Origin of the sequence: Mesotoga sp. Brook.08.YT.4.2.5.2. (genome assembly GCF_003351125.1) — a bacterium.
GTDB lineage: Bacteria > Thermotogota > Thermotogae > Petrotogales > Kosmotogaceae > Mesotoga.
In genome coordinates this window covers 1-57,671 of record NZ_JPGZ01000037.1, presented here as the reverse complement: position 1 = coordinate 57,671, position 57,671 = coordinate 1, and the positions used below count along the sequence as shown (strand labels likewise).

Below are 57,671 nucleotides of genomic sequence, written 5' to 3'. Positions count from 1 at the left end.
GTATCTTTCCATGACATGGGACATTATATCTACCGCACCTACCGCCGTCTGGTAAGCAGGCAGTGTGAAAGTCAGTTCGGGATTCATTATTGCGAATTTCGCTCTCATGTGAACACTGTTTGCTGCTCTCTTGTACCAGCCGTCTTCGTTTGTGATTACAGATCCGCCGCTCGATTCGCTTCCGGCTGCAGGAATTGTTAGCACAACACCGAGCGGGAGCATCTTTTCTACTTTCTTGCCGGTCGAGTAGAAGTCCCAGACATCTCCACCGTAAGGTACTCCAATTCCTATCGCCTTGGCCGAGTCGATAACACTTCCCCCGCCAACTGCGAGGATTGCATCGACGTTCTTTTTTCGGCAGAGTTCGATTCCATCTCTTACAAGAGACAACCTTGGATTGGGCATTACTCCTCCAAGCTCGAAGATCTCAACTTCGGCTTCTCTTAGACTTTTTACAACACGGTCGTACAAGCCGGTCTTCTTTATACTGCCTCCACCATAGTGAAGAAGAACTCTCTTGCCGAACCGGGAAATCTCGGTTCCAACATGTTGTTCGGTATCTTTTCCGAAGATTATCTTGGTCGCATTGTGAAACGTGAAGTCTAGCATTCAATCACTCCTCTCTTATATGTGTTTTGTAATTGACATCTATACACTCGGACATACCTTCTTCACAACTCTCAATTATCTCTAGTATTCTCTCAATAGCTACTTCGATTATTCTTGCCGTAGCTCCCCAGACTACGAAACCGGGGAAGCGGTATCTGATGGTCTTCTTTCCATTGGGCATAATAATTGTCTCCGGGGAGGTTAGCATAAGAGCCTTTAGCGAAAGAAAGATCACGTCCTCAACTTCTCCCCTGTCCAGTTTGAACTCAAGCTTATCTATGAATCCAACGAATGAGGTGATCACTTTTCCTGATGTGACTGTAGTATTTATGTTCAGCGGGTAGACTTCTTTAAGAGAAGACGGAGAGGCACCAATTTCCTCTCTCATTTCCCTTATTGCACACTCTAGAAGAGTTTCGTCATCTTCAATATGACCGCCAGGAAAGCTGATTTGCCCCGGATGGCTTATCCCTGTCGATCTTCGCGTAAGAAGCAGATAGTATTCTCCGCAGAGCTTCACGATTGGCACAAATACTGCCGTATCTTGATTCCTTTGTTGCAAGACTCCACCTCGCATATATTCTACTATTATTATCAATTATAATGCTTTTGGGAGGCGATGAAGTGAAGGAAGTAACCCTAACAGAATTGAGGGGAGTCGTCGGAAAGGTTCTTATTGACTTCTATAGTCCGGGCTGCGGAGTATGTGCTGCGATTGAAGCGAAACTTGATGAAGTTGAAGACACTTTTGTTTCCTGGAAATTCTACAAGATAAATACTGTTGAGAATCCTGCGGTTGCTTCAGAACACTCCGTCTTTACAGTCCCGACGATTGTGGTGCAGGTTGATGGTAGAGAGCAGAAGAGATGGAGCAGATACTTCTCTCTCGAAGAAGTTATCGACTATCTTCGTGAAATTGATGAGACAGAGAGTTAGCTTTTTCGGTTCACCGCCATCGGTTCTCCGTTCTCCGTTAAAGCCAAGAAGAAGATCGAAACCAAGATTCCGGATCCAAGTCTGAAATGACTGCCTTAGGTTATTCAGAAGACACCACATGTCGTCATTCTGACAAAGCTCCTAGTCAGAGTCTCGATCTTCACGTAAGCGCAGCAAACTCTGGCATAAAACATCAGACGCAAGGCTGCCTTCGGCAGGAGGCAAAAAAGGAGCCAGTCTGCTAACGCCAGTTCCGCTTTGCGGGCTAATAGCCACCAATCTGTGAACGCTGCTGAGTAGAACGTTGACCGCCAACAGTCTGCCGTCCTTCAAGAAGCCCGCTGTACGCTGATGAAAACCACGTTGGCTGTCAAAGGATTACCGTCCTCTGAAATCAACAACAATAGCTGGAATGCTCCTGTTAAGGGTCATCCCGATATGCAACTGATCGGGATCTCGAATGCAAGAGCCGCTTTTTGCTGCACGCCGAGCACTTCAAAGAAACGGCCTCAGTGAGTTGTTCTGAGTTGCTTCCCCGCGAAGCGGGCATTGCGTCCTGGCGCGATCTTCGCCAGCATTGCGACCTGGGATGTTCTCCCCAGCCTTGCGTCCGCTGTGCCTTTCGGCGCATTGCGTCTCATTCCACTCTTTCCAACCTGACCCGCTACCACGCGTTTACGGTGTATACTTTTGATTAATAGCGGCTTCATTGCTTCAGGAGGGGGTGCACCAAGTTGAGAATCGGAATTGCCGGACTCGGCACAGTAGGGTCCTGCGTATATGCTATTCTTTCTGAAAAGGGAGATGATATCGAGAAGAGATCGGGAAGGAGATGTACTGTCTCCAAGGTAATAACAAGGACTCGAAGCAAGTACGCCAAACTTGGAATCCCGTCCGACCTGATCGCAGAGGATTTCGAAGACCTGATTATCAACAGCGATATTGTAGTCGAGACTATTGGCGGGACTGAGGCCGCCAGAAAACTGGTTAGACAGTCTCTGGAACTCAACAGAACAGTGGTTACCGCGAACAAGATGCTTATCTCCGAATTCGGTAATGACTTCTCCGACAGTTCCCCTATTAAGAGTCTCTTCTTTGAAGCTGCCGTGGGTGGTGGCATTCCAATAATCTCGCTTCTTGAGGACTACCTGATATTCCACGGAATCAAACGCATACGCGGTATACTCAACGGGACAACGAATTTCATTCTATCTGAGATGCAGAAGGGAATTGGTTACCAAGAAGCTTTGAGGCTTGCTCAGGAAAGGGGTTATGCAGAAGCCGATCCATCAAGCGATGTGAAGGGCTTAGATGCTGCATACAAGCTATCGGTGCTCACGGGTATAAAGACTGGGATTTTCCCCGGAATAGCAACAATAGAGACGAAAGGAATTGAAGATATAGATAAACTAGACATAGAAAGGGCTGCAGACGAGGGAAGGAAGATCAAGCTCATAGGGACGATTGATTTCGAGAAGGAAAGAGCTTCTGTTAGACCTCAGGAACTAGAAAGAGATGATCCACTCTGGAGCGTAGATGGTGTTGAGAATGCCATAGAGGTTGAAACGGATCTGTCTGGAAAGTTTATTCTCAGGGGAGAGGGTGCAGGCGCACAACCAACTGCAACTGCGATTATCTCGGATATTCTAAGGGCATCGAGATACGCCGAGAAGCAGAGCAATTCAGTCGTGATAATGAAGTTTGGAGGAACGTCGGTCGACACGCCGGAGAAGATAAGGGATGTTGCAAAACGTGTTCAGAGAAAGGTTCAAAGCGGAGTCAAGCCCGTTCTGGTTGTTTCGGCCATGGGGGTCGAAACTGACACTCTCTATGAACTCGCCGGAGAGATCTCCAGTAAGCCAAACGGCAGAGAGATGGATATGCTTCTAGCTACCGGCGAGCAGAAGTCTATAGCACTTGTAGCGATGGCAATTCAGGAGCTGGGGATGAAGTCTATCTCACTTTCTGCCAATCAGGCTAGGATTCAGACTGACTCGAATTTCTCAAATGCAAGGATCGTCTCAATCGACGCGGATCTAGTAAGTCGCCACATTTCAAATGGATATGTTCCCGTTGTCGCAGGCTTTCAGGGATCGACATATACTGGCGAGATCACGACGTTAGGACGAGGGGGTTCGGATCTTACGGCCGTAGTGCTTGCGAAGGCTCTGGGATCACAACTGTGCGAAATCTACAAAGATGTGGATGGCGTATATTCTGCCGATCCGAGGATAGTCCGGAAGGCCAGACCGATCAAAGAAATCTCATGGGAAGAGATGATCGAGCTTTCCAAACAGGGAGCTCAGGTGCTTCAAAGCCGAGCGTCGGAATTCGCCAGGAAGTATGATATAAAGGTGCTCGTGAAAAACGCGCACACGAACGCCAGAGGCACGCTTATATGGAGGGGATCGAAAGTGGAGCAACCTATCGTAAGAGCAGTAACTTCTGATCAGGATATCGTAAAAGTGGTTCTGCAAGAAGTTCCTGACAGGCCGGGAATAGCTGCAAGAGTGCTCAAGACTCTTACCGAGCAGAATGTGAATATCGATATGATAATACAGAGTATGAGAAGCGGTGATTTCAACACAATGGCCTTTACCGTTCAGGCGAGCGACCTTGCAAAGCTCAAGCAGGATATTTTGAAATCGAGAAGCGAAGCCAGAGAAATAACCATAGAAAGAGCTATTGCAAAGATTTCCATAGTGGGCGTCAACCTGACTGCCACACCGGCCATAGCTGCGACTCTCTTCGAGACTCTTGCAAATGAAGGGATCAACATAGATATGATAAGCGCCAGCAACAGCAGAATCTCGGTCGTAATTGACAGCAAGAAGGTGCGTTTGGCTGTAAACGCTATTCACAGTGCCTTCAGTCTGGAGGAGATCGAATGAAAGGGTTAATAGCTAGCTACGAGAGATTTCTTCCCGTAACTCTTAGTACTCCGAGGATTACCCTCCTTGAAGGAAACACGCCTCTGATATATCTGGAGAACATCAGCAGGAAATTCGGACCGAAAGTTTACGTGAAGTATGAAGGGGCTAATCCCACAGGCTCTTTCAAAGATAGAGGGATGGTTCTGGCTATCGCCAAGGCGATTGAAGAGGGCTCAAAGGCCGTAATTTGTGCCTCTACCGGAAATACTTCGGCCTCCGCTGCCGCTTACTCTGCAAGGACCGGTTTGAAGTCGATAATCTTAATTCCAGAGGGAAAAATCGCTCTGGGCAAGCTTGCCCAGGCGATGATCTATGGCGCAAAGGTAATTCAGATAGATGGGAATTTCGATGACTGTCTTGAACTTGCGAAGAAGATTTCTGAAGAGTATCCGGTAACGCTTGTGAACAGTCTGAATCCTTACAGACTTGAGGGTCAGAAAACTGCCGCTTTCGAGATAATCGACGTTCTAGGAAGGGCTCCTGACTACCACTTCATACCGGTAGGGAACGCGGGCAATATTACTGCCTACTGGATGGGGTATCGGGAGTATCACGAGAGAGGTCTGTCAAACAGCCTGCCCAAGATGATGGGCTTTCAGGCCGAGGGAGCTGCCCCAATTGTATATGACAGGGTCTTCGAACACCCCGAGACTATTGCGACCGCCATCAGGATTGGTAACCCTGCAAGCTGGAAGAAGGCAGTCGCTGCAAGAGACGAGTCGGGAGGGGTAATAGAAGCCTTGACCGACGAAGAGATCTTGAACGCGCAGAAGCTGCTCGCGAACACCGAGGGTGTCTTCTGCGAGCCGGCCTCTGCAGCTTCTTTTGGCGGTTTCCTGAGAAAGGCCGAAGAGGGGTTGTTCCGGTCAAGTGATCTCGTTGTCTGTACTTTGACCGGGAACGGTCTCAAAGACCCCGATGCAGTCATCAAGTCTGTAGATATGCCCATAGTCATTCAGAACAGTCTGGAGGCAGTCCTTCATGAGGCAGGTCTGAAATGAGACTGAGGGCGCCGGCCACGACGGCAAATATGGGAAGCGGCTTTGACGTGGTGGGTATGGCTTTGAAGCTCCATAATACCGTTCAATTCGAGAAGGCGAATCGACTTAAGGTTCTATCTATAGGTAGATATGGAAGAGAAATCGAGGATGCGGAAGAGATTTTCAGAAGTTCTATAGCGAGATTTGAGAAGATTACCGGCAAGGTGGTACCGGGAATCCAGATAATTCAGGAGTGTGAGATACCTCCTGCCCGGGGACTCGGATCGAGTGCAGCGGCAATTGCCTCCGCATTGTTTATAGCGAATGTGATGACTGGAGGGAGTATTCCCGTAAGGAAGCTTCTCGAGATCGGGACCGAGATCGAAGGCCATCCTGATAACATCGTCCCATGTATGCTTGGAGGGCTCGTTGTCTCTTACTACGACGGAAAGAGATTCGACTACGAGAAGTTTGAAATGCCAGATCATAGACTGACTTTTCTGGTGCCAGAATTCAAGCTCTCCACAGATGTAATGCGAAAGGCGCTTCCCGAATCGATTCCCTTTGAAGACGCTGTGAGCAATATAAAAAGCGCTTCGCAATTTGTAGCCAAAATCTCAAAGGGCGATCTTGGTAGTGCTCTGAAATACTCACAGGATGAAATCCATCAGACTTACAGAATAAACAGCGATTCACGGATGAGGGAATTCGTCCTCAGCATAGAAGAGAGAAGGCCTTCTTTCTGGTTTGTCAGTGGTTCGGGCTCGGCAGTCTGCTGCGATCTGGAAGATGTAAACGGAATTCCATATCTGGAAGCAGTCATAAGAACCACCCCGGCAAACGAACCGTTTATCGTCGGTCTGTGAGTTATTGACTAGATAACGAGTTTAAATCAGCTTCGATAAACAGTCTCTATGGCGCCTTCACAAGGAAACAGGTCATCGAATATCCGGTAGTATAGAAGCTCTTCCTTTGATCTAATTCCGCTGTCTCGCCGTTCGTTCTCAAGCTCTGAGTCGGATATCATCTCCTCCGCATACTCTTTCATCAGATGCGATGAGCCCGAACCCACGCTGAACTTGCTCTTCTTCCGCCACACGACGCTCTCCGGCAGCTCGTTTTCGAACGCCTTTCTGAGAATCCACTTCTCTGTCTTCTCGGGTCCGTGGATCTTCCATTCAGCGGGTATGGAGAAGGCAAGGTTCAACACCGAAGGGTCCATAAAGGGTACATCGAATTCGATTCCGAATGCAAGACTCATTCTGTCGTTCCGCTGGAAGCCCGAGCGATAACCGTTTTTTGTAATCCTCATCGACTCTTTGTCTATAGACTCTGCAGTGGGCAGATCCTTCATGTACTCATAGCCGGCGAAGAGTTCGTCGGCCCCCTCTCCCATGAAGACGAAGGAACTGCCTTCATCGGCTGCCAGCTTCGAAACGAGGTAATTGGGAATAGCGCTTCTGACCAATGGAGGATCGAACGACTCGAGATGATAGATTACTTCGGGCAAGACTTCGAGCATCTCATCGAAATCATAGGTGTACTCTCTATGATCCGTGCCGAGATACTCGGAAACCTCCCTTGCGTATTCCGGGTCTTCCCCGTCGCCGCTTCCAACAGTAAATGTTCTCAAGGACCCGCTCAGCGAACTAGCAACGGCTGCGATACAACTGCTGTCCAAACCGCCGCTCAAGAAGACTACCGCGTCAGACTTAACTGCTGAGAGTCGCTTTTCAACGGCCTCTTCAAGAGAACTCCGCAGCAGTTCAGCTGCCTCTTCTTCGTTTCGAGCATCTGACTCATCTGTAAGCAGGTCTTCGAGTGAGGAGTACTTCTTGAACCCTTCGATGGAAGAGAAGTAGTAACCCGGCGGAAAGACCTTTACCTCACTACAGAAGGCGGTCAGAGCCTTGAGTTCGGAAGCACACGCGATCGACCCGTTTATGAAGCAGTAGTAAAGAGGCTTCAGTCCTAAAGGATCTCGGGCGATCAGAGTTTCTCCGGCTGTATGAATTGCGAAGGCAAAAGAGCCGTCCAGTCTATCTATGAATCGATTTCCATACTTCCTATGAAGACTCAGTATCTTCTCCGGCCAGGGCGCATCGGAGCAGTTTCTGAGAAAACCGTCGAAAACGACGTACTCACCATGCCCTTCAAAGACATTCATGTTATCCTCATAGGCATTGCTCAACACAGCGCCCATAACTACCTCTCCGCCTGCCGCGAGGACTCTTGGCTCGCTCCCCCTGTGTGCAAGGAAAGATAGCGAGTCTTCTATCATTTCTCTCTCGCCCCTATAGAATACAGCGATTCCGCTCATCAAAAATCCCTCCATTTTGTTCCATGCGAAGACTTACCTGAAGCTACTTCTGGGATCATTACTATTCTGACACATAATAATTATATCATGTGAGGAAATCTCCAAAATTCATTTCTGAAGCCAGGTCCGCGCATCGCGTTCCAACTAGCTCAGAAGGCTTCATTCACTTAGTTCACAAGGAGGATTTCTGTATAATGGGAGTGCAGACATTCCATTCGCTTTGGAGTATCTGTTCTTTGCAGGTTATCATTTGTTTCTTATTCTTTTTCTGCACAGGGGATTGGGGAGGTGGTTCTATGAAGATAGCTGTAATTGGAGCTGGCAACGGTGGACAAGCTCTTTCGGCGGTCCTTGCGATGCGAGGACATGATGTCTCGCTTTACAACAGGAGTCAAAAGAGAATACTACCGATACTTGATGACCGGAAAATAAGAGTTGAAGGTGAGTCCAGCGGAAAGGCCAAACTCAAGTACGTCGGAACGGATATGAAGAAGGCGATAAATGGGGCAGAGGCAATCATGGTGGTCGTGCCTGCCTTTGCTCATGCTCAGATTGCCGCCGGTCTGGCCGACTGCGTTACGGAAGGGCAAATCATAGTTCTGAATCCGGGCCGAACCGGAGGGGCGCTGGAGTTCGATAAGATCTTCAGGGAGAAGGGCGTTAGAGAGAAAGTGGTAATTGCCGAGGCCCAAACCTTCGTCTTCGCTTCGAGAATTTCTGGTCCAGGGATGGTAAGGATATTCAGGATAAAGAACGCCGTTCCGATTTCTGTTCTGCCTTCAAAGGAAAACGAGGCGATCATGCCAATAATAAGCGAGATCATGCCCGAGTTTACACTGGCGAAGAACGTACTTTACACGAGTTTCAACAACATAGGCGCAGTCTTTCATCCCGGTGCGATACTTATGAACGCCGGTTGGATTGAGACAAAACACGGAGACTTCCAGTTCTACTTAGAAGGCATAAGCCCATCGGTCGCGAGAGCTCTGGAAGCGCTGGACAGAGAGCGCTGCGAGGTCACGAAAACTCTTGGCGTTGAGGCAATGGGCGCCAAGGAGTGGCTTGACTATGCTTATGACGTCAAAGGCGAAGACCTATATACGGCCATTCACAGCAACGAAGGCTACAGAGGGATAATGGCCCCGATAAGCATAGAGAACAGATACATAATGGAAGATGTGCCGATGAGCCTCGTTCCGATCAGCTGCTTCGGAAAGAAGCTCAAAATAGAGACTAAAGTCATAGATTCGATAATCAATATTGCTGGAGCGGTTATGGAGAGAGACTTCTGGAGCGGGGGTAGAAGTCTGGCCAGTCTCGGTGTCGATAAAATGTCTATTGAAGAACTTACCAGGTACGTGGAGGAAGGGAATTGATATGAAGATACTGGCGGGAGCTATCGGGAGCGACATACACACTGCTGGCATTCTGAATTTCCTCCATCTGGCCGAAAGGGAAGGCTACGAGACGACATACATTGGAAGTGTAATCGGCATAGACAAGCTGTTGGACAGTGTGGAAGAGGCTTCGCCTGACATAGTTGCGGTGAGCTACAGATTGGGCAAGGAGTCTTGCGAGCAGCTACTGCGCGAACTGAAACTGTCTCTGGAGAACAGGGGGATCGAGAAAAGACTGATCTTCGGTGGAACGGTTGAGACTGCTGAAATAGCAGAGAGAAGCGGTCTCTTCGAGAAGGTCTTCGATGGCAGCGAGATGCCGGAAGAAGTCGTTATGTTCCTCAGGGGCACGACAGATGCAAAAGGCGAGGTTGATTACCCGCAGTCGCTTCTCGAAAGAATAACATCTAAGAAGCCCTATCCTTTGATAAGGCATCATATAGGCCTGGAAACCGTTGAAGCAACTGAGAAGGCCGTCCGGAATCTCGCCGAATCCGGATTGCTGGATATCATCTCACTTGCCCCGGATCAGAACTGCCAGCAATGGTTCTTTCAGCAGGAGGATATGATCTCTTCCGAAGACGGAGCCGGCGGCGCTCCCTTCAGAACTAGAGAGGATTTTGAAAGAATGTATGAGGCAAGCCGAACAGGGAACTATCCCTTGATGCGCTGCTACTCAGGAACAAGAGATCTTCTGAAGTTCTCTCTTCTCTTCAAAGAGACGCTGAACAACGCCTGGGCGGCGATTCCTCTAACCTGGTACTCGCAGCTAGATGGGAGATCGGATCGCGAACTGCTCGAAGCGATAAGAGACAATCAGGGAGCGATCGCCTGGAACGGAGGAAAGGGCATCCCGGTCGAGATAAACGAGGCCCATCAGTGGGCGCTAAGATACTGCCATGCTGCAGTCGAAGTGACTACCGCCTATCTTGCCGCCCTCTGCGCTAAGCGCCTCGGCGTAGAAGTGTACGTTGCGCAGTACATGTTTAACACGCCACCGGGGATCTCTCCAAGAATGGATCTGGCAAAGGCGCTCGCAAAAAAAGAGTTGATCGAGTCTTTGAAGGATGAGAACTTCACGCCAGTTACGATGGTAAGGCCCGGACTTATGTCTCTTCCAGCCGACCCAAATCTGGCTATGGGTCAGCTGGTAACATCCGTTTATACTGCTATGAACATTGACCCGGAGATTGTTCATGTTGTCGCTTACTGTGAAGCGACAAGAAGGGCCTCAGATGTAGAGATCATAGAAAGCGCGAAGATGGCCAAACAGGCGATAAACGAGGCGATCAAAGGGATTCCCGACTTCAAGCAGGATAAGGAGATTCAGAACCACAAGGAATACCTCAAGAGTGAATCTGCAACGATCATAGAGGCAATGGAGAAGATCAAAACAGGCGAGCTCACATCGCCCGAGACAATTTACACGGCAATCAAACTGGGCATCCTCGATGCCCCGGGTTTGAGCAAGATGTCAGTAGCCAAAGGGGCAGTTCGAACAGCCATTATCGACGGCCAGTCCTGCGCGGTCGATGAGCAAGGAAGGAAGATAGACGAAAGGGAGAGGCTCGCGGACTTAGAAGGTGATTGATGAGCCAGTCACGCGGCGCGGCCAAGAACAGTTGCAAGTTGCCAGTTCCAAGTTGCGAACTCTAGGCACGAAGAAGAACGAAAGATTAGACGCAAGACGCCGGAGAACATCGGCGGACGCAAGGCCGACTTCGTCAAGAATTGATGCTGCTGCGCAGAAAGTGATGCCCGGAGAAACGTCCGGGGACTCTGATGAAGACCATGTTGACCGTCATCGGTTCTCCGTTCTCCGTAAAAGCTGTTTCTTCGGAGAACAGAGGCCGGCCAACGGCTAAGTAAATTCAGACTCCATTTCTAGTATCTTATCAGCCTGAGTTGAGATAGAATAGGTATGTAACATGTTTGTGCGTTGGTTGAATTATAAATTAGAATGATTTAAAAGTATTTACTCATTCTAGCCAATAATACTTCTGAGACAAGACTGAGTATGTTCTCTACTCGACTGTGGGTGAATGATGGAAAAGAGGCTGCTTTTTACAATGGCCCTGTTCCTGACGGGAGTTTTTAGCCTGTCTCTAGCTATAACAAGCTACGTAGACCCGGTGGGATTTCCCGCTCCCTGGCCGGATAATCCAAGCCAGCCGCTAGCTTCTTATGAGTTCAACAGTCTCAACGACCTTATAGATTACTACCCTACGAATTCCTGGAATGTAGCCGGCGGTATTCTATCGCTTACCGCTTCTGGCGAGCGCAGAGCGATACTTGATGGGAACGAAGGCTGGGGCGATTACGTTGTGAGGAGCTTTGGCAGGATCACCGACGGGATTCAGTCCGGCGGCTCCGGTTATGCGATATATGTCAGGGCTACAGGTACTGCCAGGAACATAAACGCCTACGCTTTTCAGGTCGATCCGGGACTTGGGAATAAATTCGCATTGAGAAAGGTCACAGATGGTAGAGAGTCCGGCGTTCTAGCCTCGGGAACGCCTGCCGCAGATTTCGACTGGCTGGAATGGCATGAAGTAACCATAGTGGCCATGGGTAATACATTCACTATGTTTGTCGATGGAATTGAGGTTTTGAGATACACTGACAGCGATAACCCTTTCATGAACGGAAGAGTTGGTCTCAGATCCTGGGGACCGACACAGGTCGAATTTGACTATGTTCGAGTGAATGAAAGCACTTCGGCAACCAACGAGTGGATCCCTTACACTTACTCGAGAGACCCGATTTACGACGCTTCAGGCAATACTGACAATTCTAATGGCGGGACCAGTCCCAGGCAGGAAGCAGATTTCGTCAGTTCTCATAATCTGCCTGCGATACAGTTCTTCGCCGACTGCGACAATCTCATGTTCAGAATGGTGCTTGCCAAAAACCCTCTACAACTACAAGGTTCTGGGACTCCCTATAAATCTTCTACATGGAACATACTTATAGATATAGACGGCGACGGTTATAGAGACTTCGCGATTGAACTCGACGGAACCGACCAAGGAATTGCGCCCGACGATATAAAGGTATATTTCAGCACAATCAAAGACCAGTATCTCTACGATAATGATCTGATCTGGAAACAGGACAGCGCAAAGCACTTGATTAGTCCGACAAACGCCGACGGCGAACCCGGTAGACCGGCAGACTGGGACCGCGATCCCTCGCCTTTGGTATGGGATTTTGGAAGGACCAGAGTGATCAAGTACGTAGATCCCTCGCTCGGCACTGTTTATCTTCTGGATATCCAGGTACCCCTGGCAGCTCTAGACGCTACTTCCAGAGGCGGACCGAAACTCACTGCAGACGATATCTTCCAGCTTGCGTTCACTACAAGTTCGAACACTAACAATCCTTTACAGAAAGACCTTGCATTCCAGGGGACCTATACGATGGCTCTTAATAAACCTATCCCCTTTGGAGACCTTGTGAATTCATGTGGGCATATTTCGCAGATTCCTCTGACATCCAGGATCAGCGTTTCCGGCTGCGGTCCTTCCACGATCGAGGCTTTTGTGCTCGATTCGCATACCGCCGTCTCAGGAGTAATACGTTCGACGGTAACAAGCGTTAAGTTCTACTATTATTTTGACTATAACGGTAACGGAGTTGCCGACGACGGTTTCGAGTGGGTCTTGATCGGAGACGCAACGGCCGTGGACCAGTTTAACCCCTGGAGGTTGCAGTGGAATAATTCTCAGGTTCCTCAGGGAGACTACATAATTAAGGCAGTAGTGAGAGACGATCAAGGCAATACAATGGACTCGTATGTGCAGTACAATAGCGGCGAACTCAGAGAAGTAGCGCTCTTGGAAAATACTTGTAGCAGTATCTCGCTGACAGTCTCCGGAAAAGCCTTTGAAGACCGAGGAGACAATGGTGGGCCTTTTGTTTCGGGTGTCGATCTGCCAAAGACTAACGTTAGGGTGAGAATTTACAGAGAGGCCGACGGTAACGACGCGATCAGTAATGGTGACGTGTTTGTCGCGGAGACTAATACCGATTCCAATGGCAACTACTCTTTCGGACCTTTGCCTCAATATAGATACTACGTCGTTGTGGATTCGAAGAGTGTCGCTCCGACAGCACTCAATTCCGGATTTCCACCTGCGACTCCCTGGGCCGAACAGACCTTCAAACGCGAGTTCAAAGACGGTGCTTACAATGATGTACAGGCCTTTGGCGGTTTAGATCCCTCAATCTCAGACAGATTCGCGACCTGGAGTAAGTCCGTCAGTCAGAGCACCTTTCAGCATTTGTCTGCAGTTGACCTTTCGGAAAGCACTCAATCCGTAAGCGGGATCGATCATGGCTTCTCGTTCAACGTGATTGTCAACACTAACGACACTGGAGATAATGGCTTCAGAGTTGCCGGCAATCAGGGAACGCTGCGACAGTTCGTGCTGAACTCAAATGCAATTGCCGGAGCCAATGCGGCGAGATTCGTCATGCAGACTCCTCAAAATTCATCTTTCGGAAGCAACAGCTGGTGGACGATACAGACTCAGGCAGCCTTGCCGGACATTACCGACACCCAGACAACCATTGATGGCACTGTATACACTGTGCAGGGGAACATCATAAACAGTAACGTCTCAAACTTTGGGGGCGGTCTTGCCGGAATCGATAAAATTGCCATACCCCAACTCAACGGCAAAGAGATCGAGATAGACTGTAACGGTCTAGAGTATGTTCTGAGAACTTCGGCAACCGCGGGAGGATTCTCGTTGAAGAACATCGCCTTCTTTAACGGTGGCGGCACTGTCGGCGACGCTACCGCTCCGGTAATCATTAATGGCCAGAACTTCAATCTTGATAATATTGTGAGCGGGGCGAGAGCCGATGGATCTAGACCTGAAGATAGCAATCTAAACAGATGATACGGTCTGGTTATCAACGCAAGCGGAACTCTAAAAGACTCGTATATCGCTTACAACGGCTCCGGTCTTCTGCTGACTGGAAATACCATAGATGTAAACAGGGTAATTGTACTGGACAACGGCATCGGTCCTTCGGGAACCGACGGAAATGGCGTTTCGATAGTCTCTCCGGCGAGTTCAGTTACTTTAAGAAACTCTATCGTAGAAGCGAATGGCGGAAGCCACGCCGGCGTGACTCACGGAAACGGTGTCTATACACAGGGAGACAAACTGACGCTTCTGGAGAATACAACGATCGTCGATTCAACCGCTTCGGCCATATCTCTCAACGATTCTGTGGGAGCGGTTATCAGAAAGTCAATCATCAACGGCTCTTTTGGCGGTTCCGGTATAAGGGTTAGCAGCGATTCAAGTTATGGCGACTTTTCGCTAAACTCTTTTGGTGATAATCGCGGCCTGGCGATTGATCTTCTCAGAGCGCCATCTTCGGACATGATTGAGGGTGTGAATCCAAACGACGGGCTTCTCAATGAAAGCTATGGTAATACGGGTATCGATCACCCTGTAATAGCTCTGGCAACGCGAAGCGGTAGCGCTCTGTCTATTCAGGGATTTGTAGGTCAGAACACTCCCAGCGCAGTCTTCGCCGGTTCTGTCGTTGAGATATACTCTGCAAGAGCAGGGGACGGAGACTCTTATTCGGGAGAGGACTACGGTGAAGGAATAAAGTATATCGGGTCATTTACAGTAGATTCTCAGGGAAACTTTGAGGGCAATGTCTCCCCTGTCTCTGAGGACACAAAAGTCATAACAGCTATAACCCGTCACGAAAGCTTCAGTAACGTTCTCGGTATTTTTGCTTACAGTACTTCCGAGTTCGGTCCGAATAAATCAGTTGGTTCGGGTCTGAAGATCAGCGGTTACGTCTATGAAGATCTCAATTTCAACAGGACCCGCGACTATGCCGAACCCGGTATTGCGGGAGTCAGGCTGAAGCTCTGGAAGTTTGATGGAAGCGGCTGGACTTTCCAGTCTTACACTCAGACGGACAATGAAGGCTTTTATAGCTTCGATGTTTCGCAGGGAACTTTCAGAGTTGTGGAAGACGCCCAGAATCTCTTCAATTCATCAACTGAAGGATCTGATCCTGTTGGATACATATCCACGACTCCGAACTGGGTTGAAGTGATAGTAGATACAGTAAACAAAACGGCCGATTTCGGTGATTTCAAAGGTTTTATTGTGAAAGGTTTTGTCTTCGATGACACCGGTGCAGGCGTCATCTCTCAGGCCAATAATGCTACAAGAGATCCGGGAGAGGCGGGAATACCGGGAGTGTTGGTTACACTGACAAACGGTTCGGACAAATTTACAAGATACACAGACCAGGACGGTCTTTATAGATTCTTCGTCTCCGGAGATCCTGTCTATCCAATCGTAATAAGAGAGACGGATCTTCCGGCATATACATCAACGGGCGACCATGATAGCGACGGGTCTGCCCCTCTTGAAGAGAGAAATACTATAACGATAAACTCGAGTGTTGATTCTTTTGCCTTCAACAATTTTGCAGATGTGAAGAGACTGCTCATCGAAGGTATAAACACCGTTTCGGGACTTCCGGGAAGCACCGTCAGTATCGATCATTCTCTGTTCGTTGCAACTTATGGTAGCGTTTCTCTGGAGACCATTTCATCTCAAGGCTTTAGTATCGCTGTTTATGAGCTCGATTCGGCAGGGAATGTGCTGGGTCTGTGGGATAACAATATCGCAAGGTCTCCGGCAAGGTACTATTTTAGATTAACAGTCAACATACCCACTGAAGCCATCAGCGGCACGTTCGACGCAATAAAAGTCAGGGCAGTTCAAGACTGGTCTAATTCTGCGGGAAGCGATAGCGCCGAGACTTACGATACAATTACCGTTGGAGCCGAGGGCCTCTCGATACGCAAAGAGACCCGCAATTTCTCGATCTCGGGTGACTGGGGATTGTCATCTGAAGGAAAGCCCGGGGAGATAATCGAGTACAGGATCTCATTTGCCAACAATGGAACTCTTTCGATTCCTTCGGTCGTGATTACCGATCCTCTGGATAGAGATTTGCAGTTACTTCAGAGCAGTTATTCTATGGGCAGTTCACACGGTAACGTGATTCTCTCTGTCGATGGCAGCGAGCATCTGCTGGTCGCCGAAGACGGTGGCGACGCTAATCTTGATTGGGCCTTCTGCGAGGGGGGAGTTCTGACGGTTAATATCACAAAGATACTCGGTGCGTTGCAGCCAGGCTCCTCTGGCTGGCTTATATTCAAAACGAAACTTAGAAGATAATCGGGAGGGGATACAGATGAAGAAGTGTTTCCTTACAATCGTTTTTCTTTCAGCACTCTTTTTACTGGGGTTTGCCAACGAGGAACCTATAAAGGTCAGTATCGAAAGTTATAAGGTCTGGGATTCTCAGAGTGCGACAGAGACATACGAAGAACCCGACGAGGTCTTTCCGGGTGATGAGATTCTTTATGTTCTCACATATGAAAACGTATCGGAATCTACGATCGAAGGTCTCCAGATGATCGCATTGATCCCCGAAGGCACTTTCTATATAAGGGGAAGCGCAACTGGAGAGAAGCGTGAACATCTGGACTGGGAGAGTCGAGAACTAGAGCTCTACTTCAGTTTCGATGGAGGGGAGACTTTCGGAAAACCACCGTTATTCTTTGAAGAAGTGAGGGGGGGGATGGCAGTAAGGAGATTGGTCAATCCTACGGCTTATACAAACATCATGTGGGTCTATGAAAGACAGTTTATGCCATCAGATATATTGAAAGTGCTTTACAGAGTTAAGGTGTCCAATTAAAACACACAGGAGGTGAGTTTATGAGTAAGAAACTTCTACTGGTGCTCCTCGCGGTCATGATAGCTGTTGCCGCGATTGCCGCACCACCTGCCGCCGGCACCAAAATCAAGAACCAGGCCGCGGCTACATATACCGATGGCAGGGGAGTAACCAGAACAATCCTATCGAACCAGGTAATAACCACGGTACTACCGGTCTATTCGGTACTTGTCACACCCGATCTAATAGAACAACCAGGTGCCGCCGGACAGACTATGCAGTTTCAGTTCAGGATCGACAATCTCGCAAACACTGTCGATACTTTCAAAACGATTGTGAATATCGACACCGCATCGACATTTACTCCGCAAAATATCGAAGTCTTCTACGACGAAAATGGCAATGGCGTCGTTGACCCCGGTGAAGAGCTCTGGAAAGAAACAATCCCGATACCATCGGGTGACTTCAGGTACGTCATAGTCAGGTACAGGGTGCCGAGCGCGGCTGCGGCCGGAACCACCGCCACAGTCTATCTTGATGTTGACTCGGCAAGCGATCCGGTAAATGCTTTCGATCACAACAATGCGGCGCGCACAACGGTCTATAACGATGCCGTGCTGACTCTCTTCAAATCTGCCACCCCGCAGGAAGTCAAGGCCGGCGACGAAGTCGTTTACACGATTTCCGGAGCTAACGTAGGTAACAAGGCAGCTTCAGACATAACCATAATCGACGTTCTGCCGGCAAGTCTTGAATATCTTGGCTTCCTTGACAAAGTACCGGCAGGTATGACTGTTGATGTAACAGGCAATACCGTGACCTTGGATATCGCCAGTCTTAATGCAGGCTCGAGTTTCCGGATTAGACTGAGAGTGAAGGTGAAAGACAATACTCTTGCAAGTATCATCGAGAACGTGGCGACGATGACTTACAAGACGACTGCACTGGAGACTGTGAGCAGGAGCTCAAACGTTTCCACTATCATGGTTGGGGGACCGGGCAACGAGACGACTAAGGTCTGGATCGGTCCCAAAGACAATCCCGAAGCGGAAGATCCGAACGATATCACGATAAAGCCCGGTGTTGCCGGTACTCTGGTAGAGTTCACTAATACAGTAAAGAATGCCGGTCTCTCAACGGACATAATAAACATTACAATCGCTGGAGTTCTTCCTGCGGGCCTGGATAATGTTGTCGCTATCTCCTTTTTCACCGAGAACCTTACTCCACTACCAGATACCGACGACAACGGGATGCAGGACACCGGTCCGCTTGCACCGGGAGAGACCTTCGACATTACACTCAAGATCTTCATACCCGCAGATATTGATGTAGGTGTCACCTCGATTACCGCTCTCGTGAAAGCGATCTCCTCGATATCTCCAGCCGCTTTCGATACAACAACAGACATGGTCGAGCCAATAACCTTCCCGTCCGTAAAGATCGGAAATATGTCTGGAACGGCCACCGATACTACTGTAGATAAGACTTCGGTAAACAAAGACGCCGATCCCGGCTCTTATGCATATTTCCCGCTTGACGTCGTAAATAACTCCGATGCTGGCGATACTTTCAGCCTCTCGGCCGATCTTGTTGATGGCTATACGGTGAGGTTCTATATCGATACCAACGGAAACGGAGTTCTCGATCCAGATGAGATGATACCTATAACAAATACTGGTCAGGTATCTCCAAACAGTGGGATCAGAATCATAGCGAGAGTAACCGTCCCCGAAGGAGCCCTTTACACAGGAGTAGCAGTTCCCGTGGAGTTCTTTGCGACTTCTTTGACGAGACCCACAGTTGAGGACTCGCAAATAAACACGATCACTGTGAATGCTGTCAGGCACATTACACTTTTGCCATCCAGAAATGGATCGGCCGCACCCGGGCAGAATATCGACTACGAGCACACTCTGACAAACACGGGTAATGTAGCGGTGACTGTAAAGCTCTATCCAAGCTCGACGAGAGGCTGGGACTTCACTTTCCTTCAGGGCGGAAACCCAGTAAATCTGGATGCAACTTGGACACTCGAGCCCGGCGTTAGCATAACAGGAATATTCAGGCTTGAGGTCCCGAGTGATGAACCTCTTGGCGTGACTGATGTTGCTTATCTGAAGGCCGAGGTTCAGGAGGATACTAACGTTACGGCAACTGTTATAGATATCACGGTCGTTGTATCGGAAAAGGTCACTCTGGAGAAGGCCGTCAATAAGACCGATGCAAAGCCCGGCGAACAGCTGATCTACACTATAACCTATGCCGACACCGGAACGGAACCAATCAATAATCTGATCATCTACGATACGATTCCGTTCTACACCTCTCTTGATCCTGTAATAGTAACCGACACGGTCAACTTCACCGAACCGTCTCAGGTTAGCACCGATTACGGAGTGACATGGGAGGACTGGGCAACATTCGACAAAAGCACTCTTGCCTCTGTAACCACCGTCAAGTGGATAATCGGAACATTGACGGCCGGTCAGTCAGGCACGGTTGTCTTCCCGGTATTGATAGACGGTTATTGATCTAATTGCCATGGCCTTCGGGCCATGGCTCTTCATCTCTGTGATCTCGGGGACAGCTCTTTGGAGATCACAGAGATGAGGACAGCGAGGTGATTAGGTGCGCAGGAAGATCGTAATGCTTCTTATATTAATCTTTGTGACAACTGTGATTGTCCCGGCACCGGCTGCCGGTTCTAAGATAGAGAACTTTGCCTTTGCCAGATACAGAGATATCGATGGCAATCACATTACGATCTTCTCGGATAAGGTCGTCACTACGGTATTGCCCGTCTATGGTTTCACGATAAAGCCCGACGGGACATTCGAGAAACCCGGTCAGGAAAGAGAGGGTTTCGAAGGAAGCACAGTTGATCTAAACTACGTGGCACGAAATTTTGGAAACAGCCCGACAACCATCTCGCTCTCAGCCTCTCAGATCTTTGGAGACGGCCCCTCGGGGACCCCGGTGCTTAGAGTTATCGGTATTTATCTCGATGAAGGAGAAGAGGGTATCTCGGGACAGGCAAAAACACCGGTAAATAGTGTCGACCTCGAAATCGATGGTTCAAAAAAGCTGATAGTAAGAGTTATCCTCGAAGAGACCGGTGATTTGACCGATAAAGGTTTTATCAACATAGTCGGAATAGACCCGGCCGGCAACACCGATGACGACAACATAGCCCAGATAAAGGTGGAAGAGAAGGAGATTGTCGTCTCCACAAAATCCAGACTCCTGGAGACCGTTCTCCCGGGTAGCTCGCAGTCCTTCTCGGTGAGCCTCACAAACAATTCGGAGTACGAATTGGACAGCCTCGTTCTCAAAGACTTCATAGACTACGGGGGCAACCTGGTTGACGGAGTTCTCGATTCCGCTTCTCTCTTTTCAAATTACGATTTCTCCGCCCGCTACTTCGATGGTCTGGATTGGTTGCCCGAGCCGCCACAGAACGATGAAGAGATAAAGGGCTTCGAGCTCACCTTCGGTCCGGTTAGTCCAGGGCAGTCTGTCGAAATATCTTTCGATGTCTTCTTCCCAAAGAACGTTGCGGCAGGCAGGCGCTACAACACCGCCAGTGTTTCTTACTCGAGGCTTGGAACAACATGGTCCTCAAAGACAAATACTGTCGATTTCACCATTCCGGCTCTGGGAGTCCCTCTTCTAGGTCCTTTCGGATACCCGGACGCGCCGGAAATGACTCCTGAGGACACTACGGTCAGCACTATTACGGTTTTCGATGGTGATACTGTCATATTCCGTCATACTCTGAAGAACGACGGAAACGCGCCGGGTGTAATGGATCTGCTTATCGAAAGTGCCAACTTTCAGCTAGACGGCTGGGGATTCGTCTTCAAAGACGATACGGGAGTTCCTCTGACGGACACAGACGGAAGCGGTTATGTGGATGTCGGGGTCGTTGCTCCCGGGCAAGAGGTAGATATAATACTGGAGGCAACTATTCCCGAAGGCGTTAGCGGCAGTAATTTCGAGAAAGGCTTTAAGTTCATACCCAAAACCGTAATGGGCAACGAGGAGAACAGAACGATAGATATAATTCCACATATCAGGAAGTCAGACAGTCTAAGCATATCCAAAGTCGTTCTCTCGAGCTCGCTTTTAATGCCAAAGGCCGAAGTGCGTTTCCTTATCTCGGTGGAGAACGAGTCTGAAAGTTCGACCGGAAAGATCACGGTTAGCGATCCTATTTCCTCGCTCCTTTCGGCTCCGTACGAAATTGAGGTTTCAAAAGAGGCTACGGTTTCATTCAACAGTCAAGAGAGAATACTCACGGTCGAGTTCGACTCTCTTGATCCTCTGGAGAGTGTGGAGATTACCTTTAAATGCACTACGGTTGACGGTCTCGCTGAAGGGACCGTAATTGAGAACACGGCAACCGTCTCCGGCGATGGAACTTTCGAAGACTCAGAAAGGGTCTCCGTGAAGATCTTCCACGGTAGTCTGGAGCTCGTGAAGCTGGCCTCTCCTTCGATCGTTGAGCTGGGGTCGGAGATTACCTACACTATCGAGGTGTCAAACCCCAGTACCATAGCAACTGTAACTGAACTCAGGCTGGAGGATAGAATCCCGCCGGGGACCTCTTACGTCGAGGGAAGCGGAAGCATCGACGGCGAACCCGTAGAGCCTCTGATACTTGAAGATATGCTGATCTTCGATAATCTTAGAGACCTGAAGCCTGGAGAGAAGTCCAGGGTAGTTTACCGTCTGAGACTCGACGAGTTTACCGGAGAATTCCTGAAAAACATGGTCAGGGCTATCGGTACGATTTTATCCGAAGAGTACAGCACGGAAGTGGTAACAGAACCCTCTGTCGTCGACGTGCGCGTCTTCAGGCCTATGAATACGGGCACTGGAATCATAGGCAGGATTTATGTAGATGAAAATGGAAACGGCTTCTACGATAAAGATGACAGCAAACCTCTGCCCGTCAGACTGCTCCTTCAGGACGGTTCCTTCGTCGTTACGGATAAGGACGGACTGTTTCATTTCGACAGGCTGAAACCGGGGCTCCACATCGTCAAGGTAGATATTGACGTGACGCCTTACAGGCTTTCGCCGAATCAGGATAGCCGATCGCTTGGAGACGACAGATCTTTCATGATCGAGACGCTGCCGGGAATGTACACTATCATAGATATACCGCTGATCCACAGGGAGAGAATCGTTGAGACGATAACATATAGAAATCCGCTGACTCTCAAAGGCTTTGACGCCGCGTCGCTAATAGTCTCTGGAAATCAGAGTCTAGATCCCTCCATGTTCTCCGATTACGGTTATATAGTCACACCGTTGAACGGACAGGAATTTGTCGGCGTTGACAGACTCATGGTAGAGGTGGCAATGCCCATAGAAAGCCGCCACACTCTCTACGTAAACGATATTGTCGTTCCCGAGAGCCAGATAGGTCAGAAGGCCAACGACGCAGACGGCCTCTGGCTTTTTGTGAAGTACTTCAATGTGAAGTTGAATCCCGGAAGGAATAGAATAAGGCTAGACTGGCAGGATGGAACTGCAAAAGGCAGCAAGGAGATAGAGGTATATCTCTCCGGAGAGCCCTTTGAATTCAGAGTCTCGACCGAGCCACTTATACTCACCGCCGACGGTGTGACAGAGGTACTGGTCGTAATCTCGCTGGTCGATGAAAGGGGCGTCCCATCATCGGTCGGTGGAACTCTCATTATTGAAGGTCTCGATTCGCATATCGTCCTGGAACCCTCCGACTGGGACGGAACGAGACTGAAGCTCGAAAATGGCGTCTCTAAACTTAAATTGAAGCCCACGGCTCAGGCTTATGCAGTAGACTTCTCTGTAAGGTACGGTGATCTGTCTAAAGATGTTCGTCTGGAGTATGCAGTCGAATCGCGTCCACCGCTTATAACAGGAAGCACACAGCTTCAGTACAGCTTAAAAGATCGTTCGCTGTCCTTTGAAGGCGGTGTTTTCGGTCGCCTCAATATCGATAAAGGTTTGCTTACCTTCCGTTTCGGTGAAGAATCGTCGGCCGATTTCGATACGTATATCACCCATGGCGACGAATCGATAAAGGGTACGCTAGCTCCCTCATCTCGCCCGTATTTTCTGCGCTATGAAATCGGGCATTTCAACGTTCAACTTGGAGACTATACGTTTGAAACCCGCGGAAGCACGGGCTTTCTGTCAAGTGGAACGGGTCTTTCCAGCGAATACAGCGGCGATGTCTTTTCCTACAAACTCTTCGTGAATCCAGTTTACAGGGGAAAGAGGACCGAGGAGTTCAGGGGAGAGGGTATACGAGGTCCTTATTACCTGTCTGAAGTACCGGCTTCGGGGGGCGAGACTATAAGCCTAATCACCAGAGACAGCGAAGGCGAGATAATCACTCGACGGGTTTTGAGAAGGGGAGAAGACTACACCCTCTACAATTCGAATAGACTGCTGATCTTCAGTAAACCTGTTCCTTATTTCGATCTGGACTTCAACCCGGTGTGGATCGAGGCAGTTTATTCTACCGATTCGACCTCGCCGGGAGATCTCGACATGATGGCGTATCTAACTTACTCTTCTTCGGGCTGGAAGTATACCCTGACCGGACTATTCAGAGGCCTAAGTGAAGGCTACCGGTTTGCGTCTTTGAAGGTGGACGGAAGCATTTCCGAAGGCCTTTCGCCTTCGTTGGAACTGCTGGTCTCCTCGGACACCGGAGACTTCGGATTTCGGGCCGCAGGGGCGCTGAAGTTTGTGAGCAAGACGGTCGTCGGTAATCTGGAAGCTCACCTGGACAGAGACTTCAAGGCGCCGGGCAATTCCAGACCCTTTTCAGGCTTCGGTTTCAGTCTTGAACTCAATCCAAAGGTATTTGAGCTGAAGCTGCTCTCGGGATACAGCTTCGATGAAAAGGCTAAGACGGGAACCCTCTCGCTTGAGCTGCTGAGAGACTTCAAAGCAGGTCAGGTTATGACTGAAGTCTCGCTCAAGGAGTCTCTGATACATAAGCAGGACGGTCTGGAAAATGAAGTCCGGCTCACCGCAAGACCGAGGTTATCGCTGGACAAGACCAGGCTCAGCGGGGAAATCAGTCTGGGACTTAGAGGAGTCAGTCCGGTCGCGGGTCTCTCTTTGAGGACCGACTTTGGTATCGGCGAGTCTCTCTTTGCAGGAGGAGATGTAGTATTTGACTATTCCGGAGCGGGCAGGGTAAAACTGTCGCTGACTCCATACATATTGAAGAAACTTGGCAAGGTCTCTATAACAGCAAAAGAGAAGATAGAGTTTCTGCCGGATCTAAGGTTCACCACAATTATCGGCTTTGGCTATACGCTGGATACGGGGAAGATAGATCTCGAGGCGATTCTTTCGGACAGGGTCTCGATTGGAGCCGGTTACACTGCCTCCTATTCTCCGGGCATCGTCAATCTGGATTTCCTCTTACAGGGCAGACACACTCTCGTTGGCTCGAACACCGAGGACTTCTACGCCCTGCATGTAGGTATAGAGAACCGTGAGATTGAGTCCCTCAAACTCAGGCTGGATACAGATCTAAGATTTGACACCGGATTCGCCCTGTCGCGATTTCTTATAGAGAGCCGGGGAGAGTATCTCGATCTTGATAGGCTTAGACCGGCATATCACATTCTCTTCACGAACGACCTGAAGACCCAGAGCAGCAGATTTGAAGTCCAGGCCGGCCTCGCATATGTTCCCCAGTTGAGGAGCCCTCTGGCTCTCCTTGCGGAGGGAGCTTACTATATAAGCAGAAACGGAGAAGAAACGACTTCCGAAGGCCGACTGACTCTTGACACTGTCTTCTGGTATGATAGAACCTTCAACTTCGCTCTGACCGGGGAGATATATCTCAAGAAAAACATGGTTTACACAATAAACGGACTCAGAGCAGAGAAGTCTTTTGCAGATCTCTTCTATATCACCGGTGCCGGATATCTTGTAAACGACAATAGAGGCGGTTTCTATAACAGATTCATAGTCCAGGCCGGTCTCACCCTGTGGCCGGATACAGTTGTCTACGCTGGTTATGGCTTCGGTTCGCTAAAGGAGAGCTTCCTTGGAAATTTGAGAAGGGACGGTTTCTACTTTGGAGTAAAAATCAAATTAGACGACAGCTGGTTCTTCAAGAGCAGAAACACCGGAAAGTTGAACCTCTACTTCTTTCTCGACAAGGATCTCGATACAAAATTCGATACAGGTGAGATGCCCACAAGTGTCAAGGTGAGAATAGATGGAGAAGAGTACGAGAGCGATGAAAATGGAGTCATATCTGTCGAGTTGCCCGTCGGTCTTTACAGAGTCGAACTCGTCGAATACCCCGATTCACTTGTTTCGTTGCTTAAGGATTCTCCGGAGCTTCATGTAACAGAGTACGGATCCAGAGACTTCTATTGGCCGTTTATGGAGTCACCGGCGTACGTGGACATACGTATCTTTGTCGACTCGAATTCTTCGGGCACATACGATAAGGAAGAGGAATACCTGAAGAGCTTCTCTATCAACATAGGAGAGGACGTAGTGTTTACAGAAGACGGAACACTTACCATCCCGGTCTCGCCGGGAATTATAAGAATCTCGCTGGATCTGGCCTCGCTCGGTTCGGGTGTCAGTATCACGACCGGTTCTTTGAACAGACAGCTAGAGCTGAAGCCGGGAGAGAGGAAGAATGTCGAATTTGGTGTCGCCTTCCAGCGGAAAATCGAAGTGGTCCTCTTCAGAGACCTGAACGCGAACGGTCTGAGAGAGAGCGACGAGCCCCTTCTGGATGCTTCAGGTATTCTAACCATAGGCGGAAAGCCCTTTAGAATAGGTTCCCAAACGGTCCTTGAGGGTGTTCCTGCCGGTGTCAGCAGGGCAAGTCTGACTATGGACAGGGGCTTTGAAAGACTGTTTTCTCGGACTACACCTATTGAAACAATAGAAGTGAACGAAACGGGCGATACTCTGGTCGCGATTGGATTCGCTCAAAGGAGCTCACTGAACATATCTTTGATTGACGAGACAGGAGATTATTTGTATGAAGTGGTTAGTCTGAATGTCGATGGAATCGAATTCCAGGTCTTTGGAATGATCGAACTGGTAGGACTTGTCTTTGGGGAACACTCCATCGAAATAACAGACTTGCCAAAGGGATATACTGTCTCAGAAAATCTGAGGACGATATGGCTCGAACCTGGTAAGAACGGTGATCTAACGATTTCAGTCGAGAAAAAATAGTATTCACCTATTTTCGAGTGCTCGAGCCTGGCATCATATAATAACAAGCATATCGATACGTTGAATGATCGGAGATATTGACGTCAGATAGCATCTAAGTTCACCAGACGACAACAATCGCAAGAAAAAGGCTTCGAAGTTTGCTGCAATTGTTGCGCTTTGCAGATTATACTGTGGTCCAAGAAAACCTGAACTTAGTGCTCTCATTGCTTTTGAAGTGCTCCATCGCCAGACCTTTCAAGAGTTAGTTTAGAAATCGCTGCCCCACTTAAGAAGCAGATAATTGCAGGAATGAGAACTTAGACTCAACTTTGACAGCAACGAATCTAAAAACAGCTAAACAAGGGGAAAAATGAAAAGTAAAACAGACGTACCACCACAGTGGTATATTATGCAATCTCTTTGAGTAGATCCGGGGGTCTTATTTTGAGTGCTTTGAAAGCGTCGTAAGCATTGCCCATCATTTCTCCTTGCAAGAAAGCGTTTGCCTTCTACCGTTAGCTCAACTGCCCTTATCTCTTTCAAGTCTTCGAGTATTTCTGCGTAAGAGAAAGCACTTCCAATCTCTTTCAGCTTTCTGCATAAGGCAGTCTCCATTACAAGCGCAAGGAAACAGATCATTATGTGGCCCTTCACCTGTTTTTGGCAAGTAGGAAATGGCTCTTCCTCAATAAGTAAGAAAGGAGTGTTCTATTTTGCCTGTTATGCCAGAAACACTCGACTTTAAGTAGATTCTATTTTGATGCATTAACTCTCTCTTGAGTAGATTTAATTATGATGCATTACGACGCCGGATCTGAGATAGAATATGCGTTATACGCTTGAATGACGGTGGTGTCGCGTGATAAAGAAGGTAGACGACACAATCCTGAAGAGTTTCATAGAATACAGTCGTCGTGTGGGACCAGAACACGACGATTAATATCTTCCTTCCGACGACTTTGTTGCAGATGAGAGACTTCCCTCTGTAGTACTCTTAAGTGAAGATGGGATGTTTGCTGCAGAATATAAGTACCGGGAGAGTAATTGGAGCAGCTTCACTGATCCTTGAAGAACCTTATAGAAAGGCTGGAAAGGGAAGGTTCATGATCTTTCATTCAGAAACTTCGCAAGTCGGTGCTTACAGGTCGCTTCTGAATTTCATTTCCGGTATGATTTCCGAAGTTGACGAAGTATATCTCTTCGTCTCACCCGGGCGACCGGTTCAGAAAATCCTTGAGGAAATCGGTTTCTCCATAGAAAGATACTTCTTCGTCCTAAAAGGAGGGCTTGAGCACGTTTCACTCGACATTCCCAAGGAAATCAATTCACAGATTTCTCGATTGACCTTCGTGGACAGGCATACTGTCGTATTATCAACTCGGCCTTCGCTGAAATTGCAGGTCACCTAGACATCACCGAGGACAAACTGAGAGAATTGACTTCAAACAGAAAGGTACCTGATTCCGGTATCCAGCTTCTTCTTAAGGGGAATGAGCCTATCGGGCTCTTCTTCTAAGAAATCAACGTGGATATCTGGAAATCGTTCCCATAGCAGCTCTGCCGCGCTTTCAGGGGCATGAATTCGGTAGGTTATTAATGCGAAAGGCATTACGGCTTTCGCTGAAACACAAACTTGAAAGTGCCCTTTCGGTGCATGCGGCAAATGAAAAGGCTCTATCTCTCTATTTAAAAGAGGGTTTCGAAAAGATGTATAGCAAGGTTTGCTACAGACTACTTCAACTTGCTTATGAAATTCAGGACTTCTTGTGCGTGACCCTTTGCTTTAACGCCTCTATACTCCCTAATGAGAACCCCTTCTTCGTCAATAATGAACGTCGATCTCTCAGTTCCCAGATACTCCTTACCGTACATCTTCTTCGGCTTAATCACGTCAAACAGCTTGTGTATCTCTTCATTCTTATCGCTTAGAATGGAGAAGTTTAGATCAAGTTTGAGTGCGAAGCCTTGATGAGACTTTTGACTGTCCCTACTGATTCCTATTACAACCGCATTGTTACTGGCAAATTGATCCGCTAGATCTCTGAAGTTTTCCGCCTCAAGAGTACAACCCGAAGTATTGTCTTTTGGGTAGAAGTATAGAACGACTCTCTTGCCCAAAAAATCCGACAATGACACTTCAGTTCCGGTCTGATCGGGCAAAGAAAAATCGGGAACAGCTTTGTTCAACTCGATTTCTGCCACATTAGCACCTCCGGAATTCATATTGGCTGCCAACTACATACTCTTCACTTGACCAAAGCTAGGCGCCGTCTCTTCAACAACCATTATATGACAAATTCCCCTACTCTTTCCGAACGCGGAGCTCTCTTTTCCTGCTCGGCATTATTTGAGTTCTCGAGTTACATTCATCCTATACTGATCAATTAAGAATGCCTTCTATTAACTGTCGCAGGAACCTGTATTATAACGAAAGAGTACCCTGAGCATGGATCTCTACCAGTCTAGAATACGTTCTAGTGATCTGTGAATGAATGCGGCGCACATACAAGATCAAAACAATGGCATGAATCGAACTTCCCCCGAAATCCAAGGAGAATCAATGATTGTTTAGGTTTAGTGAGCGTATCAAGTTCAGTGCTTGTATTTAAAAAACGGAAAGTGAGAATTCGGCAATTCAAGACAAAAGAAACACTGATTTCCGTTTCGGGGTAATCGTCTTTCACAGGATTATTCCCTTGCGAGCTCAATGACATAATCCGTTCATTGACAGCATTCAACGTAAATTCAAAAGGCTTACATTGACTTGGCATGCTGATTCTCACTCGATGGGCAGTTTTTCTGGCACAGAATTGCTTAGGCTTATTCAGTGGAGAAAATTCCACCCCTAATATCTCAAAAGAATAGCGGTCTCAGAACGGAGACCGCCTTTTTTTGGAAAGACCTTGCAGCTGATATAATCATCTTGAGTTCACAGGTCGTACTGAATGGGGGGACGGATATGAAGTTTCTTGCGGCACAACTTCCGGAGAAGATAAGCTTCTTCGAAAGTATTGGGGATTATGACGGCGCTTTAAAGGAGATAGAGATCCAACTTGATGATTATCTCCCTTCGATAGTGATTGAAAGACTAAGGTGGGAAAGAGAGAGAATCGTAAGGCTCAAAAACAACTATCCCTATTCGGCTTCAGAGGCTCTGGGGATTCTCTCAAGAGATCTTGAAGGATTCACTGGAGGGGAATTCGATTCTCTCAACAGCGCCAGAAAGCTCGACTCCATGATTTTCGACGGTGAAGAGAAATTCGAGAAGAGATTCGATAAGAACCTCCTATTCACGATGCCAGAATACGAGAAGCGACTGAAAAGCAAGAACACAGAAAGGGAAGCGACCAGAGTCTCTCTTCACAAAGAAATAGATCGACTGATAAGTGAAAGGCAACCCGCAAGATTCAGAGTAGTTGCAAAGTCATCGATTTCCGTCGAAGGTTCCGATGAAAGTGTCTATCGTTGCTGGTTACCTGTATCCAGAGTTGGAGATCAGGTGTCTTCAACGAGGATCTTGAGTTCAAGCCACAGCTATTTTCTATCACCGGCTGACTACTCTCAGCGTACTGTATACATGGAAGCGGCTGCAAAGAACGATACGGTTTTCAGCATCGAATATGAATACGAAATCTCCGAAATATCTACTTCCCTAGACCCCTTTAGCTGTGTAGAACCTGACACAAAGAGATTCTCGGGCTATCTATGCGAACAAGCTCCTCATGTAGTCTTTTCGCCTCTACTCAGATCTTTGGCGGAGGAAATTGTCGGGAGCGAAAATAACCCTTATTTCATCGCGAAGAGTTTTTACGACTGGATATGTGAAAACGTCAAGTCCACTTTTATGAGTGAGTATGCACTCTATCCGAATCTCTCCGAATTCGCAGCCGTCAATCTTAGAGGCGACTGCGGAGTGAAGGCTCTCTTGTTCATTACCCTTTGCAGGATTAAAGGTATTCCTGCCAGATGGCAGTCCGGATGGTTTGCAGCTCCTTTGGGTGCCAGCCCTCTTGACTGGGCGATGTTCTGGGTTGAGCCTTTCGGCTGGCTGCCTGTAGACTGTTCATTTGGAGGGTCAAGAAAAGATATACCGGCATACAGAGAATTCTATTTTGGTAATCTCGATGCATTCAGAATGGTTTCTAACTCAGCTTTCATGTCTCCCCTTGTGCCTGCCAAGAGATTCTATAGATCTGATCCTTACGATAACCAGGTAGGGGAAATTGAGACCGAGTCTAGAAACTTGAGGTCAAATGAGTGGGAATACTCACTGGAGATTTCATCGTTTGAAAGAATATTGTGACTCCTCCTGAAGTTGAAATTACCCGGCGAGACTAAACTTGTTGTTTTGCCTTGATACTCGATTGCTATCAAAGACAGCTCTAACTGCCTGTGAATATGGTTAAACGAAATTTGCTCCGATCAACTCAGTTAACTCTCTGGTCTTATATGCTTGCCTTAAAGATGTCCATGATTTAGGCTTCCCCACTATTTCCAGCTGAAAGAAAGTAAGGCAATTGCTGGTAAACTTACTTGTATTCATTCCAATTTAGGAGGCTTTCTATGAAGAAGACACTGATTTTGGTGTCACTACTGATTGTCTTTGCCAGCTCGGCTTTTTCACACATTCCCTTTTTCCTTACTCCTGAAGACTTTGTGGAAGGATCATATCTTGTAAAAGAAATCGATCTTTCCCAAATCTATTACTACATTTTCTCATCAGCGGAGAAGATCAGATTTGTTTTCGAAGGGACCGCCGGCCAACAGTTTCATATGCTTTTTGGAGTACCAAAGGAAGCTGACAATATGAAATCAACTGCAGATTTCCGACCGAATCTGACATTTTATGGTCCAGATCGAGAGGTTCTCGAAGACTTCTTCCTCGAAAGCACAGAACCTGAGATAATGTACGAGTTTTTTGGCGATACTTACTCATATCTTTACGTCAGGCACGACTCAGAGCTCACTAAAGAGGGGATCTATTCTGTTGAAATTGAGGCTGAAGGTTCCGGAAGGGCATGGATAACTTTCGGAAAAAAAGAGAGATTCACGGTAGCCCAGATAGCAGCTGTCCCAAGGTGGATTAGAGAGATGAGAGCTTTCCATTATCATACTGGACTCGCAAAGTGGGAGAAATACGGTCTTGGAATAGTAGGAATCATAGGTACGACTCTCATAATACTTGTCTTTTTCTGAATGAAAAGGAATAGCAGAGCAAAGATAGACAACGAAAAAAACGCCCATCTTCGGACGTCTTAGTAGTTATTGTACCACGGATATTTGTTAAAGTCAATTGCTTGGCGCATTACCACATAGTAAACTTCAGTTTCAGCTCGCACTCACTCTAGGGTTGGAAGATGTTTTCGGGTTCTAAGACAACACTTTTGACGGTATCAAACTGCAGTGCAGTCTTCTCAATCTGTGCCTTCAGGAGGCTCACTCTGCACGATCCACCTGAAGTGAATCCCGAAGGATCCGAGAATCTCAGATAGAGAACTCCATTTTCCAGCTTCGCTCCAAGAAACTGAAGCTCTCTACCAGGGAATTCCGTCTTGAACCCGAGGTCTCGTTCTGCCTTTGTCAGTTCACCTCTTATAAGAAGACGTACAACGTCGTTAATTGGAGACTGAGAAACCGGAATTGTTCTTTCTACAGGGATAACAGCTTCTATATCGCAAGCTATTTCACCGTTCATCAATCTGTCTAGAAGCTCGTTGTAATAGTAAAGATTAACGTTCATAGTTCTCTGTACACCCGTTACAGCACTTATCTCCAGTTCAAGTGCCGCCTGATGCTTTTCGAAGTTCGCAATCTTGTCCGCAAGATTCTTCACCTTTCCCAGTTGAACAGCAAAAAGCACAAGAAGAAGGATTGAAAGCCCCAAAAAAACAACAACGGCTACCCTAAGAAATGGGAAAGATTGCTGCTTCTTAACCCTCAAAGAACTCACCTCTCAATCAATATCGAATCAATTATACATTCTCTATCCGAAACTCAGCTAAAATACTATAGTAGGAGGTAGAAGATGAAGATTGGATACCCATGCATCAACAGAACCGTAAAGTGCTGTTCTGCGAGGAAATTCAGGCTTTCATCATACAGCGAAGAGAGATTGATTGAAACTACAGCGGCAAATCTCATGTGCCTTGAAAAGATCCTTGAATTCAACAGAGCGAGGAGTATCCTCTTCTTCAGAATAACCTCAGACTTGATTCCGTTTGCATCCCACCCTGTTTGTAGGGTTGACTGGGAGATGCATTTCAAGAGTGACTTCGACAGAATCGGGAAGATGATAAGAACATACGATATGAGGATTTCAATGCACCCCGATCAGTTCGTCTTACTTAACTCACCCAAGCGTGAAGTTCTGGAAAACAGTATTTCTGAGCTTAAGTATCATGCCAAGCTTCTGGATCTTATGGGGCTTGACAAGAGTGCGAAGATTCAGATTCACGTTGGTGGAGTTTACGGAAAGAAGAAAGAAGCTATGGAAAGATTCATTGATCGGTACAAATATTTGCCCGAAAACGTTCGCGAAAGGCTAGTCATTGAAAACGATGAGAGGCTTTACTCGCTGGTGGACTGTCTCTCGATACATAACTCTACTGGTATTCCCGTACTTCTTGACGTATTCCATCACTCAATTCTCGGCGATGGAATAACTCAATTGGATTCGCTGAAGCTTTCTCAGTGGACATGGCTTCCTGAAGACGGCATCCCCGTTGTCGACTACAGCACTCAACAAGGTGGAGCAAGAAAGGGTAAACACACGGAGAGCATCGATCTTGAGCATTTTTCAGACTTTCTTAGAGTAAGCAGTTCATATGATTTTGACATAATGCTCGAGATCAAAGACAAGGAGCTGTCTGCTCAATCTGCGATTCGCGTTGCCCAGACAGACGAGAGGTTTTCTCGTGTTACTAAGGGGTGTTGAAGCTGAGATCATTTTCAGATGGCTTCCGGATTCTGAGATTGCGCTAAGTATGCTAGAATCTCCATGAGGTGAGGTGCTTGAAAAGACACGGTGATCTAAGTGGCTTCAGAAGAAATCTGACACTTCTGGTTTTCGATTCGTTGATGGTCTATTTCGCATTCATTTTAGGTATGTACTTCAGATACGGAATCTTCACTTTGGACGAACCTCAGTTCTTTCTCAATGGAGTCTACTTCAGCTTATTCATAGTAGTCTCTCTGATTCTGAATGGAGTCTATACAATAGCCTGGAGCTACAGCTACTTCAGAGATTATCTGATTATTCTCAGGGCGGTCGTCATAGGTTATGCAGTAGGGTTTGCTACCGGAAGACTTCTGAATCTTTTTGGCGTTAGGTTTCTTACGGTACCATTCACGGTATCGACTATGGCTGCCATTATCTCTGTGTTTTTGATTATCTGGTCAAGGATATTCTGGCTGAGCATATTGAGTAGAAATCATCATGTCGTTTCCTCTGCAGAGAGAGTACTGATAGTGGGCGCCGGTGATGCGGGAACTTCAATAGCGGAGGAATTGTCTCGCCGCCCAGAAAACGGACTGGTTATAGGGTTTATCGACGATTCCCCAAGAAAGCTTCGAAAACGGATCAGGGGAGTCCCGGTTTTGGGAAACACAGACGAAATCATGGCCTTGGTTGAAAAGATGGATGTGAAGCGAGTCATAATCGCAATCCCTTCTGCTGATGCAGCTACTTTGAGAAGGATTTTCTCAAAGATCGATGTGGGAAAGGTAAAAGCTCAGACACTGCCTAGCATTACAGAGATAATGGATGGCAAAGCGAAGCTAGGATACTTGAGAGAGATCAACATCGAGGACTTGCTTGGCAGAGAGAGCGTGCGCATCGATGTGAATTCACTTAAGGGTTACATTGTCGGAAGAACTGTACTCGTAACCGGTGCCGGAGGAAGCATCGGAAGTGAGCTTTGCAGGCAGATAGCTCCACTGAAGCCCAGAAGACTGCTGCTGGCGGGTAAGGGAGAAAACAGTATCTATGAGATCAGACAGGAGATTGGGTCGTTGTTTCCCGATCTCGATCTCTGTCAGCTGATTTGCGACGTTGCCGATTCATCAAGAATGAGGTATATCTTCGAGACGATGAAACCCGAAGTCATCTTTCATGCAGCGGCTCACAAACATGTACCTCTGATGGAGGAGAACCCGACGGAAGCGTTCAAAGTTAATTCCATTGGCACTTACAACGTTGCTATGCTTGCCAGTGAGTTCGGTGCGGAGACTATGGTGGTAATATCTACTGATAAAGCCGTCAAGCCGAGTTCTGTAATGGGCGTTTCAAAAAGGATCGCAGAGGAGTTCGTTAGGTCTATATCATCGAGAAGTAAAACAAGGTTCGGCATAGTCAGATTTGGCAATGTCCTGGGAAGCAGAGGAAGCGTGATCCCCCTCTTTAAGAAGCAAATCCAGTCGGGCGGTCCCGTTACCGTAACGGACCCAAGAATGACTAGATATTTCATGACTATCCCAGAAGCTGTATCGCTTGTGCTTCAGGCAGGAGCTTACTCCGGAGGCGGAGACGTTTTCGTGCTAGATATGGGAGAACCCGTCAAGATCTCTTCTCTTGCAAACGAGATGATCACACTGGCAGGATACGTACCGCAGCAAGAAATAGAAATAAAGTACACGGGAGTTCGACCGGGCGAGAAATTATTCGAGGAACTTGTCCTTACGAACGAAGAATTTATTCAGACGAAGCATCCAAAGATTTTTCGTCTGAAGACAAAGGAAGCAATGGATGAAACGACCTTATTTTCGATAGTTAGTCGTCTTAGGGCAGCCGTTGATAACAACGATTTTGAAGAGCTGAACAAAATCACGGCCGAAATAGTTGACGATGCCACAGTCAAAATAAGTGCAGGGTGTGATTTTCGATGAGATGGTATGTGGAATTTGTCAGAGATTTCCCCTTTGTTTCTGCAATGATTCAGTTCTCGATTCTCGGAACTCTAGGCGATTATGTCAGCGTAAAGATTGCAGGTTCTAAGGGAAACCTCTCTGCTTCCGTAATGGTTTTGAAGGCGCTTGAATGGGCTTTCCTGTCAATCTTCATAAAGATTGCCTTCATTGGCTGCGAGGGATTCGTTTCTGCTTTGGTAATCAACAGAATTCTGCCGACATCCTTCGCTGAAGACTCATTTCTGAATGCAGTCACGCGCTCTGCATCAATGAATCTTCAGTTTGGAGTCTTCTTGGTTCTATTTCACAGGTTGCTCGATAATCTTATTCTTCATGCTAAGAACTGGAAAAACGTCGATAAAGCCTTATTCTCTCTGATATGGTTCTGGCTTCCAGCACACACATTGACCTTTTTACTGCCAAAAGACTTCCAGATTGGTCTTGCCGCATTATGGTCGTTCATGCTGGGACTAATGCTTTCTCTATTTTCAAAGTCTCCCCAGGAGGTGAAGTAGTGTTTATACCCCTTTCCAGACCCGACATAACTGAAAGAGAGATATCCGCTGTTACTGAACTCATGAGTAGCGGAATTCTATCCATCGGCCCAAAAGTCGCAGAATTTGAAGAAAGGTTTGCAGAATATATTGGTGTCGAGCACGCAGTTGCAGTAAACAGCGGGACCAGCGCTCTTCATCTTATAGTTCGCTCTCTCGACTTGAAACAGGACCAGACGGTGATCACAAGCTCCTTCACTTTTGTGTCCTCAGCCAATGTTGCAGTATACGAAGGCGCCGTTCCTGTTTTCGCAGATATTGACGAGGCAACATACAACATCTCTCCAGAGACTTTGGAAGATGCTCTTGCCTATTATTCGAAAAACGGTTTGAATACAGGTCAAATTGAGTTAGGACCCTTCATTCCAGATGTTTTCATGGCGGTCGATATTTTTGGTCATCCCCTTGAATGGGACGGGATAGAAGGTGTCTGTAACAGACACGGCGTAAAAATCATAGAGGATTCATGTGAGGCACTGGGAAGCTCCTTTATGGGGCGGAGAACCGGCACTTTCGGTCTCGCAGGTGCATTTGCATTCTATCCAAACAAGCAAATCACAACTGGAGAGGGTGGAATAATTGTTACTGACGACAGCAAGATTGCCGAATTATCGAAAAGCATGCGGAATCAGGGAAGAGGCACATCAGAAAATTGGCTTGAACATGTGAGGTTGGGCTACAATTATCGGATGGACGAGATGTCGGCAGCACTGGGTTTAGAGCAGCTTAAGAGAATTGATGAAATTCTAGCAAAGCGGCAGAGAGTTGCCGACAGATATGCGAAATTGCTTTCAAAGATTGATGGAGTAGAGACTCCCTTTGTAGCAGACTACGCTACAAGTATCGGCTGGTTCGTATATGTCATAAGGCTTGATGAAAAGATAGAGAGAGACAACTTCATGAAATACCTCAATGACAATGGTGTTCAGTGCAGAGACTATTTCAGACCTATACACCTTCAACCCTTTTATATGACAAAGTTTGGATTCAAGAATGGCATGTTTCCCGTAACTGAAGAGCTCGCAAGAAGAACGGTTGCTATTCCTTTCTTCAATAATCTGTCTGAACAAGAACAGCAGTTCGTTGCTCACACTATTGAAAAGGCTTTGGAGTATAACTGATGATGGCTTTTGTCTACGCTCTCGTTCTCTCGGCCGTACTATGTTTCCTTTTTCGTAGAGTGGGCATTAAGCTAGATCTGGTAGACAGGCCTTCGGGGACTCTAAAGCCCCACGAAAAACCGATTAGCTTTATGGGTGGAACTGCAATTCTACTTGCGCTTGTTCCATGGCTAATTCAGAGTCCGGAGTTCTTACCCGCAATAATCATTATGTGGACTCTGGGCTTTGCGGACGACATAAGAGGCATATCACCAAAGATCAGACTGGTAGTGGAAATTCTTGTCGGATTCTCCGTTGCATTCGTAATCTACGGCTTCTCGACAGTCGATTCGATAATACTCTCAATCATCTTTGCAGGAACGGTTAACGCCTATAATATGGTGGATGGACTTGACGGAATATGCTCAACTAATATGATTGTTTTCGGAATCTTCGCCTTCTTCACGGGATTTGTGCCTCTTATGTCTCTTGCAGTCGCTGGCGCTTATGCCGGATATATGATCTTCAATTTTCCCCCCGCAAGGCTTTTTATGGGGGACCAGGGATCATACATCGCCGGAACATTTGTGGGAACGTTACTCATACAGTCTTGGGGAAGTCAGAATTTCGTTCGAGTTGCAGCTATTTGCTGGCCCGTAGTACTTGACCTTTTCGTGGGTTTCTTGAGAAGATCTATTGCAATGAAGTCACCTTTCACAGGTGATAGAGATCACTATTACGACAAAATATTCAAGCTCTTTGGACAGAAAAAGAGAGTCACGCTCTTAATATCTACCGGCATGGCTCTCTTCTATGCAGTCTTAGGGCTATTTCTTCCAGTTGCGCTAATTCCCCCCGTACTACTGTTGACTTCGTTGACTCAGATCTTCCTTCTTAAGTCTCTACGAACTACTTCTTAAACCATCTAATTTTGAAGAGAATTATGGCAACAAGAAACGCCACAACTCCCGAGAGACCCATTGACCAGTAGAAGATAGAACTGTTGTTCATAAAAGGAAGTTTGACATTCATTCCATACATCGATGCAACCAGTGTCGGAATCTGAAGAGACAAAGTCACTATTGTCAGTATCTTCATTACAACGTTGAGGTTGTTGGAAATAACAGACGCGAAGGCATCCATCATTCCCGTCAGAATGTCGCTGTAAATATTCGCCATCTCTATAGCCTGTCTGTTCTCAATGGAAATATCCTCAAACAGCTCTTCGTCCTCCTCGTATAAAGTTAGGATGTTGGCTCTCTTCAGCTTTTCAAACATCAACTCGTTGGACCTAAGAGATGTGGTAAAGAAGACCAAAGACTTTTCAAGATTCAACATTGCCACCAGTTCTTGATTCCTAGTCGATCTGTGCAACTCTGATTCGACTTCATTTGACAGTCTTCGGATTTCCTTCAGATACCTAAGGTAATAAACCGTTGCCCTATCGAAGATTCTCAGAAGAAAACGATTACGCTTCTTGGTTGATATGTCCCTAACTCTGCCTTCAACTATGTCAGAAACAATGGCGTTTTCGAAACCACTTATGGTAACAAAATAACCGGACTTCATAGCGATACCAAGTGTGGTCGTTCTGTAAGGAACCGCCTCGTCGTTGATATCGAAGTATGGAAGCTTAGTAATCACGTAGATGAGTTCTTCGTCTTGCTCAAACCTTGCCCTTTCTTCCTGATCAAGAGCATCATACACAAAGTCCTCGTCGATCTCCAAACTTCTGAGAAAAGCTATGTCACCACTGTCAGGTGCAATAACATTGATCCAGCAGCCTTCCGTCGGTGACTCTATGACTTTCATTTTTCCATTCTCTGAAATCAGTATCTCTCGCACACCTACACCTCCTCTTCTAGTAGCAAAACAACTCCGATTAGATAGAGGGAGGCTTCAATGGGCGAGACAAATCAAAGTGGCGGTTCACTCTCACTACTGTATAATTCCATTTGGCTCACCTCCGCTTTGAGATTATATCACGCAATTAATCATTGCTATCTCGTAATCTCTTGAGTAGATTTAATTATGATACATTACGGTGATCCAAAATTCTTTGAACCGCCGGATAGTTGTCTGCCATCTAAAATAAAATGGAATTCGCGAGATTTTATAACGAGATACAAAACCGCTTTTTCGTTATAATCTCTTATGAGTTGGATCAGTCTTAACAGCTACAACAGACCAAAGGAGATGACTAAAGTGAAAAAATACACAATTCTGATATTTCTTCTGGTAATCTCTCAGCTCTTCTCTCTCTATCTTAATGATGTTTCTGGGGATGGGGTAACGATTAACTGGTTTACCGAGGAGCCCTCCGATTCTTTCCTGATAGTATACGATGGTTCAAATGAATCAATCTATTCCGAGCAGGAAGTTACGTTGCACAGATTCAAAGTCTCCGGTCTTCAACCGGGAATGAGTTACGCATACACTGTAAAAAGCGAAAAGGACGGAAAAGTAATCTTCAGGAATGGCGGCATACTTACAACAGCTCCTTTGAAAAGGACCCCATTTAGCTTTGCAGTCTATGGAGACAGCAGGAGCAACCATTCGGTGCATCTCGAAATTGCCCATGGAATTGCCCGTGAAAATGTTCCGCTGGTCATACATACAGGAGATCTCGTATCCTCAGACGACACTCTCGATGAATGGACAAGTTTTTTCAATGTAATTGACATCTTATCGGATAGCGTCTTCTACAGTACAATTGGTAATCACGAGGCATCTGCCGAGAACTACACAAAGTTCTTTGCTTTTCCCGGCAATAAGCGATACTATAGTTTCTGGTACGGTGACGTATTCTTTATCTGTCTAAATACGAATGAAGCTTTCGACAAGTATTCACTGCAGTACATTTGGCTGTTGACAGAACTCGAAGAGGCGAAAGAGGGAGACCCTGCATTCATAATAGTCTACTTCCACCATCCCCCCTATAGTTTCGGCCCTCATGGCGACCATCTCTATATACAGCAGTATCTTGTGCCGGTATTCGAAGATTACAAAGTAGATTTAGTTCTAAACGGGCATGATCACGGTTACCAGAGGGTCGAGAAAAACGGTGTGACCTACGTTATTTCAGCCGGTGGTGGTGCACCGCTCTATGACATTGGCTCAGGAAAAGACCTGATCGCCTCTGCAAATGCATATCACTACATGTTGTTCAACTATACCGTTGATGGTCTGTTTGGTTATGCGAAGACGGCAAAGGGATTGATTCTCGACAGTTTCTATATCCAGAGACGAGATTAACGGCTCTTTACTGCAATTCAGTAAGCATAAAGTTCTTAAACCACCGATAATAATCGTCGTTGTCGTTCATAAGCACCTACTGGTAAGGATTTTATAATATAGTGCGACTGCCGAAGACTTCAAGAATCTGAACTTGCACTACTTATTGCTCGGAAATTCTTCTCTAGCAGCACATTTCAGCAGCAAGGACAAATAGGAATACTCTTATAAAACCCCCATAACACCTTCTGTGTATAAATAAAATGTGGAAAAAACTTTAGGAGGTGTGGCTATGAAGAGTTTCGTTACTGTATTTGTTTTGCTCATGTTAGTCGGAACGGCATTTGGTTCTACTCTTGTTATTAAGGGCTCAAACACTGTTTATCCTGTCGCACAGCTGTGGGCCGAAGCCTACAAAGAAATCAACCCGGATGCAGAGATATCGATTGAGGGTGCGGGGTCTTCAACCGGTATAAAAGCTCTGTTCAACGGGCAGACGGACATCGCAAACTCCAGTCGATGGATCAAGAGCTCGGAGATCGAGCAGATGAACAAAGAAGGTAAGTACTTCATTCCCTTCATCGTTGCATACGATGGAATAGCAATAGTTGTCAATAAGTCTCTTGAGATTGAAAACATAACTGTTCAACAGCTTTACGACATTTACTCGGGTAAGGTGACCACATGGAATCAAATCGATTCTTCGCTGCCAAAAGTGCGAATAGTACCCCTGTCCAGAGACAATGCATCGGGAACATTCGAGTACTTCGTTGAGCACGTAATGAAAGGCGAAAAGTTAGCGCCACAGGTTCAGCAGCTTGCATCGACGAGGGCCGAAGTTGAACAGGTTATGCAAAATCGCTACGCCATTGGTTATATCGGAATGGGATACATCACCGAAGATGTGAAAGCTCTTACAGTAGAGAATATTGAACCGACCGTAGCTAACGTAAACTCCGGTGCATACCCAATATCAAGGCCGCTATTCATGTTTGTTGATGCAACCAACGGACTCCCCACCGGTGTTACAGGAGACTTCTTGAGATTCGCTCTTTCACCTGAAGGCCAGTCGGCGGTTCTCAGTGTGGGCTATGTAAACGCTTACGGCATAGAGTAGGAACGGATGAAGCGAGTTGAGTAGGAAGAGAATTGACCTTTTCTCAAGAGTGTTGGTAACGGGCGCTGCCCTACTGACAATGGTTATTCTGTTCGGAATATTCTTCTTTCTGATATCTGATGGAGTCAGAGTCTTTGGAAAGATATCTTTGAGAGAGTTCTTTCTCAGCACTCGCTGGTACCCAACGTACGAGGATGCCGAATTCGGCATCCTCGCTCTCTTATCCGGAACGCTTGCAGTCACCGGGCTTACATTGCTTATCTCTATCCCGTTGGGGTTCATATCCGCTATTTTCCTTGCGGAGTTCGGAAATAGGAAGACACACGATTTCCTGAAGTATGTATTTGAACTTACGGCGGGAATACCTTCAGTAGTACTGGGAAGTTTTGGTCTCAAATATATTTCCAAATGGTTGATGGACCTATTCCCGATGAAAGTGTGGACCGGACTGAATATTTTGAATGCCTCTTTGATGCTTTCTGTTCTTGCAATACCTTATTTCGTAACTCTGATAGAAGATGCGTTGAAAGCCGTCCCAGTGGATCAGAAAGAAGCCTCACTGGCACTCGGCGCCAATATGACCTCAACTCTTTTCAGGGTGCTCATTCCCCAGGCCAGAAGCGGAATTCTCAACGCAATCATTCTTGGAACGAATAGAATAATTGGAGAGACAATGGTTGTCTTGATGATTGCTGGGGGGGCAACCATGATTCCACAATCAATCTTCGATCCTGTAAGACCCCTAACAGCTGCAATAGCAGGTGAAATGGGAGAAGTGGAGCTAGCAAGTACTCATTACTTCGCCCTCTTCATGATAGGAGTAGTCCTTCTGATGATATCTCTTATCTTCACAGTTACGGCAATGCGCTTAAAGAGAGGAATGAGAAGATGATAATAGATAGAATTGCGAAGATAGTTTTCGGAATCATATCCTATCTTCTGGTGACCATAATTCTTTTAATCGTAGGATTCCTAATACTGTCTGGTCTAGATGATATAAACCTGGAGTTTCTGACTTCATTTCCAAGAAACTCAATGACCGAAGGCGGAATCTGGCCTTCAATACTGGGGACTGTTTATTTCCTGTCGATAGCTCTTCTTTTCTCGGTACCTGTTGGGATACTCGCAGCAGTATATCTCAGTGAGTATAGTAAGGAGAATCGTCTGCAGCGCCTAGTGTTGACAGCAAACAACATTCTTGCCGGAATACCTTCCGTCGTCTTCGGAATGTTCGGCTTGTCGCTTTTCTCGATCACCTTTGGATTCGGAACTTCACTCATTGCAGGAGGCCTGACACTCGGAATTATGTCACTTCCGTATATAATCTCCAATACTCATGAAAGTCTTGTAGCGGTCCCGAAGTCATACAGAGAAGCATCGATGGCCTTGGGCGCCAATAAAGCCGAAACAACCTTCAAAATTGTTATACCTGCATCCTCTTCAAGAATACTTACCGGAGTAATCATCGCAATTGGAAGAATAATTGGTGAGACCGCACCGTTGCTTTTCACGGGAGCTGCCTTCTATATAACTAGAAATCCTTCAAGTCCTTTTGAACCAGCGATGGCTCTGCCTACACATATATTTGTTTTATCTGCGATTTATCCTGACAATGTAACTCCGAAGTTGGAGGGAAGCGTATCAGTTCTCTTGATCATCGTGGTGGCGCTGTTCATGTCGGTTGCAATCAGGAGAAGAAGGGAATCTCGGAAGATGGAGGGATGAGATGACTGAACCAATATTCAAAATAAAAAACCTAAATGTCTTCTATGGCGAGAAGCATGCTCTTAAAGAAGTTACCTGTGATATACCTCAGAGAAAGGTAACTGCAGTAGTAGGTCCGTCAGGTTGTGGGAAATCGACCTTTCTGAGAGTTCTAAACCGAATGAACGACTTAATTCCTTCATACAGGCATACCGGTTCTGTCAAGCTCTTAGGCGATGAGATTCTAGATATGGATCCTGTATTACTCAGGAAACATATCGGAATGGTATTTCAGAAGCCAAATCCCTTTCCGAAGACAATACAGGAAAACGTCACTTACGGCCCAAGAATTCATGGCATTAGGAACCGCCAAGTTCTGCGTGAAATAACCGAGAAATCACTAAAGCAAGCTGCTCTATGGGACGAAGTCAAAGATGAACTGAAGAAGAATGCAGCAAATCTGTCGGGAGGTCAGCAGCAAAGACTCTGCATAGCAAGGGCTCTTTCTGTAGAACCCGACGTCCTTTTGTTGGACGAACCGACAAGCGCTCTTGACCCTATTGCTACTCAGAGAATAGAAACGTTAATAGAAGAACTCTCTGAGAAGTATACTATTGTTATAGTAACCCACAATTTGCAGCAGGCGCTGAGGATCTCGGATTATGTTATGTTCTTTTATGTTGGAGAGTTAGTGGAGTTTGATACGACGGAAAAGATTACCTCAAATCCCAAGGATCAAAGGACAAGCGACTATCTGAGAGGAATCTTTAGTTGACGGGAGTTGGTTCTGATGACACCAGAAAGACAAAGACATCTTGAAGCGGGATTTAACAGGCTCAAATCAATGCTTTCTGACATGATGGAGAACGTAAGATCCAGTATTCAGAAAGCCATCGATGCGCTGGATAGACTTGATGGCGACCTTGCAAGAACTGTTATCGAAAACGATGAAGTTATTGATGACTTGCAGAGAAAAATGGATACGGAAATCTGCAATTACATTGGCCGATTTCAACCTCTGGCAGAAGACCTCAGGTATGTTCTGACGATGATGAAATTGGCTACTGATCTAGAAAGGATAGGCGATCTTGCTGTAAATATTGCTGAAGTTGCAGTTAGGTACGAGAACCAGACTCTGGTCAAGCCCCTCATTCACATAAAGAAGATGACTGCCGTGGTAGAAAAGATGCTGGAAGAGGTAATTGACGCTTATTACGACAAGGATACGGAAGCTGCCAAGGGAGTTTGGACTGAAGACAGTAAGGTTGACGAATACTATCTTTACATCAAGAGGGAAGTGAGAGACAAGCTGATAAGCATGTCTGACTCCGGCGCAATTGGTCAGCTTCTTGACCTGTTGCTAGTATCAAGATTTCTGGAAAGAGCCGGAGACCATGCAACGAATATCGCTGAAGAGATCTACTACATAAAAAAGGGTGAGAGTCTTAAGGAGGAAATGCGACGTTGAAGGTATTGATTGTAGACGATGACATCGATATTCTGAACATTGTTAGGACAGCTTGCGAAAGCGAGAGTATGGAGACTTTCACAGCCGCAAGTGCAGAGGAACTCTGGGCAGCTCTTCGGGCAGGAAGACCAGACGTAATATTACTTGACATTATGCTGCCCGATGCAAACGGTCTTGATCTTGTGAAGAAGATCAGGATTAAGCATCCAAGAATTCCTATAATCTTCTTGACTGCAAGGAAATCGGACCTTGACATGATACTCGGATTGGAACTAGGTGCCGATGACTATGTCACAAAGCCTTTTAATCCGCGGGCTCTCGTAGCGAGAATAAAGGCCGTAATGAGGAGAAGCGAGCTATCCGGCACATTGGACGAGAATCTTGCAATAGGCGAGGCCATTGTGAACCTGAAATCGTACACCGTTACCAAGAACGGCAGGACCGAAGAACTCACCAGACGTGAATTCGAGTTGCTAAAGTTGCTAGCGGAGAATCCCGGGAGGGTTTTCACACGAGAAGAGCTGCTGGATAAGGTGTGGGGGATTGATTTCTTCGGAGACTTTAGAACTGTAGACGTACACATCAGCAAACTAAGAGAAAAAATCGGAGAAGGGTTCATTCGGACAGTAAGGGGAGTGGGCTACAAATTTGCACTAGGGGATCAGAAGTGAACGAATCATTGCTCAACGAACTCAGTGAAGGAATCCTAATGGTCGATGAAGGCCTGGTTATATCGTATGCGAACTTATCGGCCAAAAAGTTACTAGGCGAAATCGAGGGATCGGCTCTTCCCGATGCTCTTCATGTTCAGGGGATTTCGAACATAGTAGACAGCTTCATCTCTGGATCTCATTACTGTACAGATACGGTATTTGTTAAAGACGAGACAACCCACTATTTGAAGATCAAAGTCTCACCGCCTTACGTGATTGCCAGAAATATAACAAGTGAAAAGTTGTTTGAGAGTGCCAAGATGGACTTTGTAAATTCTATTGTTCACGAGTTTTCGACACCTTTGGCAGTTATTAACGGATATGTACAGCTACTGATTGAGAAGAACAAAGAGCTACCAGCTGAAGTATCGGAAACGATTGATAGGATTGCAAGGTCGACGAACAGGCTTTCTAGACTTGTCGAGGAGCTCGGTATTCTGTCGAATCTTGAATTACAGAACTATAGGGTGAAAATCGAAACGGTTAATCTTAGAGAATTGGTAGACGAAGCTGTATTTGACCTCGAAGGCAAGTGGAGTCGAAAGAAACTTAAGATTATCACTGATGTATCTCAAAACATATACGCTGCGGTGGATTCCATGCTCCTCTTCAGAGTCATATCTAATCTCATCTCTAATGCGGTAAAGTATTCTAGCGTAGGAAACACGATAGAAGTGAGTTCTCGTGAGAATGGATCAAAGGTATATGTGTCTGTTAAAGACAACGGCATAGGAATAAAGAGCGAAGAGCTGCCGAGGATTTTCGAGAGATTCTATCGCGCAAGCAACGCAAGGACTTCCGGATCATCAGGGCTTGGACTGGGGCTCTCGCTCGTCAAACATGCACTTAACCTCATAAACGGTACAATAGATGTTAGGTCGAGATACATGATGGGAACTACAGCTACTATCGCCTTTCCAAAGAACATGTAGAGACACCCAGCAGTACATTTAGGAAAAACCTAAAGATTGAATAAGACAGACTGTCTCGAAAGACAGGATATCGTATTTGGGACGAACTCAGGGTCCGTGCTATAATTCGGAAAGCACAATTCTCTTGTAAATTCATAACGGATTTTGGAGCTGTTGCCATATGGAGTCACGGATGCATGGGATTACTCTCTATGAATCGAATCACGATTTTGAAAGTGCGATCGGTTCCTTTTTGATTGCGGGCCTTTCGAATAACTATAAGCTCTTGTACTTGATGCCAGAGAAAGATGTCGCCTCTCTGAGGAGCGTGATTCTCAGTCGAAAGCATACCGTGGAGGGTTTGGTTCGTGAAAAAGCAATAGAGATAATAGATCCGCGTCGTGCGTACCTTAGTAACGGGTCTTTCGATCCGGAGAGACAGGTCAAGTTTCTTGAAGATTTCGCTCTAAAAGCTCTTGAAGAGGGGTTCAATGGTCTCTGCGTAGCGGGGGAAGGTACTGCCCTTTTGGACTCGGCGATTCCACTCTGCAAGATGATTCGCTATGAAGCAGCGGTTAATGATTTGATTGAGAAATTGCCCATTATTGCAAACTGTTTATACAACCCTTCTAGAATGGACCAAAAAAGTGTTCTCGAAATTTCCAGGCTCCATCCATATGTTCATCGAACGGGGGAGTTTTCAGTGAATGAAGATTACTATTCCTTGTCCCGAAAATCTGTTGAATTTGGTGGGGCAAGCCGTCTAGATATCTGCAGGGGTACTGCAGACTCTTTGTTACGGCTGTTCAGGATCAAGAGTATCTATGTTGAGAATCATGAGAAGAACGTCTCAGATCTTGCGATAGCCATAGCAGATGAAATGAGCCTTGATTCTTTCACAAAGGCTTGTCTCGAAATGGCAGGAAAAATCCACGACATAGGAATGACTTCGCTGTTTCTCGACATGATTAGCAGACCAGGCCCCTTACACAGTTTTGAGAAGGTTCTTCTTAGAGAACATCCCAGTACGGGATTCGAAATCAGCAAGGGTGTCCCCTTTCTGAAGAGGTCTCTAATGCAATCCTTCACCACCACGAGAGGGTAGATGGGTCAGGCTATCCTAACGGCCTTAAGGGATCGGAGATCAGCCTTGAAGGCAGCATCATCGCTGTATCCGAGGTAGTCGCCGCGATGAGCTTCTACAGACCTTACAGAGAGAAGTACGGAACAGAATATGCTCTGAGCGAGATTATTACCAATTGCGGTTCACTGTACAGGACCGAAGTAGCAGAAGCCTGTTCCAACGTTTTTAGTAAGGGGTTTGCCTTCGATGGTGATTCCTCAAGAGTATAGTTTTTGGAGAGGCTGAGAGGAAGATACGACCTGCATGTGGCACTCCGCGTTGATTGTGATTATTGACTCAATTTCTAAAATTCATGCAAACGAACTCACTGTCGCAATGATAGACTTCATAGAGATATTCTTCCGTTGATATTCGAGTCATAAGTATCTCTTCTTATCAAGTGTCCTGTCTACTTTCTCCAGAGTCTGCATCGTTCCATTTCTGAGTTTAATAGATTTCTCCAACAGAAGTTGAATTACAGCAAGCTGGCACACTCTAGGCTGAAGCAACGGTATCCCCGTCTCATGACCACCTTGCGCCACGTAGATAGTCTCTTTCGAAACGCTGACAATTCTCGATCCGATGCCACCTGTAATGGCTACAGTATAAGCCCCCGAATCCGAGGCTACTTCAATAGACTTGACAGTATCTCTTATGTTCCCACTTGCGGAAATACCGAAGACAATATCATCCCAGTTGAGAGAAACTGCGGTCATTATCTGCAGATGAGGATCAGTGTAAAATGCGGTCGAAAAACCCGCTCTCATGAATAGAGTTGCCCCAAACTCTGCCACTATACCACTTGATGCAACTCCAAAGAAGATCACTCTGTTTGCTTTCACCATTCGCTTTGCTATCCTATCTAGCTGTTCATCATCTATTAAGTGATTCTGTTGATTAAGAGCGTCAATCAAATCCGAGATCAACTTGTTTTTATCGGCCGAAATCGGCGGCGACTCTCTTGAGAGCTCTCTGGCCAACTGAATCTTGAATGCCTGGTAGCCATTGAAATTCAGCTTTTTGGACAGCCTGAAGATCGTGGTCTCACTCGTCCCTGCTAGAACAGAGAGCTCACTTATCGAGTGATGAATGACATCATCTGGAAAATCTATGATGTATCTAGCCGCTTTCTTTTCTGCAGGGTTTAGTCCCTTGATCATCGCCCTAAGCTTCTCGACTATCCCAAATTCTTCTCCCATATCGATATCAACTCACCCTTTGTTTCCACAAATTTCTCAAGGAGCTTTTCCGTTTCTTTCTCTGCATCTTCCTGGACCAGTGATTCCGTTTTCGAAACGAAGTAAGCAACCCTGCCGAAATATAGCGGAACAAGCAATTCTATAAGTCTCTCTCTCAACGCTTCATCTCTGTAACTAGATGCAATTGAGTAAACAATTCTAACCCATAGATCGTCTTCGATCATCGCATCGGTCTTTCGTAGAAGAAACAAGCCTTCGAAAATCTCCGGGCCAAGAATCTCTTTGACAAAACTCTTCTGGTTTTCTATGCCCTCATAGAACTTCAAAATCATGTTTCCTAGATCTACTTCAAGCGGTTCCGGCTCTCCCACCACCGCATCACCGTAAATTGGTGATTCAGTATATCCCTTCACATGCTTCCATCTGCTTTCATACTTCTGCATAAGGGAGAAGAGAGTCCCTACTACCTCTCGGAACATTCTCCCTAGTTGCTTTCCGGGATCTTTGACATCATGGATCTTGGTACCGAGAGCGGCCTGGTAAATCTCCCCTTTGACCTCATTCACAGCCGAAGTGGTCATCCATATGTCGATCCCAAATCTGGAAACATCTGAGTTCCATGTGTTGTCTGGAACAGATGTGCAGTAATCTATGATCTCTCTCCCGACACCAAAGTCTCCACCAATAGGCTGCCTCAATTTTCTCCCGTAGAGAGCCGTGGTAAGCGGATAGCAGATGCTGTTGGTAATCGTTCCATCGTACTTGTGTCGGACATAGTAAGGCGTCACGTACGCTGCGTTCTTCTCGAGAACTGGATTTACAAGCCTTTCAATCCAAAAGGGTTCGACGCTTCTCAGATCAGAATCCAGAAAGACAACCACCTTAGCATTCAGCGATCTTGCTTTTTCCATTATTGACCTCATCGCACTTCCCTTTCCGGAAATCCCCCGGTACTTGAAAGACAGCAAATCCACCCCGTCACTGTAGGCTGAAAAGAAAGCCCCTTCAGTATTATCTGTTGATCCACCATCGGAATTGAGTATACAGGATCTTAAAGATGGAAAGAACTGATTAAGTCCTCTGACAGACGTTTCAACAACGTATTTGATGGTACCTGCGTTATTGAAACTTGGTATTCCTACTACAATATCGTATGAAGTATGATTCAATCCAGACATTCTTACACCTCCTATTCTTTTACTCCTCCGGCAGTGAATCCACTAGTCAAATACTTCTGCATAAGAGTAAAAATTATGATGATTGGTATTGCAGAAACCACGGAAGCCGACATCAACCTTCCCCAAACTGCATGAGCGGAACCGGAAAATGCATTCAGCCCGATCGGGAGAGTGAAGAGATCTTTGTATGATTTTAGCCCCAGGAAGGCCGAAGCGAATAGATACTCATTCCAGCCAATCATGAATGCGTAGATGTATACAGTGACTATTGCCGGAAGCGAAAGAGGAATAACAATCTTGAAAATCGCCTGGACTCTGGAACAGCCATCGATAATCGCCGCTTCTTCTATTGAAAACGGAATTGTCCGGAAATAGTTTCCCAACATATAAAGAGAAACCGGAAGTGTCTGAATAACATAGACCATGATCAGATAAACTCCGGTACCAAATGGAGTAGAAAGGATTCCAAGCTTCACCGCCATCTGATAAAGCGGCACCATTATTACGGTACCACCGAACAGATACACGAAAAGAACCGAACGCTGAACAAGTCCCCTACCCTTGAATCTCAACCTCGAGAATGCATATGCTCCTAAAATCGCTACGAAGAGGCTTATCAAAGCGGAAATCCCTGCGAATATCAGCGAGTTTCTAAGGTATTTCAAGAAGGGAAATTCACTAGCTCTCTCTTCCAATATTTTTGTCTTCTGCGCTTCGAATAATTCCAGTTGAGCCTTTGCCTTTTCGAAACCGGCAGCAAGCGCTTCCTCGGAGAGAGCATTGTCAACCTCGGCTCTCAAATCCGTAAACCGTTTCACATCATTTGCACTGAATATGGTTTTCATGTTTTCCTCGATTATTGAAGCCTCCTCTGTACCTGGAACGAGCGAGTTTTCAATAAACTCTTCCCTGTCTGTTACATCAATTCCACTGAAGTCGATCACAAGATCAACGATATCTCTCAGTTCTTTTTCCTTGGCCTTGAGCTGTACATCATGAACATACCGCGTATACACTTCAATTGAGGCCGTTCTCTCTTCCAACTCATCTATCCTCTTCAATACAGGTTCAAGATTTGCCCTAATTATCTCATCGCCGAAAAACTCTGTCTCACTACTTTGAATAAGCCCAAATATCTCCAGATAGTTTCTGATTGTGAAATCTGAGAATGTCATTTTGTTCGGATCGTAGTCTGCCTTAAGAGATACATGAACCATGAAATAAAACGGAATGAGTATGAAAAAACAGATTAAAGAGATCCCCAATGCAAACATGACTCTTCTGAAAGGTGTCTTCTTCCTTACCATTTCAACACCTTCTTCACGTATGTAGTTATCAGCCCAAGCATAATTACCATAAGGATTGTTGCAATTGCCGCGGCCACTCCGTACTCCGGCGAAGTTGTACCGATAACCCTTTCATAGATAAAGATAGGCAGAGTGCCAGCTCTCTTGCTGATCAGATAAACCTCGTCAAACTTATAGAAATTCCAGATACCCCTCATGAGAGCGACAGCACCCATGACGAAATAGATCTCCGGTAGAGTGATATTCGTGAACTTATTCCATGATGTTGCTCCATCGATTTCTGCAGCCTCGTAGTACTCATCGGGAATAGATTGAAGTCTTGAAAGCAGCATCAGGTAAACAAAAGGGAAGTTCCGCCAAATGTTGAATATCGATGCCACAAAGAATGCATTGTTCGAGTTGTTTAGGAGATCAAGTTGCGGAGAGACCCATCCGAGACTTTGACTGAATAACTGCATAAAAGGCCCGTAGCTTGGATCAAATATGTACTTCCATGAAAAGACTATCGAGATAAGTGGGGTAATGTATGGAAGCAGAATGATCGTCCTAACTATCGCCCTCCCCTTGAACTCCTTGTTCATCATCAGCGCTACTCCGAGACCCAACAATATACTTCCAATAACTGTCATCAGAGTGAAACCAACAGTTATGAAGAAGGACTTCCAGAAAGCGGCGTCTTTGAAAACTCGGATATAGTTTTCTAATCCTACGAACGTTGAACTGGTGATCCCGTAGTCGAAAAACGAAATGTATATGTTATACGCCACCGGATAGATTATCAATATCATCAGTAGGATTACTGTTGGCGAAACAAGTTTCCAACCTAAACTATTTTCCTTCTTCAATATGGAAGAGGCTGCTTGCTGCATAAGATCTACCTCCAAAAAAGGAAGGCCCCGGCTCCGGGGCCTTCGATGTCAGGCGTTTATCTTCCTATAAGCTTTCTAATATCCTCTCTCCAGAAGGTTAGAACCTGATCTGGGGTTGCGTTGTTATCGAACATCATGACTATGCCATTACCTATAGTGAAGGCTCCGGATATCTTTCCCATTTCGGGGAAGACTCTTCCTTCTACATAACCGAACTTCTCAATATTCTCCATACCATAAATGATTGCCTTGATCTTTTCTGCGCCGTAGCTCTTATAAATCCCCTTTGGATCGTTCAGGAATTCTTCGCTTTCAGCTATGGAAGCTCTTGTAGGAAGCATTCCACCGGGAGCCATATGTATGTACTTTATGTAATTGTCCGGCTCGAACATGAAATCGAGAAGTTTGAGAACATCAAGCTTGTTCTGGGAAGACTTGACGATCGCGAGCGACAAGACCTGTCCAAAGGAGGAAGGTCTGCTGTTAGTCATCATGGGAGCGAATTCAGTGTTCTTAACAAGATCTGGATCAAAGTCGCTTATGAACTGAGTCTGAATCTCGGCAAGAGCCAGGTCATCCATGACGTAAGTTGAGTAGAACATCATAGGTGTCCTACCCGCAAGATAGAGTTCTCTTGCCTGCTGCCAGTAGGTATGTCCTGGAGCTGAATATGCGCCAAGGTCCTTGTAGAACTGAAGTACCTCTCTCATCTCAGGAGAGTTAATGACTACATTTCCGTCCTTGTCGAAAATCCTTGCTCCGTTTGACAAAGCAAAGATTGTGAAGACCTGTTCCGCGTAGGCATCGTTGGTCTTTCCAAGTACGATTCCATACATTCCATTCTGAGGATCGTGGAAATACTTTGCCGCCTCCATAATCGCATCCCAAGTTGTTGGTTCGGCAAGACCCGCTTCTTCAAACCAATCTCTTCTGTACCAAATTCCTTGAACCCATCCGTGATAAGGAATAGCAAAATACTGATCCCCAGCCGGAGTAATAACAAATCTTGTTGCACCAGTGTAGAAATCCCCTGCATTTCTGATGAATCTTGTTGGAATCACAGTATCCAGAAGACCATCAGCTCCAAGGCCGAGAATAGTTTCAGCACCAGCTTCAATTAGGTCTGGAAGTGTATCAGCCGCAGAAGCCGCAGCCAATTTCGAGAACATCTCGTTCTCCTCGATTGCCACAACATCAACTTCTACTCCGGTTTCAATTGTAAACGACTCGATCAACTGAGCAATAATCTGCTGTCTGGATTCTTCTTCCTGAGTGTGCCAGTAAACAAGTTTTCCAGTCATTGTTACCGAAAGCATCAATACCAGAAATACTACAAAGAATATTTTTTTCATTTTAACCACCTCCGAAGGAAATTTTTTTCACCATAATGATACCAAACTTCTTCTTTCGTTCAAAGAGGCTATACACCGTATCAGGATCCATCACTGCCATTCTCGTCAATCTAGCATCGATTAGATAGAAATAACTCTAAGAAGCTAGCTCTAAGAGTATGGTTTGAACCAAGAGATCTTATGCAATCTACAGAGGAAACCGATTATAGAAGTTCACTGAAGATATCCTAAGCATAATAAAGCTATAAAAATGGGATCGGCCAATGCCGATCCCATTAGTAGTAACTGCTTACAGTCTATCAATTACTCTATAAGCTTTTGTGGCAGAACCACCAGTCGTAACAACCTTCCTTGCCCTTTCTCTCTTCAGCAGTCTTGACATCAGATGCGGGAGGAATGATTACGTGATCCCCAATGATCTCGTTGTTTGGCCAATCTGCCGGGATAGCCACTCCATTCTTATCGGCAACCTGAAAGCCCTTTACCATTCTGAGAATCTCATCCATATTCCTTCCCAGCTCTTGCGGGTAATAGAGGATAGCTCTGATCTTTCCCTTCGGATCAACAATGAAGACCGCCCTGACAGTATTCGTTCCCTTTGCAGGATGAATAAGCCCAAGAGTCATTCCTACTTCGCCCATTTCGTCCGCGATAATAGGGAACTCGATTTTCACACCTAGCTTCTCTTCTATCCACTCCGTCCACTTTATATGAGAGAAGACTTGGTCAACGCTAAGACCTACGAGTTCACAGTTTAACTCTCTGAACTTATCATATCTTCTCTGAAAGCCCACGAATTCGGTCGTGCAAACCGGTGTAAAGTCCCCCGGATGACTGAATAGAACAAACCATTTTCCCTTGTGAGCTTCCGGTAGGTTCATTACCCCATGTGTCGTCTTGACTTTCATCTCAGGGAAATCTTCTCCGATCAATGGAATCCTTTTCTCCATAAAGCACCTCCATATTTATAATCATTCTTATTAGCTACAATATAATTATACTTTTCGCTGCTTGGTTTGTCAACCATACAATTATGCCGAACAGAGGTTTTGATTCTAAAGAAAAAGAGGGCTCTTGGCCCTCTTTTTATGACTTCAACAGAGTAGGTAAGGTGTCTCTTCTTCATCGGGGTAGATGTATGAACTGACTACTCTGTAATCTGGAAAACTTGTTTCTAGGGCTCTTGAGATCAGTGAAAGGTACTCGTTGATCCTTGGCACCACTTCTTCAAAGGAACAGGAACCTTTCAGAGCCATGATCTGAACTTCAATTGTATCTTCAGTCTCGGCTCTCATGTTGAGCGTGTCACCTTGGGCTCCCAGAAGTAACTTTTTTGAGAGCGTCTCAAGTATCATCTTCAAAGCCTCTGTGGATCTACTTTCAGAAACAGCGTACCTCAAATCGCAAACAATGTACATGGCGCTCCCTCCTTCGTCTGGTTTCTTAGATTCTGTTCATAACTAACACAGGAAGGTACCAGATGTAGACCCTGATTTCTGGAAAAGCCGTTTGTGAAAGACCGTTCATAGCCACTATTGCAAAGTGATCAGCCCGTTCCATTTATTATACATCAAAGGCAGTCTACCTATATTAACCAGGAGGAGTTCTAGATTTATCGGCAGATTACTACTATCGAAATATTAATGTAGAATTTAGGGAATGGGGGTGATCTAAATGATATATAGAACTCTGAAGGATAACAAAGGAGAAATCCCCGCCATTGGTCTAGGCACATGGGAGATCGGAGGAAGAGACGTTCCTGATGAAACGAGGGACAGAGAACACATTGACACATTGTCCAGAGCCATTGAAATGGGTTACAAGCACATAGATACTGCCGAATACTATGGTGGTGGCCATACCGAAGAAATAATTGGAGAGGCAGTCTCGATTTTCAGTAGAGAAGAATTGTTTATCACATCTAAGGTCTGGCCCACTCATTTGCGGAGTGTTGACTTACACAAAGCCCTTGAAAGAACACTGAAGAGGCTGAGAACAGACTATATTGATCTGTATCTTATTCACTGGCCGAATCCTGAAGTTCCGCTAGAAGAGACTCTTTCGGCGATGAATGAAGAAGTGAAGAACGGACGGATAAGGCATATCGGAGTTTCTAATTTCGACACGCAGCTCCTTAAGAAGGCCGTATCTATTTCAAAGGAACCTATTGTGAACAATCAGGTTCTCTTCAATCTAGAGGACCGGCAAGCAATGAATGAGCTTCTACCATACTGCCAAGATCATGGCATTACCCTAACCGCATACTCGCCGCTAAAGAGAAACGCATTAAAAGCCTCAACCGAGAAACTTCTGACTGGATTCTCTGAAAAATACTCGGCCTCTGTTCAGCAAGTAATGCTTGCATGGTTGCTGGGGAAAGATGGTGTGGTGGTCATACCAAAGGCATCCAAGCTTGAACACCTGAGAGAAAATCTAGAAGCAGGCATGATTGTCCTCGACAGAGAGGATATGAAAATGCTTGATTCACTAGAATAAGGAGGGCATCTTGAACGATATCAAGAGCAACTTTATAAGCGCTCTCGACTCACAAGATAAAGAGAGGGCAGTGATGGTGTGCATAGAATCGCTTGAGTCTGGCAATGTTGAAGTAATCGATTTGTATCTGGATATTCTTGCACCCGCATTGAGGAGTTGGGATTGCGACTACGTGAGCGACAGATTGTGTATATGGAACGAACATATAAGGAGCTCTATTGTCAGAACGGTAATGGAATGCTGCTTCCCTTATATTGTGAAGAAAAGAAGAGACAATGGATCAGAAAAGAATGATCGGACAGTGGCAGTACTCTGCCCGCCCGAAGAGTATCATGAGATCGGAGCTAGAATGATTTCGGATATCTTCACTATCGCTGGGTACAATTCCATATTCGTCGGAGCAAATACCCCGCTGGACACCTTCCTTGAGGCTGCGAAAAAGCTGAGTCCAATGTACGTTGCGATTAGTGTTTCAAACTACTACAACCTAATAAACACACGAAGGATGATTTCGCGAATTAAAGAAGCCGGTGGGAAATCGAGAGTTGTCGTAGGTGGAAATGCATTCGAAAAAAATCCCGACTACTGGAAGGAAGTCGGTGCAGATATTTTCCTGAAAGATCCAAGAGAGATTCTAGCTCTGGGGAAGGGTGATGTAAAATGAGATTGGCTTTTTCAATTGCGATGCGCTTTCTATCTTCCAGCAAGACCCAAACTCTTCTCATAGTAATGGGAATTGCAATAGGCGTTTCCGTTCAGGTATTCATAGGCTCGCTTATCCAGGGACTCCAAAAAGACCTGGTGGATACAACAATCGGAAGCTCTTCGCAGATAACTGTCTCCTCATCGGAAAACAACAGAGTAGAAGACTGGCAAGGCATAATTTCGGAAATCGCTTCTCTTGATTTGCCAACAGATCTGACGGCTCTTTCTGCAAGCGCAGATGTTCCTGTCTTCATAAGCAGCGGCGACAGAACCTTATCTGTTCTGCTCCGAGGTCTGCAGTTCCCCGAATCACATGTTATTTACAAGACGGATAGTCGCCTCATTGATGGCAGCCTTCCTGAAGGAGACGGAGAAATCATTATCGGCAAGGGTCTTAAGGATGAGCTCGATGTGAACCTTGGAGAAGAAATCACAATCTTCACTCCGGATAGAGCAGTTGAGATTCTGAAGGTAGTCGGTGTCTTCGATCTGGGTATTGCAAGCCTTAACAAAAACTGGATGATCTCAACGATTGGCACCGCTCAGTCAGTTGGGAAACTTGGTGATGCAGTCACATCGATAGAGATGCAGGTGAGCGATGTCTTCAGAGCTGATGAAAACGCCTCTGCCATTTTGGAACGTCTTTCGAGGTCTGCTTTACTTGTCACTGACTGGAAATCTCAGAACGAAGATCTCCTCTCCGGGCTGAATGGGCAGAGCGTCTCAAGCATAATGATTCAGGTGTTCGTAATCATAGCCGTTTCCCTTGGAATAGCAAGCGTGCTCGCAGTAACTGTAGTCCAGAAATCAAGGCAGATTGGAATCCTGAAAGCTATGGGACTTAAGGATTCCACGACGAGTTTCGTTTTTCTCTTTCAGGGACTCGCTCTCGGCATTGTGGGAGCAGTAGTTGGAATTGCATTCGGAATCCTGCTTATAATTATGTTCTCCACTTTTGCCGTAGGAACTGACGGAGAACCGATCATCAGAATCTCTCTGAGTTATGGGTTTGTAATGTTGTCCGCGCTCATTGCCATTGGCGCTTCAACTATTGCCGCAATGGTCCCAGCCAGGAGATCCTCCAAACTCAGCCCTGTTGAGGTGATACGAAATGGCTAACATAATCGAGCTTAAGGATATAAAAAAGGTTTACGGAACGGTTGTGAAGACAGAAGTTCTTCACGGTGTGGATCTTGAAATCGAAGACTCATCGTTTCTTTCGATAGTCGGACAGTCTGGAAGCGGAAAATCTACACTCATGAACATTATGGGCACTTTAGATCAACCCACGAGCGGTGAAATAAAAATCGCAGGGAAACAGACAAACAAAATGAACAAGAATGAACTCGCAAGTGTTAGAAATGAGACTATTGGATTCATATTCCAGTTTCATTATCTGCTTCCCGAGTTCACTGCTTTCGAAAACGTAATTCTTCCTTACAGAATTAAAGGTCTTAAACCCTCGAAGGAAATTATGGAAAGGGCGAAGGAACTAATGGATGTCGTTGAAATCAGCAAGGTTAGGAATAATCTAGCTCCAAACATGTCGGGAGGTCAGCAGCAAAGAACCGCAATAGCAAGGGCCCTTATTCCACATTCCTCACCTTTCTGC

At 46.2% G+C, this 57,671-nt stretch carries 47 protein-coding genes and 1 pseudogene (1 of these 48 running past the window's edge); 34 read left to right on the top strand and 14 right to left on the bottom strand.

The window, feature by feature from the left end:
• On the bottom strand, positions 1-609 hold the 5' portion of the coding sequence (locus Q502_RS10185; protein WP_099829838.1) for an iron-containing alcohol dehydrogenase. The gene continues 555 nt to the left of window position 1, outside the view; 609 of the gene's 1,164 nt are visible here — the first part of the coding sequence; it begins with the start codon at positions 607-609; its stop codon lies off the left edge, out of view.
• A gap of 4 nt (positions 610-613) precedes the next feature.
• Positions 614-1,171 carry a CoA pyrophosphatase gene (locus tag Q502_RS10180; RefSeq protein ID WP_099829837.1) on the bottom strand — a complete coding sequence of 186 codons (558 nt, stop codon included), beginning with the start codon at positions 1,169-1,171 and terminating at the stop codon, positions 614-616.
• 62 nt (positions 1,172-1,233) lie between these two features.
• Between Q502_RS10180 and Q502_RS10175 the strand changes: the two genes are divergently transcribed.
• From Q502_RS10175 to Q502_RS10160, 4 genes are all read left to right on the top strand, one after another.
• Complete coding sequence (locus Q502_RS10175; RefSeq protein WP_099829836.1) at positions 1,234-1,545, top strand: co-chaperone YbbN; 312 nt, start codon at positions 1,234-1,236, stop codon at positions 1,543-1,545.
• 734 nt (positions 1,546-2,279) lie between these two features.
• Complete coding sequence (locus Q502_RS10170) at positions 2,280-4,436, top strand: aspartate kinase (protein ID WP_099829835.1); 2,157 nt, start codon at positions 2,280-2,282, stop codon at positions 4,434-4,436.
• Positions 4,433-5,479, top strand: coding sequence for a threonine synthase (gene thrC, locus Q502_RS10165; RefSeq protein ID WP_099829834.1), 1,047 nt, complete (start codon positions 4,433-4,435; stop codon positions 5,477-5,479). The genes Q502_RS10170 and thrC overlap by 4 nt, the downstream gene beginning before the upstream one ends.
• Positions 5,476-6,324, top strand: coding sequence for a homoserine kinase (locus Q502_RS10160; protein ID WP_099829833.1), 849 nt, complete (start codon positions 5,476-5,478; stop codon positions 6,322-6,324). The genes thrC and Q502_RS10160 overlap by 4 nt, the downstream gene beginning before the upstream one ends.
• Before the next feature lie 26 nt (positions 6,325-6,350).
• On the opposite strand, the gene Q502_RS10155 is transcribed toward Q502_RS10160, so the two are convergent.
• Positions 6,351-7,778 carry an asparagine synthase-related protein gene (locus tag Q502_RS10155; RefSeq protein ID WP_099829832.1) on the bottom strand — a complete coding sequence of 476 codons (1,428 nt, stop codon included), beginning with the start codon at positions 7,776-7,778 and terminating at the stop codon, positions 6,351-6,353.
• A 296-nt stretch (positions 7,779-8,074) separates the two neighbouring features.
• Between Q502_RS10155 and Q502_RS10150 the strand changes: the two genes are divergently transcribed.
• The 7 genes from Q502_RS10150 to Q502_RS10120 all read left to right on the top strand — a co-directional run bounded on the left by Q502_RS10150 (position 8,075) and on the right by Q502_RS10120 (position 26,143).
• A complete protein-coding gene (locus Q502_RS10150; protein WP_099829831.1) occupies positions 8,075-9,154 on the top strand; it encodes an NAD/NADP-dependent octopine/nopaline dehydrogenase family protein in 1,080 nt (359 codons plus the stop codon).
• A gap of 1 nt (position 9,155) precedes the next feature.
• On the top strand, positions 9,156-10,766 hold the full coding sequence (locus Q502_RS10145) for a methionine synthase (RefSeq protein WP_099829830.1): 1,611 nt from the start codon (positions 9,156-9,158) through the stop codon (positions 10,764-10,766).
• Between the two features lie 454 nt (positions 10,767-11,220).
• A complete protein-coding gene (locus tag Q502_RS10140) occupies positions 11,221-14,082 on the top strand; it encodes a family 16 glycoside hydrolase (protein ID WP_165775362.1) in 2,862 nt (953 codons plus the stop codon).
• Positions 14,083-14,313: 231 nt separating this feature from the next.
• Positions 14,314-16,410, top strand: a complete 2,097-nt coding sequence (locus tag Q502_RS10135) for an SdrD B-like domain-containing protein (RefSeq protein WP_099829828.1) — start codon at positions 14,314-14,316, stop codon at positions 16,408-16,410.
• A 16-nt stretch (positions 16,411-16,426) separates the two neighbouring features.
• The gene (locus Q502_RS10130; protein WP_099829827.1) at positions 16,427-16,936 is read left to right on the top strand and encodes a hypothetical protein; all 510 of its coding nucleotides are present in this window, start codon (positions 16,427-16,429) and stop codon (positions 16,934-16,936) included.
• 20 nt (positions 16,937-16,956) lie between these two features.
• Entirely contained in the window at positions 16,957-19,449 is a 2,493-nt protein-coding gene (locus Q502_RS10125) for a DUF11 domain-containing protein (protein ID WP_099829826.1), read from the top strand.
• Between the two features lie 97 nt (positions 19,450-19,546).
• On the top strand, positions 19,547-26,143 hold the full coding sequence (locus tag Q502_RS10120) for a DUF11 domain-containing protein (RefSeq protein WP_099829825.1): 6,597 nt from the start codon (positions 19,547-19,549) through the stop codon (positions 26,141-26,143).
• Between the two features lie 336 nt (positions 26,144-26,479).
• Here Q502_RS10120 and Q502_RS10115 read toward each other — a convergent pair whose 3' ends face one another.
• The gene (locus Q502_RS10115; RefSeq protein ID WP_258394236.1) at positions 26,480-26,764 is read right to left on the bottom strand and encodes a hypothetical protein; all 285 of its coding nucleotides are present in this window, start codon (positions 26,762-26,764) and stop codon (positions 26,480-26,482) included.
• Between the two features lie 374 nt (positions 26,765-27,138).
• Here Q502_RS10115 and Q502_RS10110 point away from each other — a divergent pair, with 374 nt between their 5' ends.
• Both Q502_RS10110 and Q502_RS15105 read left to right on the top strand, forming a co-directional pair.
• Positions 27,139-27,534: a hypothetical protein gene (locus tag Q502_RS10110; protein ID WP_099829824.1), complete on the top strand. Its 396-nt coding sequence runs from the start codon at positions 27,139-27,141 to the stop codon at positions 27,532-27,534.
• A gap of 124 nt (positions 27,535-27,658) precedes the next feature.
• A pseudogene (locus tag Q502_RS15105) lies at positions 27,659-27,814 on the top strand (GNAT family N-acetyltransferase); the annotation flags it as partial.
• 42 nt (positions 27,815-27,856) lie between these two features.
• Here the strand turns inward: Q502_RS15105 and Q502_RS10100 are convergent.
• Positions 27,857-28,348: a peroxiredoxin gene (locus tag Q502_RS10100; RefSeq protein ID WP_099829845.1), complete on the bottom strand. Its 492-nt coding sequence runs from the start codon at positions 28,346-28,348 to the stop codon at positions 27,857-27,859.
• Between the two features lie 736 nt (positions 28,349-29,084).
• Between Q502_RS10100 and Q502_RS10095 the strand changes: the two genes are divergently transcribed.
• The gene (locus Q502_RS10095; RefSeq protein WP_099829822.1) at positions 29,085-30,428 is read left to right on the top strand and encodes a transglutaminase-like domain-containing protein; all 1,344 of its coding nucleotides are present in this window, start codon (positions 29,085-29,087) and stop codon (positions 30,426-30,428) included.
• A gap of 260 nt (positions 30,429-30,688) precedes the next feature.
• Positions 30,689-31,321 (top strand): hypothetical protein, encoded by a 633-nt coding sequence (locus Q502_RS10090; RefSeq protein WP_099829821.1) that lies wholly within the window; start codon positions 30,689-30,691, stop codon positions 31,319-31,321.
• 148 nt (positions 31,322-31,469) lie between these two features.
• On the opposite strand, the gene Q502_RS10085 is transcribed toward Q502_RS10090, so the two are convergent.
• Complete coding sequence (locus tag Q502_RS10085; protein ID WP_243392310.1) at positions 31,470-32,075, bottom strand: GerMN domain-containing protein; 606 nt, start codon at positions 32,073-32,075, stop codon at positions 31,470-31,472.
• A gap of 75 nt (positions 32,076-32,150) precedes the next feature.
• On the opposite strand from Q502_RS10085, the gene uvsE reads away from it, so the two are divergent.
• The 5 genes from uvsE (at position 32,151) to Q502_RS10060 (ending at position 37,603) form a co-directional block, all read left to right on the top strand.
• A complete protein-coding gene (gene uvsE, locus Q502_RS10080) occupies positions 32,151-33,059 on the top strand; it encodes a UV DNA damage repair endonuclease UvsE (protein WP_099829819.1) in 909 nt (302 codons plus the stop codon).
• A gap of 77 nt (positions 33,060-33,136) precedes the next feature.
• A complete protein-coding gene (locus Q502_RS10075; protein ID WP_099829818.1) occupies positions 33,137-35,008 on the top strand; it encodes a nucleoside-diphosphate sugar epimerase/dehydratase in 1,872 nt (623 codons plus the stop codon).
• Positions 35,005-35,544 carry a hypothetical protein gene (locus Q502_RS10070; RefSeq protein WP_102818815.1) on the top strand — a complete coding sequence of 180 codons (540 nt, stop codon included), beginning with the start codon at positions 35,005-35,007 and terminating at the stop codon, positions 35,542-35,544. The genes Q502_RS10075 and Q502_RS10070 overlap by 4 nt, the downstream gene beginning before the upstream one ends.
• On the top strand, positions 35,544-36,704 hold the full coding sequence (locus tag Q502_RS10065; RefSeq protein ID WP_099829816.1) for a DegT/DnrJ/EryC1/StrS aminotransferase family protein: 1,161 nt from the start codon (positions 35,544-35,546) through the stop codon (positions 36,702-36,704). The genes Q502_RS10070 and Q502_RS10065 overlap by 1 nt, the downstream gene beginning before the upstream one ends.
• A complete protein-coding gene (locus tag Q502_RS10060; protein ID WP_099829815.1) occupies positions 36,704-37,603 on the top strand; it encodes a glycosyltransferase family 4 protein in 900 nt (299 codons plus the stop codon). Before Q502_RS10065 ends, Q502_RS10060 begins: the two co-directional genes overlap by 1 nt.
• Here the strand turns inward: Q502_RS10060 and Q502_RS10055 are convergent.
• The gene (locus tag Q502_RS10055) at positions 37,593-38,528 is read right to left on the bottom strand and encodes a magnesium transporter CorA family protein (RefSeq protein WP_099829814.1); all 936 of its coding nucleotides are present in this window, start codon (positions 38,526-38,528) and stop codon (positions 37,593-37,595) included. The two genes, Q502_RS10060 and Q502_RS10055, sit on opposite strands and share 11 nt — an antisense overlap.
• A 360-nt stretch (positions 38,529-38,888) precedes the next feature.
• Here Q502_RS10055 and Q502_RS10050 point away from each other — a divergent pair, with 360 nt between their 5' ends.
• From Q502_RS10050 to Q502_RS15100, 10 genes are all read left to right on the top strand, one after another.
• Positions 38,889-39,938, top strand: coding sequence for a metallophosphoesterase (locus Q502_RS10050; RefSeq protein ID WP_099829813.1), 1,050 nt, complete (start codon positions 38,889-38,891; stop codon positions 39,936-39,938).
• Positions 39,939-40,209: 271 nt separating this feature from the next.
• On the top strand, positions 40,210-41,034 hold the full coding sequence (locus Q502_RS10045) for a PstS family phosphate ABC transporter substrate-binding protein (protein ID WP_099829812.1): 825 nt from the start codon (positions 40,210-40,212) through the stop codon (positions 41,032-41,034).
• A 16-nt stretch (positions 41,035-41,050) separates the two neighbouring features.
• A complete protein-coding gene (pstC, locus tag Q502_RS10040; RefSeq protein WP_099829811.1) occupies positions 41,051-41,926 on the top strand; it encodes a phosphate ABC transporter permease subunit PstC in 876 nt (291 codons plus the stop codon).
• Entirely contained in the window at positions 41,923-42,759 is an 837-nt protein-coding gene (pstA, locus tag Q502_RS10035; RefSeq protein ID WP_099829810.1) for a phosphate ABC transporter permease PstA, read from the top strand. The genes pstC and pstA overlap by 4 nt, the downstream gene beginning before the upstream one ends.
• Position 42,760: 1 nt before the next feature.
• The gene (gene pstB / locus Q502_RS10030) at positions 42,761-43,513 is read left to right on the top strand and encodes a phosphate ABC transporter ATP-binding protein PstB (RefSeq protein ID WP_099829809.1); all 753 of its coding nucleotides are present in this window, start codon (positions 42,761-42,763) and stop codon (positions 43,511-43,513) included.
• 15 nt (positions 43,514-43,528) lie between these two features.
• Positions 43,529-44,206, top strand: coding sequence for a phosphate signaling complex protein PhoU (phoU, locus tag Q502_RS10025; protein ID WP_099829808.1), 678 nt, complete (start codon positions 43,529-43,531; stop codon positions 44,204-44,206).
• Positions 44,203-44,877 carry a response regulator transcription factor gene (locus Q502_RS10020; protein ID WP_099829807.1) on the top strand — a complete coding sequence of 225 codons (675 nt, stop codon included), beginning with the start codon at positions 44,203-44,205 and terminating at the stop codon, positions 44,875-44,877. The genes phoU and Q502_RS10020 overlap by 4 nt, the downstream gene beginning before the upstream one ends.
• A complete protein-coding gene (locus tag Q502_RS10015; RefSeq protein ID WP_099829806.1) occupies positions 44,874-45,851 on the top strand; it encodes an ATP-binding protein in 978 nt (325 codons plus the stop codon). Before Q502_RS10020 ends, Q502_RS10015 begins: the two co-directional genes overlap by 4 nt.
• A 172-nt stretch (positions 45,852-46,023) precedes the next feature.
• A complete protein-coding gene (locus tag Q502_RS10010) occupies positions 46,024-46,935 on the top strand; it encodes an MEDS domain-containing protein (protein WP_258394235.1) in 912 nt (303 codons plus the stop codon).
• Entirely contained in the window at positions 46,863-47,183 is a 321-nt protein-coding gene (locus tag Q502_RS15100) for an HD domain-containing phosphohydrolase (protein WP_347708253.1), read from the top strand. The genes Q502_RS10010 and Q502_RS15100 overlap by 73 nt, the downstream gene beginning before the upstream one ends.
• A 147-nt stretch (positions 47,184-47,330) precedes the next feature.
• On the opposite strand, the gene Q502_RS10005 is transcribed toward Q502_RS15100, so the two are convergent.
• The 7 genes from Q502_RS10005 to Q502_RS09975 form a co-directional block, all read right to left on the bottom strand.
• On the bottom strand, positions 47,331-48,152 hold the full coding sequence (locus Q502_RS10005; protein WP_099829805.1) for a MurR/RpiR family transcriptional regulator: 822 nt from the start codon (positions 48,150-48,152) through the stop codon (positions 47,331-47,333).
• Positions 48,131-49,330, bottom strand: a complete 1,200-nt coding sequence (locus Q502_RS10000; RefSeq protein WP_099829804.1) for a glycosyltransferase — start codon at positions 49,328-49,330, stop codon at positions 48,131-48,133. Before Q502_RS10000 ends, Q502_RS10005 begins: the two co-directional genes overlap by 22 nt.
• Before the next feature lie 11 nt (positions 49,331-49,341).
• Entirely contained in the window at positions 49,342-50,637 is a 1,296-nt protein-coding gene (locus Q502_RS09995; protein WP_099829803.1) for a carbohydrate ABC transporter permease, read from the bottom strand.
• The gene (locus tag Q502_RS09990; protein ID WP_099829802.1) at positions 50,631-51,506 is read right to left on the bottom strand and encodes a carbohydrate ABC transporter permease; all 876 of its coding nucleotides are present in this window, start codon (positions 51,504-51,506) and stop codon (positions 50,631-50,633) included. The genes Q502_RS09995 and Q502_RS09990 overlap by 7 nt, the downstream gene beginning before the upstream one ends.
• A 56-nt stretch (positions 51,507-51,562) precedes the next feature.
• Entirely contained in the window at positions 51,563-52,858 is a 1,296-nt protein-coding gene (locus Q502_RS09985) for an ABC transporter substrate-binding protein (protein WP_102818814.1), read from the bottom strand.
• A gap of 308 nt (positions 52,859-53,166) precedes the next feature.
• Positions 53,167-53,808, bottom strand: a complete 642-nt coding sequence (locus Q502_RS09980; RefSeq protein WP_099829800.1) for a peroxiredoxin — start codon at positions 53,806-53,808, stop codon at positions 53,167-53,169.
• A gap of 144 nt (positions 53,809-53,952) precedes the next feature.
• Positions 53,953-54,276: a hypothetical protein gene (locus tag Q502_RS09975; RefSeq protein WP_099829799.1), complete on the bottom strand. Its 324-nt coding sequence runs from the start codon at positions 54,274-54,276 to the stop codon at positions 53,953-53,955.
• Between the two features lie 256 nt (positions 54,277-54,532).
• Between Q502_RS09975 and Q502_RS09970 the strand changes: the two genes are divergently transcribed.
• From Q502_RS09970 to Q502_RS09955, 4 genes are all read left to right on the top strand, one after another.
• Complete coding sequence (locus Q502_RS09970; protein ID WP_099829798.1) at positions 54,533-55,354, top strand: aldo/keto reductase; 822 nt, start codon at positions 54,533-54,535, stop codon at positions 55,352-55,354.
• Between the two features lie 10 nt (positions 55,355-55,364).
• Positions 55,365-56,018, top strand: coding sequence for a B12-binding domain-containing protein (locus Q502_RS09965; protein ID WP_099829797.1), 654 nt, complete (start codon positions 55,365-55,367; stop codon positions 56,016-56,018).
• Positions 56,015-57,178, top strand: coding sequence for an ABC transporter permease (locus Q502_RS09960; RefSeq protein ID WP_099829796.1), 1,164 nt, complete (start codon positions 56,015-56,017; stop codon positions 57,176-57,178). The genes Q502_RS09965 and Q502_RS09960 overlap by 4 nt, the downstream gene beginning before the upstream one ends.
• The coding region (locus Q502_RS09955) for an ABC transporter ATP-binding protein (RefSeq protein ID WP_114794153.1) at positions 57,171-57,671 on the top strand (501 nt) is incomplete at its 3' end. The genes Q502_RS09960 and Q502_RS09955, both read left to right, overlap by 8 nt.

Excerpts from the sequence above, each read along its gene's own strand:
- pstA (WP_099829810.1), top strand. The coding sequence starts at position 41,923 with ATGATAATAGATAGAATTGCGAAGATAGTTTTCGGAATCATATCCTAT.
- Q502_RS09985 (WP_102818814.1), bottom strand. The coding sequence starts at position 52,858 with ATGAAAAAAATATTCTTTGTAGTATTTCTGGTATTGATGCTTTCGGTA.
- Q502_RS10140 (WP_165775362.1), top strand. The coding sequence starts at position 11,221 with ATGGAAAAGAGGCTGCTTTTTACAATGGCCCTGTTCCTGACGGGAGTT.
- pstB (WP_099829809.1), top strand. The coding sequence starts at position 42,761 with ATGACTGAACCAATATTCAAAATAAAAAACCTAAATGTCTTCTATGGC.
- Q502_RS09980 (WP_099829800.1), bottom strand. The coding sequence starts at position 53,808 with ATGGAGAAAAGGATTCCATTGATCGGAGAAGATTTCCCTGAGATGAAA.
- Q502_RS10070 (WP_102818815.1), top strand. The coding sequence starts at position 35,005 with ATGAGATGGTATGTGGAATTTGTCAGAGATTTCCCCTTTGTTTCTGCA.
- Q502_RS10100 (WP_099829845.1), bottom strand. The coding sequence starts at position 28,348 with ATGAATTCCGGAGGTGCTAATGTGGCAGAAATCGAGTTGAACAAAGCT.
- Q502_RS09970 (WP_099829798.1), top strand. The coding sequence starts at position 54,533 with ATGATATATAGAACTCTGAAGGATAACAAAGGAGAAATCCCCGCCATT.
- Q502_RS10130 (WP_099829827.1), top strand. The coding sequence starts at position 16,427 with ATGAAGAAGTGTTTCCTTACAATCGTTTTTCTTTCAGCACTCTTTTTA.
- Q502_RS10090 (WP_099829821.1), top strand. The coding sequence starts at position 30,689 with ATGAAGAAGACACTGATTTTGGTGTCACTACTGATTGTCTTTGCCAGC.
- Q502_RS10160 (WP_099829833.1), top strand. The coding sequence starts at position 5,476 with ATGAGACTGAGGGCGCCGGCCACGACGGCAAATATGGGAAGCGGCTTT.
- Q502_RS09960 (WP_099829796.1), top strand. The coding sequence starts at position 56,015 with ATGAGATTGGCTTTTTCAATTGCGATGCGCTTTCTATCTTCCAGCAAG.
- Q502_RS10145 (WP_099829830.1), top strand. The coding sequence starts at position 9,156 with ATGAAGATACTGGCGGGAGCTATCGGGAGCGACATACACACTGCTGGC.
- Q502_RS10045 (WP_099829812.1), top strand. The coding sequence starts at position 40,210 with ATGAAGAGTTTCGTTACTGTATTTGTTTTGCTCATGTTAGTCGGAACG.
- Q502_RS10125 (WP_099829826.1), top strand. The coding sequence starts at position 16,957 with ATGAGTAAGAAACTTCTACTGGTGCTCCTCGCGGTCATGATAGCTGTT.
- phoU (WP_099829808.1), top strand. The coding sequence starts at position 43,529 with ATGACACCAGAAAGACAAAGACATCTTGAAGCGGGATTTAACAGGCTC.
- Q502_RS10095 (WP_099829822.1), top strand. The coding sequence starts at position 29,085 with ATGAAGTTTCTTGCGGCACAACTTCCGGAGAAGATAAGCTTCTTCGAA.
- Q502_RS09990 (WP_099829802.1), bottom strand. The coding sequence starts at position 51,506 with ATGCAGCAAGCAGCCTCTTCCATATTGAAGAAGGAAAATAGTTTAGGT.
- Q502_RS10010 (WP_258394235.1), top strand. The coding sequence starts at position 46,024 with ATGCATGGGATTACTCTCTATGAATCGAATCACGATTTTGAAAGTGCG.
- Q502_RS09995 (WP_099829803.1), bottom strand. The coding sequence starts at position 50,637 with ATGGTAAGGAAGAAGACACCTTTCAGAAGAGTCATGTTTGCATTGGGG.
- Q502_RS09975 (WP_099829799.1), bottom strand. The coding sequence starts at position 54,276 with ATGTACATTGTTTGCGATTTGAGGTACGCTGTTTCTGAAAGTAGATCC.
- Q502_RS10150 (WP_099829831.1), top strand. The coding sequence starts at position 8,075 with ATGAAGATAGCTGTAATTGGAGCTGGCAACGGTGGACAAGCTCTTTCG.
- Q502_RS10155 (WP_099829832.1), bottom strand. The coding sequence starts at position 7,778 with ATGAGCGGAATCGCTGTATTCTATAGGGGCGAGAGAGAAATGATAGAA.
- Q502_RS10000 (WP_099829804.1), bottom strand. The coding sequence starts at position 49,330 with ATGTCTGGATTGAATCATACTTCATACGATATTGTAGTAGGAATACCA.
- uvsE (WP_099829819.1), top strand. The coding sequence starts at position 32,151 with ATGAAGATTGGATACCCATGCATCAACAGAACCGTAAAGTGCTGTTCT.
- Q502_RS10060 (WP_099829815.1), top strand. The coding sequence starts at position 36,704 with ATGATGGCTTTTGTCTACGCTCTCGTTCTCTCGGCCGTACTATGTTTC.
- Q502_RS10115 (WP_258394236.1), bottom strand. The coding sequence starts at position 26,764 with ATGATCTGTTTCCTTGCGCTTGTAATGGAGACTGCCTTATGCAGAAAG.
- Q502_RS10005 (WP_099829805.1), bottom strand. The coding sequence starts at position 48,152 with ATGGGAGAAGAATTTGGGATAGTCGAGAAGCTTAGGGCGATGATCAAG.
- thrC (WP_099829834.1), top strand. The coding sequence starts at position 4,433 with ATGAAAGGGTTAATAGCTAGCTACGAGAGATTTCTTCCCGTAACTCTT.